This window comes from Vitreimonas sp. (assembly GCF_035627415.1).
GTDB lineage: Bacteria > Pseudomonadota > Alphaproteobacteria > Caulobacterales > Aquidulcibacteraceae > Vitreimonas.
This window is the reverse complement of sequence record NZ_DASPLU010000019.1, coordinates 1-50099: the sequence shown is the minus strand read 5'-3', so window position 1 is coordinate 50099 and position 50099 is coordinate 1. Positions and strand designations below refer to the sequence as shown.

Here is a 50099-nt window from a genome sequence, read left to right as displayed (position 1 = left end):
TCGGGTCGCTCGGTGATCGTGGTGGGGCCGCAGCTCAAGCTCCACCAGTGCGGTTTGCCGAAGAAAATGGCGCTCGAGCTCTTCAAGCCTTTCATCTTCAACAAGCTCGAAGTGATGGGTCTCGCAACGACCATCAAGGCGGCGAAGCGCATGGTCGAGTCAGAAGAGCCCATCGTCTGGGATATCCTCGAAGAGGTGATTCGCGAGCACCCGGTGCTCTTGAACCGCGCGCCGACGCTGCACCGCCTCGGCATCCAGGCGTTCGAGCCGACGCTGATCGAGGGCAAGGCGATCCAGTTGCATCCGCTGGTCTGCGCCGCGTTCAACGCCGACTTCGACGGCGACCAGATGGCCGTGCACGTGCCGCTTTCGCTCGAAGCGCAGCTGGAAGCGCGCGTGCTGATGATGTCGACCAACAACATCCTCAGCCCGGCGAACGGCAAGCCGATCATCGTGCCGTCGCAGGACATCGTCCTCGGCCTCTACTACCTGTCGCTGATGAAGGAGCACGAGCCAGGCGAAGGAAAGCTGTTCGGCTCGATTGGTGAAATCGAAGCGGCGCTCGAAGCGGGCGCCGTGACGCTGCACACCAAGATCAAAGCGCGGTTCGAAACGGTCGACGAGAACAACAAGCCGATCCGCAGGACGATCGACACCACGCCTGGCCGCATGAAAATGGCCGAGCTGCTGCCGCGTCACCCGAAGATCAGCTACGCGCTGCTCGATCAGACGCTGACCAAGAAAGAAATCGGCAACCTGATCGACAACGTCTACCGCCACTGCGGCCAGAAGGCGACGGTGATCTTCGCCGACCGCATCATGCAGCTTGGCTTCCGCGAAGCGGCCAAGGCCGGCATCAGCTTCGGCATGGCCGACATGGTCGTGCCGAAGGCGAAGGAAGCGCTGGTCGAAGACACCCGCAAGCGCGCGGCCGAGTACGAGAAGCAATACGCCGATGGCCTCATCACGCGTGGCGAGAAGTACAACAAGGTCGTCGATGCGTGGTCGAAGTGCACCGACAAGGTCGCCGACGCGATGATGGAAGAGGCGTCCAAGCCGGCCAAACTGAAGGATGGCCGCACGGGCGAGCTCAACTCCGTCTTCATGATGGCGCACTCTGGCGCGCGCGGTTCGAAGAACCAGATGAAGCAGCTCGCCGGCATGCGCGGGCTGATGGCCAAGCCCTCGGGCGAGATCATCGAGACGCCGATCATCTCGAACTTCAAGGAAGGCCTCTCGGTCCTCGAATACTTCAACTCGACCCACGGCGCCCGTAAGGGCCTCGCGGACACGGCGCTGAAGACCGCGAACTCGGGCTACCTGACGCGCCGCCTCGTCGACGTCGCCCAGGACTGCATCATCACCGAGGAAGATTGCGGCACCCAGGACGGCATCGCCATGACCGCCGTCATCGACGGCGCCGACATCGTCGTCTCGCTCGGCACGCGCATCCTCGGCCGCACCGCGGCTGTCGATGTGGTCGATCCGGGCACCGGCGAAGTGCTCGTGCCGGCCGGCACGTTCCTCGATGAGGATGTCGTCCTCGGCATCGAGAAGTCGGGCGTGCAGAACGTGAAGGTGCGTTCGGTGCTGACCTGCGAAACCCGCACCGGCGTCTGCGGCGCCTGCTACGGCCGCGACCTCGCGCGCGGCACGCCGGTCAATATCGGCGAAGCCGTCGGCGTCATTGCGGCGCAGTCGATCGGCGAGCCGGGCACGCAGCTCACCATGCGCACCTTCCACATCGGCGGCGCGGCGCAGGTCGCCGAGCAATCGGTGATGGAATCGGCGCACGACGGCACGATCCGCTTCGTGAACCGCAACACGGTGAAGAACGCCCAAGGCGAACTCATCGTCATGAGCCGCAACATGCAGGCGATCGTGGTCGATGAGGAAGGCAAGGAGCGTCAGAGCTTCAAGCTCTCGTTCGGCGCGCGTCTGCGGGTCGACGAGAACTCGAAGATCAAGCGCGGCGACCGGATCTCGGATTGGGATCCGTATGCGACGCCGATCCTCACCGAAGTGGCCGGCAAGGCGAAGTTCGAGGATGTCGTCGAAGGCGTTTCGGTCCGCGACGAGTTCGACGAAGCCACCGGCATCTCGTCGAAGGTCATCATCGACTGGCGCGCGACGGCGAAGGGCTCGGACCTGCGTCCGTCGATCGTCATCCTCGACGCGAAAGGCAAGCCGGCCAAGCTCTCGGGCGGCGGCGAAGCGCGCTACACGCTGCCGGTCGGCGCGATCCTGTCGATCGCCGACGGCGACGACGTCACGCCTGGTCAGGACCTTGCGCGGATGCCCACGGGCGGCGCCAAGACCCGCGACATCACCGGCGGTCTGCCGCGCGTCGCGGAACTGTTCGAAGCCCGCCGTCCGAAAGATCACGCGATCATCGCCGAAGGCGACGGCCGCGTAGAGTTCGGGAAGGACTACAAGAACAAGCGCCGCCTGCGCGTCGTGCCGGAAGACGAAAGCCTCGATCCGATCGAGTACATGATCCCGAAGGGCAAGCACATTCCGGTGCAAGAAGGCGACTTCGTGAAAAAGGGCGACTACCTGCTCGACGGCAATCCCGCGCCGCAGGACATCCTCTCGATCATGGGCGTCGAAGCGCTGGCGAACTACTTGGTCGAGGAGATCCAGAAGGTCTATCGCCTGCAAGGCGTGCCGATCAACGACAAGCACATCGAGGTGATCGTTCGCCAGATGCTGCAGAAGGTCGAGATCATGGACGCCGGCGACACCGAATTCCTGAAAGGGGAAGCGGTGGAGGCGCTCGATCTCGAAGACGAGAACAAGCGCGTGCAGGAACTGGGCCTCAAGCCCGCGTTCGCGCAGCCGATGCTGCTCGGCATCACCAAGGCCTCGCTGCAGACCCGCTCGTTCATCTCGGCGGCGTCGTTCCAGGAGACCACGCGCGTGCTCACCGAAGCCGCTTCCTACGGCAAGGCGGACACGCTCGAAGGCCTCAAGGAGAACGTCATCGTCGGCCGTCTCATCCCGGCCGGCACCGGCGGTCAGCTGCGGCGCTACCAGAAGCTCGCGGCCGAACGCGACGCGCAGCTGGCGCTCGAACGGCGCGAAGACGCCGGACGCATCGGCCATCCCGAAGCGGCCGAGTAAGAGTCAGAGGAAACGCCAACAACGCGACGGCCCGGGAGCAATCCCGGGCCGTTTTGTTTTTTGAGACGGATGTCGCGGTTATCCTACTCAGTGTCGTTGTCCGTCTCTGTCGTCTCAGCAGGCTCCCCTTGCGTCGTCGGCTCTTGCGCCGGTTGCGCCTGCCTCATCTGCTCCGCGATCGCATGATCGAGACCGCTGATGTAGCGACGCGCACGCGCATCCAGTTCGGCTGCCGCCGGGCCGTTTCGCAAGCGGTCCACGAAGTCGGCGCGCGCCTCGAGCCCGCCGAATGCATCGTGCAGGTTGCCGCTCGATCCGGTCGGTACCGCCTTCAGGTCGGCTTCGATGCGTGCACGACGACGACGGATTGCTTCAGCAGCTTCGCCCTCCGGGACAGGTGACAGCACCCAGTACGCCGTGAGGCGAGTAAGATGCACGATATCGATCAGCTGCGCGGCGCCCACGGCTCTCGAAATATCGGCCCGCAGATCCTCGATCTCTGCGTTCGACGCCTCCGTCACCGCTTCGCTTGCACGTAAGTCGCCTTCGGCGAGATATGCGCGCACGCGATCGGCTAGATTCTCGGCGGCGGGCCCCGCCGCGAGTTCGTCACGCAGCGCCGCCGTGCTGGCGGTGCTCATACTCTGCAGTGTCTGAAGCGCGTTCTGGCTCGATGTGGAGGATGCGCGGATCGTCGCAAGATCAAGCTCCACCCGAGCGCGACGCGCCCGCAGTGCATCTTCTTCGCCGGTGTTCGGCGGCAGCGAGAGCCACGCGGCCACTACGGTCAACTCCCAGTCGGAAAGAACGAGATCTCCATTTAAGGCGTTCGCGACGCGAATTTTCAGAGCTTCCATGTGAGCGCGCGCGACGGGCGTTGTTGTCTCGGGTACCGGCACGACCTCGCCGCTGCCGCTCCTGGAGATAGAGAGGTTGATGAAATATTGGACGTTGAGCGCGGTGCACGTCGCCTCGTATTGGCGCAGATAGCGCATGGCGCTTGCCTCATCCACGATGAGTTCATCGCGCCGGATCTGATCGAAGAAGCGCTGCCGGAACGCGAACAGGGAATTGTGCACCGTGTCGAGGTTGGGGCTCAGCATGTAATTCTGCTCGGCGCGATCGAAATAGACGGCGGTTTCATTGAACACCGACGACGTGAGTCCGATCACGGGGGCTTCGACTCCGGAGAAGCCCTGCACGGCGGTGGTCAGGGCGCCCAAGCCCGTCACGGTGCTGTGCGCCTGACGACTGCTGCGCCGTGCGCCATCGAGCTGCGCAAACCAAGTCGCGCAGAACACGTCAGCAAGGTTTGCGCCGTGATTGAAATAGGCGAGGGCATCGCGCGATGAGGCCTGGCCACTGCCGGGCGATATCTGCCCGCGCGCTGCCACAAACGAATCGAGCATGTCACAGGCTGACGATCTGTGATCGAGTTGCTCCCACCCACGGTCTCGCGACCGCACTCTCTCACAAAACTTCAGGCTGTCCTCAATCGCCGCGTCGTCGAAGACGCTGCTTGGCCCCATCGCTTGTGAGTCGCCCACCGCCTGCAGCGTCTGGACGCAGCCGCCGAGCATAAAAAAAGCTGCGCTGCAGGCGGCTGTCATCCCGAAACGCCAAGGCGAACGATGAGTCATTGGCCACCCCCCGGTTGCAAACTCGAGGTCACTATCGCCCGAGGCGAAAGTTCCGCAAGCGAAATGAGAATTTCGTTTGAGGTGCTCCCTGGTTCAGCGAATCCCGCCTTTTAGCCCGGGCGGCTGTCGAACATGGCAGCTCTTCCAGTCGGCGATCCCAACTGCCGGCCGTTTGCGTGGGCGCGGCGTTTTTCAGGAGGGGAAGGAACCAGGCGATTCGCTTAGCGTTTCGCTCGGTTCGGGAGCAGGTATGCCCACTCAACATCAGAGATTCTTGGAGGCGTTGAGCGCCGCTGTCTACACGACGGACGCTGAAGGCCGGATCACGTTCTACAACTCAGCGGCGTCGAAGCTGTGGGGACGCAATCCCGAACTCGGAGAACTCTGGTGCGGCTCTTGGCGCATCTACAAGCCTGATGGGACGCCTCTGCCGCACGATGAATGCCCGATGGCTATGTGCCTCAAGCAAGGCGGCGAGGTCAGGGGCGTGGAAGCTGTAGCCGAGAGACCGGACGGCAGCCGTGTGCCGTTCATGCCATACCCAACGCCGCTTCACGATGAAGACGGCAAGCTCACCGGCGCCATCAATCTGCTCGTCGATCTCAGCGATCTGCACCAGGCGGAGATTGAGCGCGCCAAGCTCGCCGCCATCGTCGAGTCGTCGGATGACGCCATCGTCTCCAAAACGCTGCAAGGCGTCGTCACCTCCTGGAACGCCAGCGCGGAGCGGATATTCGGCTACAGCGCGAGCGAAATGATCGGCCAACACATCACCAAGATCATTCCGCCGGAGCTGCATTCGGAGGAGAGCCGAATTCTGAGCGAACTCGCGGCCGGCAAGCGCATCGAACACTATGAGACGGTTCGCGAGGCGAAGGACGGGCGCAGGGTCCACGTTTCTCTCACCGTTTCGCCGATCCGAAATGGACGGGGTGAGATCGTTGGCGCGTCGAAGGTCGGCAGGGACATCACGGAAAGAAAGCGCGCTGAGGAAGCTCAGCATCTGCTGATGAATGAACTCAATCACCGAGTGAAGAACACGCTGGCTACAGTGGATGCGATCTCTCGGCAAACGCTCAGGCGCGCCGCGAACCCCAGAGAGTTTTCGGAAAGCTTCGGGGGCCGCTTGAGAGCTTTATCACGCGCCAACTCCTTGCTCACGGCGGCTAGTATTCACGGCAGCGAAATCGCGCATGGTGCGGAGATTTCCGAGATCATCGCCTCGCAGCTGTCGTTTGGCGACGGCGGCGACAACCGCATCACTTGGCGAGGTCCAATCGTTACCCTAAGCGGGCAGGCGGCCTTGCACCTCGCGCTTGTCCTACATGAGCTTGGCACCAACGCGCGCAAGTACGGTGCTCTTTCCACACCGTCCGGCAAAGTCGCCATTGAATGGGTGGTCGAAAGTCAGGAAGTCCGCGATCTCTTGCTCAGCTGGCGTGAAAGCGGCGGACCCCGAGTCACTGCGCCGGAGACGCGCGGGTTCGGTACGACGCTGATCGAGCAAAGTCTCAAGTCGCACGGCGGCGTGGTCACGATGGAATACGCCGCGACCGGTGTCGCATGCACGATCAAGCTCCCCCTGGCCCAACGTCTGGACGAATTCGCGCTGGTCTCTCGGTTTGAGGCGACGGCGCCTGCCCAAGCGGCGGTGAAACCTGGCGTGGCCGATCGGCGCATACTCGTCGTCGAGGACGAAACCTTGATCGCGATGGTGCTTGTCGACTATCTCGAAGAGGCCGGCTGCCAAGTCGTCGGCCCTGCGGCAACAGTCGAGGCTGCGTTAGGTCTGGTGGACGCGGGCGACATCGACGCGGCGCTGCTCGATGGCAATCTCGCCGGCCAGCGCGTCGACGGGATCGCGGCGGCGCTGACCAAAAAAGGCGTCCCGTTCGCGTTTGTCACGGGTTACGGCCGCGAAGCGCTTCCCACAGCCTTCCGCGAAGCTGTGATCGTCGAGAAGCCGTTCTCACAAAAGCAGTGTGTTGCCGCGTTGGAGCGAATTCTGTCGAGCGGCGGCGCCAACGTCGTAGACTTGAAGAAGCGCAGCTGACGTCTCAGTCGCCGTGGCAACGGAGCCGGGCTCAGCGACGCTTCTCGCTTGCGGCGGCCCACTGTCACCCCGTCCGAGGCTCAGAACGTCGGCACGGGCGGGCCGCCGGGCTGTTGCTGGTCCTGCGGCGGGCGTTGCGGGCCGGAGCCGAACTGGTAGGTCAGCGCAAAGCGGAGGCGCGCGCCTGGGCTGGCGAACTCGGTGCGCTCGAAATACGTGTCCGTCGTGATTTCGGAAACGTTGTTCTGCGAGCTGAAGATGTCCTGCGCCATCAACGTGGCGTAGAGGCGATCCGTGACCTTGCGCCGCCATGTGATGTTGCCGATCACGAATTCATCGAGATCGCTTTGCAGCGTGTGCCGCGGGCCTTGGAAACGCAGCTCGAATTGCAGCTGGTCGGCGCCCACCGCGTTCTGATCCGCGTCGCGATAGTCGAGCGAGACTGAGCCGTCATATTCGAATTCGTTGCGCCGACTAATGGCGCCGCCGCTCAGCACGTCGAACTCCCGCTCCATCAGATTGACGTTGGCGGAATAGCGCCAATGTTCACTCAGCGGGCCGCGCAGGATGGCTTGCAGGCCGCGCTGTTCGCTGACGCCGGCATTGACCGTCGTGGTGAGAATGACGCCGCCCCCCGTCACCTCGGTGAACGGGGAGAACACGTCCTCGCTGATGCGATCATAAAAGGTGAGGCTGAAGCTCTTGCCGGCGTTCTGGTAGGTGAAGTTCGCCTCGTAAGCGTCGGTGAGGGAAGGCTCAAGGTTCGGATTGCCGACGATAGCGCGGTTGGTGTCGATGAAGCGCAGGTTCGGATCGAGCTGATTGAAGCCCGGGCGCTGGATACGGCTCGTATAGCTCAGATCGACGTTGATGTTGCCGCCGAGCTCCCGCCGGATGTGGATGCTCGGGAAGTAGCGCGTGTCGACATCGTCGCTCTCGATGCCGCCAGAGAGCACCTCGCGGCGATAGTTTTCCGCACGCACGCCCGGCTGCCACGTCCAATCGCCGGTTTCGAACTGGAATGTGCCGTAGCCGGCGAGCGTCTGTTGGCTCCCTTCGAGCAGGGCGACGTAATCGGGCGGCGTGGCCGGCCCAACCAATGTCGTGCGCGTGTTCTGGATTTCTTGCTCCGACGTTTCGAAGGCGAGACCCACGCTGAGGAAGCGCTCCTCGCCGAAGGGGCGATCATACTCGAGGCGGGTGTTGGTGTTCAATTGATCTACGCTGTTGCTGGCCAGCACTTCGCTCGCGACCCCGATCAAAGGCGTGAACGCGAAGGTCTGATCGAAATCGACGCCGTGGCCCTGAACCATTGAGTTCGCTCGCAGCTGTTCGCGCGGACGAGCGCCATCCTGCTGGAAGTCGAAGTTGAGCTGATCGTTGTAGAACTCGACTTCGTTCAGGTTAGCCTGAACGGAAGATGGCGCGCCGTTCAACGTCGTCTCGGTCTCGCGCAGAATGTCGTTGCCGCCGCGGACATTGTCGAACGAAACGCTCATGCGTCGCCGCTGGTTTGGGCTGTAGCCGAGCGTCAGCCGGCTGAGATAGCGGCCAGCGAACGTGACCTCCTGGTCGCCGGTTTCGCGCGTCGTGTCGCCCGAGCTGAAAATCTCGCGTTCGCGTTCGAAATCCTGCGTCTGCTGGCCGTCCCAAAATCCCGTGCCGCCGCTGAGCGACCACGGGCCGCGCGACCAGTTCGCCGAGACGCCGCCGTTGGCGACGCCCAGCGTGTCGACGCCGCCCTGCACCGACCCGGTAAGGCCCGCGTCGAAACGCCGGCGCGTGATGATGTTGATGATTCCGCCCGAGGCGGCCGCCGAATATTGCGCCGACGGGTTGGTGATCACTTCGATGCGCTCGACTTCGGCGCCGGTGATGCCGCGCAACACCTGCTCCAGGTTCGTGCCGGGCACCGGCTGGCCGTTGATCTGAATGGTCACGTTGTCGGCGCCCAGAAGCGTCACCGCGCCGGATGGAGCGACGCTGACCGAGGGGATGCGGCCCAGCACGTCGAACATGTTTGTGCTTTGGGCCGTCGCGTCGTCGCGCAGCGCATAGGTGCGCCGATCGATGCGCACCTGATCGCCGGGGTTCGCCAGAACGACGATGTCGTCTCCGGTTTCAACGTCCGTGTCTTCGCTGCTTTCGGCCGGCGGCGGCGGAGGCGGCGAGGAGGCCGGCGGCGCATGTTGCGCATGCGCGACCCCCGCGCTCGCCAGCAAGGCTGTGACGCTTGCAGCCAAAATTCGTTTCATTCGTGAGCTCCCCGCTTGACGCGAAGTCTGAGAACTCACCCATGACGGTCAACGAACAATCGACAGCCGCCGTTCATCCGCGTTTTGTGGCTGATTGTTTCTGAGTGTTGCGGGATGTGTCGACGATTCAGGCGCAATTGAGCCTTCATTCGCCAACATGGCGCATCAGTCGAAAATATCGAACAGGTCGAAGCCGCGGCGGCGCTTGCGGCCGTGCTGATCGTACTGGCCGCGTTCGCCGTACTCGCCGCGCTCCCCGTATTCGCCGCGCTCGCCATAGCCTTGCTGCGGCGGCCGCTGCGGCTGATACGGCTGCTGTTGCTGGACCGGCGCCTGCGGCTGCGGCTGCTGGCCGTAGAATTGCGCCCGCTCGCGATCGACCTCGGCCCGTTCGGCTTGCACCGCCGAAATGATCTTTTCCAGCTCGCCGCGGTCGAGCCACACGCCCCGGCAATTGGGGCACATGTCGAAGGCGACGTCGTTACGCTTCACTTCGTTCATGGAGGCGTTGCAGTTTGGGCACATCAGCAGGGGCATGGGCGGACTCCGTTCACCCCGATATAGGGACAAGTTATAGAGGGTCAAAACCGAGCGTCGGGGGAGCGCGCTTTCGCCACGCTTGGAGAGTTGCCCTAATCTCGCCCGCGTGCGAATCGAGGCGGTATCATGACCAACCCGACATCCCAAGCGCTGCAGCGTGTGAAGCCCTCCGCAACCATGGCGATGAGCGCCAAAGCGCGGGCGCTGAAAGCCGCCGGCCGCGACTGTATCGCGCTGTCGCAGGGCGAGCCGGATTTCGACACGCCGGACAACATCAAGGAAGCGGCCTGCCGCGCCATCGCCGAAGGCAAGACGAAATACACCGACGTCGACGGCATTCCCGAGCTGAAGGACGCGATCGTCGCCAAGTTCAAGCGCGAGAACGGGCTCGAGTACAAGCGCAGCCAAGTGAACGTTTCGCCGGGAGGCAAGCCGGTGATCTACAACGCGTTCATGGCGACGCTCAACCCGGGCGACGAAGTCGTGATCCCGGCGCCGTATTGGGTCAGCTACCCGGACATGGCGCTCTTGTGCGGCGCAACGCCGGTGTTTGTCGACACGCGCATCGAGGACGGCTTCAAGGTGCGTCCCGAAGCGCTGGCGAAGGCGATCACGCCGCACACCAAGTGGGTGCTGATCAACTCGCCGTCGAATCCCTCGGGCGCTGCGTACACGGCCGGCGAGTTGCGCGCGCTCGCGGCGGTGCTGCTCGACTTCCCGCAGGTGATGATCCTCACCGACGACATGTACGAGCATCTCACCTATGGCGACTTCGAGTTCACGACCATCGCGCAAGTTGAGCCCAAGCTTTACGAGCGCACGCTGACGATGAACGGCGTCTCGAAAGCCTATTCGATGACGGGCTGGCGCATCGGCTACGCCGCCGGGCCAGAATGGCTGATCAAGGCGATGGCGAACGTAATGGGGCAGACGACGTCGAACCCGTGCTCGATCTCGCAATGGGCGGCGGTCGAGGCGCTGAACGGCACGCAGGATTTCATCCCCAAGAACAAGAAACTGTTCCAGGAACGGCGTGACCTGGTCGTGTCGATGCTGAACCAGGCGCAAGGGATCAAGTGCCCGACGCCTGAAGGCGCGTTCTACGTCTATCCCTCGATCGCTGGCCTGATCGGCAAGAAGACGCCGGGCGGCAAGGCGATCGACAGCGACGAAACGTTCGCGCTGGAGCTGCTGGAAGCGGAGAACGTCGCCGTCGTGCATGGCGGGGCGTTCGGCCTCAGCCCCTGCTTCCGCATCTCCTATGCGACGTCGAACGAATGCCTGGAAAGCGCGTGCGCGCGGATTCAGCGTTTTTGTGGAGCGCTCTCGTAGCGCTAGTTCTCCAGCGAGAACCGTAGCCCCGCGCGCATCACCAGACGATCGATCAGCGCATCGCCCATCGCCGCGGCCGGCGTCCAGATCCCGCCAGGCGTCGTCTCGCGCGGCGTCGCGAGCAGGCAAAGCGCGGCTTCGCTGATCATCTTCGAGGTCGAGCCATAGCCGGGGTCCTTGTCGCCGCTGACGACGGCGCGCAGAGAACGCCCGTCGTCGGCGTCGCCGACATAGAGCACGTCGTACATGCCGCTTTCGCGCTCTTCCTTCAAAGGCCCTTGACCCGGCTTCGGCAGCGCGAACTGCTTGAGCAGCCAGCGCGTCGGCGCGAAGGCCAGCAGCGCGCGCTGCATGTTCGACTGGCTCACCGCCGCGCGCGCACGCTTTTCGCCCGCGGCGCCGTCGCCGGTCAGCATCATCTCCGAATAGGTGAAGTCCTCGCCGTACGGATAGCCGCGCACCGCGTTGGTGCGGTGCACGTTCTTCGTGTTGATTGCCGCCATGATGAACGGCGCGGACCATGAGGGGATGTCGGCGTCGTGGACGGCGACATCCCCGGAAGGCTGCGGCGCAAGCTTACGCGGCGCCAGCGCAAACGGGTCGGTCAGTTGCGCCGCCACATTCGGATCGCGCTTGCCCGCCTCCAATGTCGCCAGCATCGACGCCATGGTGCCGCCGGAGGCGCCGCCCTTGATCTTGCGCACCCGCCCGCGCACGTTTTGCGCCGGCTTGCCGAAGCGGCGGATCGCCTCCTGCTGCAGAAACCAGACGCCGCAATCGAACGGGATCGAGTCGAAGCCGCAGGAGAAGACGATGCGCGCGCCGCTCTGCTTGGCCTGCGTTTCGTACTTGGCGATCATCGCCGCCATCCAGTTCGGCTCGCCGCAGAGATCGACATAGTCCGTGCCGGCGCGCACGCAGGCCGCCAGCAGCGGCTCGCCGTAAAGCTGATAGGGACCGACGGTGGTGATCACCACGCGCGTGCGATGCGCCAAAGCATCGAGCGCGCCCGTGTCGGATGTGCTCGCTTCGATCAGCGGGAAGTTCAGTGGCAGGCCGAGTTCGATCGCGAGCGCTTTCAGCTTCTCGCGGTCGCGTCCCGCCATTGCCCAGCGCACGTCGCCGTCGGCGCCATAGGTGCGCAGCAAGTGCTCGGCGACCAGCCGGCCGGTGAAGCCCGTCGCGCCATAGACGACGACGTCGAATTCCTGAGCGCTCATCATGCCCTCCGCAGCGGAGCAAGTATGGACTGCAAGCGGCGGTGCGGTCCATAAGTCCCGCGCCAATGCCGCTCCTCGCCGTCGCCGCCGCACTGAGTTCGGCGCTCATCCACGCCAGCTGGAACGCCGCACTGAAAGGCGGCCGCGATCGTGTGAGCGACGCCTTTCTCGTCGCAGTGGGCGGGTTGCTGACGGGTGGAGCGATCATCGCCGTGCTCGGCGTCCCGCCTGCGGGCGCGTGGCCTTACCTTGCGGCATCGGTGGCGATTCACGTGCTCTACTGGTTCACGCTGTTCAAAGGCTATGACGCCGGCGACTTGAGCCACATCTACACGCTCTCGCGCGGCTCAGCGCCGTTGCTCGTCGCGCTCGGCGCGGCGCTGACGGTGCAGGAGATTCCCTCGCCGCTGAAGCTGTTGGGCATCGCACTGGTTTCCCTAGGCGTGCTCGCGGTGGGCGCCAGCCCCCGCGCGCCGTTGCAGGCGACGCTATGGGCGCTTGCGACGGGCGCGTGCATCTCATCCTATTCGCTGGTGGACGCGCTCGGCGCGCGCGTGACCGGAAACGCCGTGCTCTATCTCGGCTGGACCACCGCGCTGATGTCCGTGCCGATGGTCGCCTATACGATCTGGAGGCGCGGCAGCCGAGAGTTGATGAAAAGCGCGTCGATCGCGCCGTGGCGGGGCATCGCCATCGGGGCGATCAGCTTCGCCGGCTACGGCCTAGTGTTGTGGGCGCAGACGTTCGCGCCGATCGCGCAAGTGACGGCGCTGCGCGAGACGTCCGTTGTATGGGGCGCGCTGATCGCGTTCTTTTTTCTGGGCGAGCGGCTTGGGCTGCGGCGCTGGCTCGGCGCGATCGTCGTCGCCGGGGGTGCTGGCCTTATCGCGTTCGCGTGACTAGGTTTCATCCATGGCCGATCTGCAGATCATTCGCATCGAGGACGCAAAGGCGCTGGTGCGCGTCGGCGTTCCCGATCCCGAGCGGGCCAACCCGCAGGAGGTGCGCATTTCAGTGGCGATGGGGCTGGCCGAGCCGCCCGATTTCGTCGCTCACGACCGCATCGGCGCGACGCTCGATTACGACCGCATCCTCCATTTCATCCGCGACGATCTCGGCGCGCCGGCGCATCTCATCGAGACGCTGGCGGATCGCGTCGCAGGCCATTGCCTCTCGCTCGACCAGCGCGCCCGCTGGGTGGAGGTCACGGTGAAGAAGCCGTCCGTGCTCTCCGGCGACGGCATGGTGGCGGTCAGCATTCGACGCGAGCGGCCATGAGCTGGGCGCTCGTCACCGGCGCGGGGCAGCGGCTGGGCAAGGCCGTCGCGCTCGAGCTCGCGCGTGCGGGGTGGGGCGTCATCGTCCACTATCGCAACTCTGCTGGCGAAGCGGAGGCGGTCGCGGCGCAAGCGCGTGAGCTCGGCGGCGCGGCTGTCACGGTGCGGGCGGATCTCGGCAATGCGGACGAACGCGGTTCGCTGATCGCGCGCGCGATCGAAGCGGCCGGCGCGCCGCTCGGCGCGCTGGTGAATTGCGCCGCACTGTTCGAGCACGACACCGTCGCGACGATCGACGAAAAGCTGCTGCAGCGGCAGATCGCCATCAACGCCTATACGCCGTCCTTGCTCGCCCGCGACTTCGCGCAGGCGATGCCGGAGCACGCGCGCGGCTCGGTCGTGAACTTCCTAGATTTTAAACTGGCCAATCCGTATCCGGATCACTTCAGCTACACGCTCTCGAAATACGCGCTCGCCGGCGCGACCGAGCTGATGGCGCGCGCGTTGGCGCCGCGCGTGCGCGTGAACGCGGTTGCGCCGGGCTACGTGTTGCCGGCGCCGGGGCAGAGCGAAGCGGACTTCCAGCGCCTCCATGATGATGTGCCGCTGAAACGTGGACCGACGCCGGACGACATCGCCCGCACGGCGCGCTTCCTGATCGAGAGCGAGGCGATCACGGGGCAGACGATCTATGTCGATGCGGGAAGGCGCTTCGTGACGTACGAGCGAGATATGGAGTTCATGTGAGTTTCGGCAGTCGGCGGTCGGCAATCGCGAAAGCCGTTCTCTGCCTGGCGATGAACCTGCAACCGAAGCTCTGGTAGCTGCGCCTGCCGACTGCCGAGCGCCCCGTGCCCTGCGTCACAGCGATAAGCCGAACGGCCTATTAGCTTCACCTCATCGGATCACGGTGATCCGAGCCGAGATGGAGCTGGAAATGACCAAGTTTTATTGCCTCGTCGCTGCGCTGGCCGTGTTCGCCCCCGCCGCGTTCGCCACGCTGAACCAAGCTGCGCTGATCCTCGCCGTCTAAGCTCCGCCAGACGTTTTCCCAAGCCCGGAAAGGCGCAAGACGTTAGGCGAGCACATGATCAGCCCAGGAATCTGAAGGGCGTCGGTCAACAACCGGCGCCCTTTTTCACGCGGATAAGGTTCTTGAAATGTTCTACCTCTCGGATTATAGTCCTATCCATGTCACGCGACCCGCTGCATGGACGGGGCGCTCGCACCAATGCGAGCGGCCGCTACGAGCGCTTTGCCCGCGAAGCCTTCGATGACGGCTGGACGACTGAGGAGTCGCAGCCGCTGGAGACGATCGTCACGCCGGAGCTGGCGAAGACGATCATCTCCACCAATCAGAGCCCCGACATCTCGTTCGATCAGTCGATCAACCCGTACCGCGGCTGCGAGCACGGCTGCATCTATTGCTACGCGCGGCCCAACCACGCCTATGTCGGCCTTTCGCCGGGGCTCGACTTCGAGACCAAGCTGTTTGTGAAGGCGAATGCGGCGGAGCTGCTGGAGCAGGAACTCGCCAAGCCGAACTATCGCCCGCGCACGATCATGATGGGCGGCGTGACCGACATCTATCAGCCGATCGAGCGCGGCTATGGCGTCACCCGCTCGATCCTCAAAGTGATGGAGAAGTGGCGCCATCCGGTGGCGCTCATCACCAAATCGCAGCTCGTCATCCGCGACATCGACATTCTCGCGCGCCTAGCTGAGCGCGGCTTGGCTAAAGCGGCGGTTTCGGTGACGACTCTCGATCGCCGCATCGCGCGGGTGATGGAGCCGCGCGCGGCGGCGCCGCATCGGCGAATCGAGGCGATCCGGATGCTGGCCGACGCCGGGGTGCCCGTGACGGTGATGGTCGCGCCGATCGTGCCGGCCATCAATGACCGCGAGATCGAGAGCATCCTGGAGGAGTGCGCCAAGGCCGGCGCGCGCTCGGCGGGCTATGTCGTGCTGCGCCTGCCGCTCGAAATCAAAGACCTGTTCCGCGAATGGCTTGCGCAGCACTTCCCAGACCGCGCCACGCGGGTCATGACCTTGGTGCGCCAGATGCGCGGGGGGCGCGATTATGATCCCGAATGGGGCAAGCGGCAAAAGGGCGAGGGGCCATACGCCAAGCTGATCGCCGATCGCTTCGCGGCGGCGCTGCGGCGGTTCGGGCTCGACAAGCCGACACTTGCGCTCGACCACACCCAATTCCGACGCCCGATCGAAGCCGGCGGCCAGCCGGACCTATTCGCCGCCAACGATTAGTTGGTAGGCCATAGCCTACCGGCCGTTTCGCGCGTTAGTAGCTTCGGAACATCGGAGGAGGACCTCATGCGCATCGGCGGTCAGCGGCGTTCGGAGAATTTCCAGGACCGCGGGCGGGGCGCGGGCGGAGGCGGCCGTGTCGGCGGCGCCGGCATGCTCGCGCACTTGATCAGCCGGCTTGGCTTCCGCGGCATGATCCTCGCGGTGATTGTGCTGGGCGCGGTCTATTTCCTGATGCCGGGCATGCGTGCGCCGCTCTTGGGCATGCTGGGCCTCGGCGGCGGGGGCGGCGAAATGCAGAGCTCCGGCAGCGTGTGCGCCACGGCCGCCGAGGCGTGCGACTTCTCCCGCGCCGTGCTCGGCTCGACCGAAGACGTGTGGCGCCGGCAGTTCGCCGAAGGCCGCCTGCCGCGGTACGGCAGCCGCCCCGCGACGTATCAAGATCCCACGCTCGTCGTTTTCACCGACGCGGTGTCGACCCAGGGCTGCGGCAGCGCGACCTCCGCGGTCGGACCGTTCTACTGCCCGGCCGACCGCATGCTCTACATCGATCCGTCGTTCTATCAGGTGATGGAGCAGCGTCTGCGCGCGCCGGGCGATTTCGCGCAAGCTTACGTTATCGCGCACGAAGTCGGCCATCATGTGCAGAACCTGATCGGCGCCAACCGGATTGAGGTGCAAGGCGAGAACCGCAACCAAACATCCGTGCGGCTCGAACTGCAGGCCGACTGTCTCGCCGGCGTTTGGGGACATACCGCGCAAGCAGCGCTGGCCATCGACGACGCGGATTTGCGCGAAGCGCTCAACGCCGCGCACGCGATCGGCGATGACACGCTCGGCGCGGGCGAAAACCAATACACGCACGGCACCAGCGCCCAACGCATGACCTGGTTCCGCCGCGGCTTCGACAGCGGCGACGCAAGGCAGTGCGATACGTTCGCGGTGCAGGACTATCGGGCGCTGTGACGGAGCGCGGGCCCTCAGACCCGCGTCATCCTTCCTTCCTCAGAGTTTATCGTCTTCGCTCGGTGGCTCACCGCCGGCGCGCGCCATGAACTGATCGAACCAAGTCATGTCGGCGCGGCCGGCGCGCTCTGCGAAATACGCCTTCGGATCGGTCAAAATGCCGACCTTCTCCGCCGCCGCCGTCGCCAGAAATTGCTCGGGCGTGACCCCGTTCTCCCTCGCCAAGCGCTCGACGGCGCTGCGCACGCCAGGCGGCAGGGAAATGGTCAATGTTTCGCTCATGGCGGCAGTTTACCCAAAACTTGAGCCGGCGTCATCAGTGCAAGACCAAAGCTGTTCGCAGCCTCCACGAAGGTAGCGCGTTCAAAGCTCACGAGCGCGTCGGCGCCGCCGTTGATTGCGGCTTCCAACACCATTTCGTCTTCTGCATCGCGAAGCAGAGGCCGCCAGAGAAAGTGCACATCGACCGGTGAGAGTAGGCTCGCCAGCAGGTCGAGAAATCTATGCGCGTCTTCAACACTCGCACCGGCGGCCATTAGATGCGCAGGTCTCAGAAGAACTTGTTCATACTCGAAAAAGAGAGGCGGCGTCGCCAGCATTGTTGCGCGCTTCGCCCTGACTGCCTTGACGAGGGTCGCGGAAGCGCCCGCCGGAGATCGAAACGCTTTCACGACAACGTTCGTGTCGAGAACAAGCCGCACTGTTCAAGCTTCCCAATCTTCCGATTGTTCGATCAGGAATTGCCGGAACGCGGCGATGCGCTTGGAGCGCTTCAGGTCGCTGGGATAGATGAAGTAGACCTCGAAGCTCGGACCCTCGAGCTCGGGCAGCACTTTCACCAGCTGCGGATTTTCGCGCGCCATGTAATCGGGCGCACTGCCGATGCCGAAGCCGGATTCGACGGCGCGCAGCATACCGTACACGTTGTTGATCTCGAGCAGGGGCGGGCGCGGCTTGGCGTCCTCACGGCCGGCGCGCTGCGCCCAATCGAGTTCGCGCATCGGCGTCGGGATGTTGGCCTGGTAGGCGATGATGCGGTGATGGTCGAGATCCTCGACTTTCTTCGGCGTGCCGTGCCGCTGCAGATACTGAGCCGACGCATAAAGGCTCACGCGCACGTCGAGCAGCTTGCGTTGAATGAGATCGGCGTGGGTCGCCGCCCATAAGCGGATCGCGCACTCCGCTTCGAGCTTCAACAGATCGTACTCGCGATCATCGAGCAGAATCTGCAGGCGCGTCTCTGGATATTTGTCAGCGAAGGCGCCAAGCCGCGGCGCAAGCCAGGTCGAGCCGAACGCCACCGGCGCGGTGACTTTCAAATCGCCGATCACCTTCTCGCGCGCGTCCTTCAGCGTCGATTCCGCGATCACCGCCGCGCCCGCCATTTCGCGCGTGAACTCGCGAAGCGCCATGCCCGGACCGGTGAGCAAGAGGCCGCGCGCGTGCCGCTGGAACAGGGGAACGCCCATGTCGTTTTCGAGCGCAGCGATTTGGCGGCTGACCGAGGACTGGCTGACGCCCAGCTTCTCGGCGGCGGCGGTCAGGCTGCCGGTCTCGGCGGCGAAGTGAAACGTCTTGAGTTTGTCCCAGTCCATCAAGGCGCGGCAGATCCCGATTCTTGAGGCGCCCACATGGCTACCTTACGCGTTGCAATATTGCATAGCTCGCGCCGCGGGTCGATAGAGGAGCCACGGGTCAGAGACCATGTTTGAGCAATTTCCGGAACTGAGCGACTTCCAGCTGATTCAGATCGGCGATGCGCGAGTGACGCTTGGAAGCGTGCTCGGGGCGTTGATGCTGACGCTGGCCTTCATGATCGCGGCTTGGGCGGTTGGCCACGCCTTGAAGCGGCTGCGCCAGCGCACGCGAGAAGGCAACGCGGCGCTCTACCTGACCGAAAAGCTGCTGAGCTATGGGCTCGTCATTGTCGGCGTCATCGCCGGCCTCTCGACGCTTGGTCTCGATCTTTCGACGCTGACGGTGTTCGCCGGCGCGATCGGCATCGGCCTGGGGCTCGGTCTGCAAGGCATCGTCAAGGAGTTCGTCTCCGGGCTGGTGCTGATCTCGGATCGCGCGGTGCACATCGGCGATTACGTCGAACTGCCGGAGGGCACGCGCGGTGTGGTGCAGGAGATCGGTCCGCGCGCCACGCGCATCCGCAACAACGACAATGTCTATCTGCTGGTGCCGAACTCCAAGCTGATTGAGAACACGATGATCAACTGGACGCTGCGCGGCGACACCCGGCGCATCCACGTGCCGTTTGTCGTCGCCTATGGCGCCGACAAGGAAAAGGTGCGCGACGCGGTGCTGGCGGCCGCACGCGACGTGCCGTTCACCATGCCGGACACCGACATGCGGCGCACCCAAGTCTGGATGACGGGTTTCGGTGAGTCGGCGTTGAATTTCGAGCTTGTCGTGTGGCCATCCCTCGAGGCGGTCAAGCGCCCGAAGGCGATGAACGCCGCCTACACCTGGGCGATCGACGACGCGCTACGCAAAGCCTGTATTGAAATCCCGTACCCGCAACGTGAAATCCGCGTGCGCGGCTTGTTCGGCCACGAAGGCGAGGATGCGCTGCGGACGCTGCGGCTCGAACACGGCGAAGCGCCCGAAGAAGCGCCGGCCGAGACCACCACCAACGACGCTGCCGACGATCTCATGCGTCCGCCGCCGGAGCCCGAGCCTGAGGAGCTGGAGGAGGAGCCTCAGCGCGCCGGGCGCAAGTCCTAATTCACGGTCGGCCGCTTGGCCTTTTTGCCGCGGTCTGGATCCTTGCCGGCGGATTGGCGGCTGCCGGCTTTCGCGGCTTGCGCTTCGAGCTGCTTCGTGCCGCCGGCGCGGTTGCCACCGCGCGTGTTGGCGCCTTTGTTCGGCGCGGTTTCGCGATTTTGTCCCATCTGACGCCTCCGAGCGATCGACTCGGAAACGGGCCGGGCCGGGCGGCGTTCCTTACGCCGCTGCTGTCTTCGCTTTGCCGTGGTCCAACTCCGCGGCGGCGAGGAAGCGCTCGGCTTCGAGCGCGGCCATGCAGCCGAGGCCGGCGGCCGTCACTGCTTGACGGTAGGTGTCGTCGGCGACATCGCCGGCGGCGTAGACGCCGGGAACGTTCGTCTCCGTCGTGCCCGGTTTCACGATGATGTAGCCGTTCTCCTTCATCGCCACTTGGCCTTTGAACAGCTCCGTCGCTGGCGCGTGGCCGATGGCGACGAAGACGCCGTCGAGCTTGCGCTCTTCGCGTTCGCCGGTCTTCAGGTTCTTGATGACGACGCCGGTGACGCCTGGCGGGCTTTCCGTGCCTTCGATCTCTTCGATCGCGGAATCCCAAACCACCTCGATGCGCGGGTGATTGAGCAGCCGCTCCTGCAGCACCTTCTCGGCGCGCAGCGAATCGCGGCGGTGGATCAAAGTCACTTTGTTGGCGAGGTGTGAAAGGTAGAGCGCTTCCTCGACGGCGCTGTTGCCGCCGCCGACGACGGCGACTTCCTTGCCGCGGAAGAAGAAGCCGTCGCAGGTGGCGCACGCGCTGACGCCGAAGCCCTGGAACTTCTGCTCGCTCGGCAGGCCGAGCCACTTCGCTTGTGCGCCGGTGGCGATGATCAGCGCGTCGGCAAGATAGACTTGGCCGCTGTCGCCGGTCAGCCGGAACGGGCGCTTGCCAAGTTCTGCGCTGACGATCGTATCTTCGACGATCTCCGTCCCGACGTGTTTGGCCTGCGCGCGCATCTGCTCCATCAGCCACGGGCCTTGGATCACGTCGGCGAAGCCCGGATAGTTCTCGACGTCGGTGGTGATGGTGAGCTGCCCGCCCGGCTGCAGGCCGGAGATCAGCAGCGGCTTGCGTAGCGCGCGCGCGGCGTAGATGGCGGCGGTATAGCCAGCGGGGCCGGAGCCGATGATGATCACGGGTGCGTGGCGGGCAGCGGATTCAGTCATGTCTTGGCCTAACAGGGATTCGCGTCAGCCCAATATGGCGGCGGCGCCGCACCGCCGGAAGCGCCGAGGGCATCCGCGGTTACAGGGCTCTCCCGCGCCGGCGGACGTTGCCCTGTCCCCGTCGGCGGCTATGTTTACACACAGGACTGCAGGGGCATTTTTTGTCTGACCGCTACAAGATCCTCATCGTCGAGGACGACGCCCTCATAGCCATGGAGCTGGAAGAACGGCTCAAGGACATGGGATACGACGTTGTCGGCCCCGCGGCGACGGTGGACGAGGCGCGCCAAGCAATTACCGCCAAGCGGCCGGATGCGGCGCTTCTGGACGCGAACCTTTCGGGAGTCTCCAGCACGGAATTGGCCGTTGGCCTTGCCGCGGAGGGCGTCCCGGTCGCGTTTTGCACAGGCTACGACACGATCAAGAACCTGCCGCCGGAACTCACCAGAGCGCCGATCCTGACCAAGCCGATCGCCGATGCGGACCTCCTCAGGGTGCTGAAACAGCTGGTTAGCTGAACTCGCTGGTCCGCTCCCCCGACCTGCTCTTGCGCCCGCACTATTTCGATGATACTGGAATTATCGAAATGCAGAACGAAAACGTCATCGCGGCGCTGAGCGCCTTAGCCAATGAGCATCGGCTCGCCGTGTTCAGGCTGCTTGTGCAAGCTGGTCCGGACGGGAAGGCCGCCGGCGACATCGCCGCGGCGCTCGACCTGCCGGCGTCGTCGCTCTCGTTTCATCTCGCGCATCTGACCCGCGCCGGCCTGATCAATCAGCGCCGCGAAAGCCGGTCGCTCATCTATTCCGCCGACTTCGCCGCAATGAACGGCCTCGTCGGCTTCCTGACCGAGAATTGTTGCGGCGGCGCGTCCTGTGCGCCGGCGGCTGCAGAGCCGAAGAAGAGGAAAACGTCATGAAGCGTTTGCACGTCCATGTTGGTGTCGCCGATCTCGAACAATCGGTGCAGTTCTACTCGACCCTGTTCGCGAGCGAGCCGACTGTGCGGAAGCCGGATTACGCGAAGTGGATGCTCGAAGATCCGCGCGTGAATTTCGCGATCTCGACGCGCCAGGACGGCGGCGGCGTGCGCCATCTCGGCATCCAGGTCGAGAGCGAAGCAGAGTTGCGCGAGGTCTACGCCCGGCTGAAGCGCGCCGACGCGCCGACGTTCGAGGAGGGCAAAACGACCTGCTGTTACGCCAAATCCGAAAAGTCGTGGACCAACGATCCGCAAGGCGTGGCGTGGGAAACGTTCCTGACTACGGGCGAGAGCACGAACTATGGCGGGGGCGTGGAGAGCGCTGCGCCTGAATCGCACGCAGCGACGAAGCCGCCGGTGTGCTGCTCGGCCCGCGCGCTGGAGAGCGTGGCGTGACCGCCGCCGCTCCGCATCGGGCCTACAACGTGCTCTTCCTGTGCACTGGCAATTCGGCGCGGTCGATCATTGCCGAGGCCATTCTCTCGCGCCTTGGCGCGGGCAAATTCAACGCTTTCTCGGCCGGCTCGCATCCGAAAGGCGAAGTGCATCCGCAGACCCTGCGGATGCTGGAAAACTTCAACTACAAGATCGGCGGCTTCCGCTCCAAGAATTGGGACGAGTTCTCAGGCCCCGACGCGCCCGCGCTCGACTTCGTCTTCACCGTCTGTGATTCGGCGGCGGGCGAGGTATGTCCGGTCTGGCCTGGTCAACCGATGACGGCGCACTGGGGCATGGCCGATCCCGCAGCGGTGCGGGGCGCGGACGTTGAAGTCGTCAAGGCCTTCATCGAGACCTACAAGCTGCTCAACAATCGGCTCGCGATCTTCGTGAACTTGCCGTTCGAAGGCTTGGACCGGCTATCGCTGCAGAACCGGCTCGACCAGATCGGCCGCAGCAAAGGCGAACCGGCGCCCGGCAAATGAGCGGCAATTTTCAACGGCGCATTGCGGCCGAGTTCGCCGGCTCCGCCATGCTCGCGGCCGTCGTGATTGGATCCGGCGTGATGGGGGCGAACCTTGCCGACGGCAACGCGGCGATCGCTTTGCTCGCCAACACGCTGGCGACGGCGGCGATCCTCTACGTGCTGATCACTGCGCTCGCGCCCGTGTCCGGCGCGCACTTCAATCCTGCCGTCACTTTGGTGATGGCGCTTCGCGGCGAAATACGCCCCATCACAGGAGCATGCTATGTCGTCGTTCAGATTGGCGGCTGTGTTGCTGGCGCAATCCTGGCTCACGCCATGTTTGGCTTGCCGCTCCTGCAGGAAGGCGCCGCCCCGCGCGCAGGACTAGCGCAGGCGCTGTCCGAGGTTGTGGCGACTTTCGCGTTGATCGGCGCCATTCTACTGATGGGGCGCGCGCGTCCGAGCGCCGTTCCGGCTGCGGTGGCGCTGACCATTGCGGCAGGCTATTGGTGGACGTCCTCCACCTCGTTCGCCAATCCCGCCATCACCATCGCGCGCGCACTGAGCGACACGTTCGCCGGCATTCGTCCGCAAGACGCGCCGGCCTTCATCGCTGCACAACTCGTCGGCGCGTTCGCGGGAGCGGCGGCGTGCGGCTGGCTTTATCGCACGCGCGCGGACCAGGCTGTCAGCACCGCCGCCGCCGCGCGGTCGGTTTCGAGCAGCGACGGATAGGTCCAGCTTTCGAGCTGGCCGGTGAAGGGGCGGGCGCAGCCGCGTTTGGCGAGGCTCTTGTGAAAGGCGTCGAGCTTGCCGCCTGAACCATCGACGGCGAGGACGTGAATCGGTTTGCCGGTTGCCGCCGCTTCGGTCGCCATGTTGACGCTGTCTGCGGTGACGAAGACATGGTCCGCCGCGCCGAGCATCGGGAAGTAGGGATTCGGCCCCTCGCCTTCGTAGAACACGGCGCTGTGCGGCGCGAGCCACGTGCGGAACTGCATCCGCGCGGCTTGGCCGGTGCGGCGCGAGAGCGTCACCATCAGTGAGCCGCCGGTTTGGCGCTGAACCGAGACAAGCGCATCGGCGATCGCGCGCGCGCGTTTGGCGGAAATGTCCTGGCGTTTCGATTTGCCGCCGATCAGCACGGCGAAGCGCGGACCGGGCAAGTCTTCCAGTGGCGGCGAAAACTCGATCAGCTCCTGATCGAGCCGCTCCGGCGTCACGCGATGGCAGGCGCCTACGATCGGCAGCACGTTGGCGCCCTCGAGCCCGTCATGGATCGGCGGAATGACGACGTCGAACTCGCGTGGATTCACGCGCGGGTCCTGCAGCTGCACGACGAAGGTCTTGCCGCCGGACCAGTGCCTCACGCCCATTGCGAATGGGATCGAGGCGCGGCCACAGCCGATCAGCATGTCCGGCCAGGGCGGCTCGATTTCGTCGGAGCCCAAAGTCATGGCTTGCCGCGGCGCCGGCACGAAGCCTGGCGGCAGCCACCTCCACGGCGTTCTGAGGCCGACGCGCTTGGCCGTGAGCTTGATCGACATGCGCCGGCCGATTGCTTCCGCGAGCCCCAAAGCCTGGTTCTCGATGCCGGCGCGGCCGTCGGTGACGGTCCAGATCTGGATCGGATCGGCGGGCTGATAGCCGACGCTGCGCATTCAGCCCCGCCCCCGCGGCGTCAGAGGTACTTCACCTTGACGATCTCGTACGACTTCGGGCCGCCCGGGGCCATGACCTCGACCACGTCGCCTTCCTCCTTGCCGATCAGCGCACGCGCGATCGGGGAGGTGATCGAGATCTTGCCGGCCTTCACGTCGGACTCGTCCTCGCCGACGATCTTGTACTTTGATTTTTCGCCGGAATCCTCGTCGATCAGGTTCACGGTTGCGCCGAACTTGATCTGCTTGCCGCTGAGTTTGGAGACGTCGATGACCTGTGCGCGCGCGATCTTGTCCTCGATCTCTGCGAGGCGGGTCTCGATGAACGCCTGGCGCTCCTTGGCGGCGTGATACTCCGCATTTTCGGAGAGGTCGCCGTGAGCGCGCGCTTCCGCGATCGCCTGAATCACGGACGGGCGCTCTTCCGTCTTGAGACGCTTCAGTTCTGCGTCGAGGGCCTGATAACCCTCGGCGGTCATTGGAATTTTTTCCATGAGAGTGTGTGTAAAGTCCGTCTAGGAAAGGAAAAGGTGTATCCGCCCCGGCCCGACGTCAAGCATAGGCTTGAAGGGCCCTCACGCCTAGGGGCGCGCCCGACTTCAGGCGACGAATGGCCTGGATCGAGGCGCGAGCGCCCGAGACGGTGGTGTAATAGGGGATGTTCTGGGTCAGCGCCGTCCGCCGGATCGAATAGCTGTCGCGATAGGATTGCGCCCCCTCGGTGGTGTTGAAGACGAGCTGGACCTCGCCGTTTTTCATGGCGTCGACGATGTGGGGCCGGCCTTCGGCGACCTTGTTCACCCGCTGCACCGTAATGCCCTGCTGGGCCAGGTAATCGGCGGTGCCGCCGGTCGCCATGATCTTGAAGCCTTCGGCGATCAGATCGCGGGCGACCGGAACCAGCGCCGGCTTGTCGAGGTCCTTCACCGAGATGAAGACGCTGCCTGCGGTGGGCAGATTGATGCCAGAGGCTACCTGACTCTTGGCGAACGCCGCGGCGAAATCCTGATCAAGGCCCATCACTTCGCCGGTCGAGCGCATTTCCGGGCCGAGCACCGGATCGACGCCCGGAAAGCGCGCGAACGGGAACACGGCTTCCTTCACCGCGACGTGGTCCTTCGACGGCCGGTCGAGCTTCAGCTCGCTGAGCTTCATGCCCGCCATCACCTTGGCCGCCGCCGCCGCGATTGGGCGGTTGATGGCTTTCGCCACGAACGGCGCCGTGCGCGAGGCGCGCGGATTGGCTTCAAGGATGAAAATCTCGCCCTCTTTCACGGCGAACTGGATGTTGATCAGGCCGCGCACGTCGAGCGCCAAAGCGAGCTTCTTGGTTTGCTCTTCGATCTCGGCGACGATCTGCTTGTCGAGCGAGTAGGGCGGCAGGGCGCACGCGCTGTCGCCCGAATGGACGCCGGCCTCCTCGATATGCTCCATCACGCCGGCGACGAAGACTTGCTCGCCGTCGCAGATGGCGTCGACATCCACTTCGATCGCGTCGCGCAGATAGCGGTCCACCAGGAGCGGGCGCTTGTCCGAGACGACCAATTCGCTGGGGCCGCCGAGCGCGCGCGAGATTTGTGCGACGTAATCGTTCAGTTCTTCTTCGGTGTGGACAATGCGCATGGCGAGGCCGCCCAGAACGTAGCTGGGGCGCAGCATCACCGGATAGCCGATCTTGCCGGCCGCGTTGCGTGCGGCGTCGAGTGAGCCGGCGGTGGTGTTGTCCGGCTGTTTCAGGCCGATTTTGCGCAAGAGCGCCTGGAAGCGGTCGCGATCTTCGGCGAGATCGATGGCGTCGACGCTGGTGCCGAGGATCGGCGCGCCTTCGTCCGCCAGCGGTTGCGCCAGCTTCAGCGGCGTCTGGCCGCCGAATTGGACGATCAGACCTTCGACCGCGCCGCGCGATTTTTCGGTCTCGACGATTTCGAGCACGTCTTCCGTCGTCAGCGGCTCGAAATAGAGCCGGTCCGACGTGTCGTAATCGGTCGACACCGTTTCCGGGTTGCAATTGACCATGATCGACTCGACGCCGATCTCCGCGCACGCGAAGGCCGCGTGGCAGCAGCAATAGTCAAACTCGATGCCCTGGCCGATGCGGTTCGGGCCGCCGCCCAGAATGATGATCTTCTTGCGGTCTGACGGATCGGATTCGCACTCCGGTTCGCTCTGTGCGTAGGCCGGAAACTCGTAAGTCGAATACATGTACGGCGTCGTCGCGCGGAATTCGGCGGCGCAGCTGTCGATGCGTTTGTATTGGGGCCTGACGCCGAGTTTGCGGCGCGCCGCGCGGACGTCGCGTTCGCGCTGGCCGGTGAGCTTGGCGAGGCGCGCGTCAGAGAAGCCTTGCGCCTTGAGCGCGCGAAACGCCGCGGCGTCTTTTGGCAAGCCGTTGGCGCGGACATCGGCTTCCGTCGCGACGATTTCAGCGATTTGGCGCACGAACCACGGATCGAAGTGCGAGGCGGCGCAGATTTCTTCGACGCTGAGGCCGCGGCGCAAAGCTTCGGCGACCACGAGCAGGCGATCGGCCTTCGGCGTGACCAGCCGTGCGCGCACGGCCGCGCGGCCCTGGTCCTCGTCGGCTGCGCCTTCGATGGCGATTTCGTCGAGGCCGACTAGGCCCGTATCGAGCGAGCGCAGCGCCTTCTGCAGCGATTCCTGGAACGTCCGGCCGATCGCCATCGCTTCGCCGACGCTCTTCATGCTGGTCGTCAGCGTCGTGTCGCTGCCGGCGAAGCGCTCGAACGCGAAGCGCGGGATTTTGGTGACGACATAATCGATCGTCGGCTCGAAACTCGCCGGCATCGCCCCGCCGGTGATGTCGTTGGCGATCTCGTCGAGCGTGTAGCCGATCGCGCACTTGGCCGCGACCTTGGCGATCGGAAAGCCCGTCGCTTTCGACGCCAGCGCCGAGCTCCGCGACACGCGCGGGTTCATCTCGATCACGACCATGCGGCCGGTCTGTGGGTTCACCGCGAACTGCACGTTTGAGCCGCCGGTTTCGACGCCGATCTCGCGCAGCACGGCGATGCTCGCGTTGCGCATGATCTGGTATTCGCGGTCGGTCAGCGTCAACGCCGGCGCCACGGTGATGGAATCGCCCGTGTGCACGCCCATCGGATCGATGTTCTCGATCGAGCAGATGATAATGCAGTTGTCCGCGCGATCGCGGACGACTTCCATCTCGTACTCTTTCCAGCCGATGATCGACTCTTCGACTAGCACTTCGGTGATCGGCGAGGCGGCTAGGCCACGCTCGATGATCTCTTTGAACTCCTCGAGATTGTAAGCGACGCCGCCGCCAAGGCCGCCGAGCGTCAGCGACGGGCGAATGATTGAGGGGAGTTGCACGTACTCGAGCGCGGCGAGCGCCTCTTCCATCGTGTTGCACAGCCGCGAGCGCGGGCTTTCGAGCCCGATCTTGTCCATCGCGTCGCGGAATTTCTGCCGGTGCTCGGCCTTCTCGATCACGTCGGCGTTGGCGCCGATCATCTCGACGTCGTGCTTCTTCAGCACGCCCGTGCGTTCCAGAGTGAGCGCGCAATTCAGCGCTGTTTGGCCGCCCATCGTCGGCAGGATCGCATCGGGCTTTTCCGCCTCGATGATCTTCTCGACCATCTCCGGCGTGATCGGCTCGATATAGGTAGCATCCGCCAGGCCCGGATCGGTCATGATCGTGGCCGGGTTCGAGTTCACCAGAATGACGCGATAGCCCTCAGCCTTCAGCGCCTTGACCGCCTGCACGCCGGAATAATCGAACTCGCACGCCTGGCCGATAATGATCGGCCCGGCCCCAATGATCAGGATCGAGTTGATGTCGGTGCGTTTCGGCATGCGTCTCCGCCCGCTTTCAGCGGCTCAGAATCGATCCAAGAGGGGATCGCGCGTGCTTACTGGAAGGGGCGCGGGCGGACAAGCCCGCCCCGCCGCCCGCGGATCACGGCATCAGGTCGCAGCCTGCGCGGCCGGCGCTCTCGCGTTGCGCTGCATCAGGAAGACGGCGCCGACGCCAATCGCCAGCGCCAGAAAGCCGCCGATACCGACAATGCCGTTCCACGGGAAGATCGGCTCACTCACCATCCCGAGCGTGAGGCCGCCGACCGCGTTGAAGGCGCCGTGGAAGATGCCCGCGGCCCACACGGAACCGGCGCGGTCGCGCACCAGCGTCAGGATCGGCGACAGCAGCATGCAGAAGAGCGTGAAGAGCCCGATGCCGAGCGCGGCGTTGTCGGGATAGTTCAGCCCGTAGAAGAAGATCGCCGGCGCGTGCCACAGTCCCCAGACGAACCCCGTGCCGAGCGAGGCCCGCCAGAAGCCGAACGGCCGCCATAGATCGTGCAGGTAGCCGCGCCAGCCGAGCTCCTCGGTGAAGGTGAGGATCGGCGCATTGATGAGGGCGCCGAGCGTGATCGCCAGGATGACGATGAAGGCGGAGCTCGTGAGCCAGGGCGGCATTTGCGAAAAATCCTGCCCTTGCGCCTCGGCCGCCTGCCGGCTCGCTTCGCCAATGTCGACAAAGGTGCGGTCGGACAGCACGAGGGTGAGGACGACTGAGCCCGCCGCGAGCGCGATCGGAATCGCCCAGGCCAGCAGCCACCAGATGTTCGGCCTGAAGCGCAGTCCGAGCGCATCGACGCGGCGGCCCTTTTCGAACGCGAAAGCGCAGATCAGCGCCGAGATCGCCGGCCCCGTCATCATCGCGCTCAGCAGGAGGATCGGCCCAGCCAAGCCGAGCGACTCCTTCAGGCCCGCATAATGGCCGCCGATCGTGATCGCCCAGCTGATGGCGAACGCGACCGCCAGGAAGATCGCGGACTTCTTCGTCGTCGACATCACTCACCCCCGTCTTGGTCGGCCCGCTTCGGCTCGATCTTCACGCCGCGCGCCTTCAGCGCTTCGCGCAGCAGAAACTCGATTTCTGCGTTCACGCTGCGCAATTCCGCATTCGCCAATCGAGCGATGGCGTCGTGGAGCGCTGGGTCGAGACGCAGCGCGAAGGCTTTGCGTTCGGATGCCACAGTCCTACTGGTAGAGAGAGCCCGCGTTCACCACCGGCTGGGCGTCGCGATCGCCGCAGAGCACGACCAGAAGGTTCGACACCATGGTCGCCCGCCGTTCGTCGTCTAGAACGACGATCTCGCGTTCGCTGAGCTGTTCCAGCGCATGCTGCACCATCTCCACCGCGCCTTGGACGATGTAGCGGCGGGCGGCGAGCACGGCTTCCGCCTGCTGGCGGCGCAACATGGCGCTGGCGATTTCCGGCGCGTAGGCGAGGTGGGAAAGCTTGCTCTCGTCCACGACCACGCCGGCGACGGAGACGCGCTCCTGCAATTTCTCGCGCAGCAGGGCCGAGACCTGGTCGGCGTCGCCGCGAAGCGTCGGCTCGTCATGTTCGGCCTGATCGTAGGAGAAGTGCGAGGCGATCTCGCGCACGGCGGTTTCGATCTGGATATCGACGAAGGTCTGGTACTCATCGACGTCGAACAAGGCCTGCGCCGTATCGGTCACCCGCCACACCACGACGGCGGCGATCTCGATCGGGTTGCCGCGCTTGTCATTCACCTTGAGCTTCTCGCCGGTGACGTTGCGCACCCGCAGGCTGATCTTCTTGCGGCCGTACCAGGGGATGATCCAGCGCAGGCCCGGCGTGCGGTCGGTGCCCTTGTAATTGCCGAAGAGGGTGATGGCGGCCGCCTCGTTCGGCTGCAGCGTATAGAAGCCGGCGAGGGCGAAGGCGGCGAGCGTCAGGCCGAGCGCATAGGCGATGATGCTGTAGCCCGGGTCGGCGCCGGCCTCCGCCGCCCCGATCGAGGCGATCAGGCCCCAGATGAACCAGCCGTGCAGAACGAGCAGGATCACCAGAATGAGCCCGCCGTTCGAAGTCGTGGCCCGTCGTTCCTGCGTGTGATTGAGCGCTTGAGCGGTCATGACATACCTTCCCGGTGCCATCAAAGTGATATCATCATAATAGCGCAAAAGCGCTTACCGCAAGCGAAATCGGAGCCGTTCACCTCGTTTCCAAAGAAGGTCTTAACGGCGATCGCCGCAAAACAGCGACGCTAAGTCTCAGTTTTTGGGCGTGAAAATGCTTAACCGCCAGTCACCCTGCCGCGCCTTCGCGCGAGGTCGTTCAGGCAACGTCGCCATGATGTGGGCGCTGATGGGCGCCGTGCTCGTGGGCCTGGTCGGACTCACTGTCGATTTCACGCGCGCCCAGGCGTTGCGCGCGCAGATGCAGAACGCCGTTGATGGGGCGGCGCTCGCCGCCGCGCGCGGCGACGCCCAGACGGAAGCGCAGCGCCACGATGCAGCGCGCGCTTTTTTTGACGCCGAAATGGGGGCGCATGCGCAGAACGCGACCCTGACGATCCGAGATCTTGGCGACAATGAAGTCGAGGTCACGGCGACTATGCCGATGCCGATGAGCCTCGCGCGCATCGTCAACAACGAGAACTGGACGCTCAACGTCGTCTCCGAAGCCGAGCGCAGCGGCAACAATCTCGAAATCGCTCTGGTGCTGGACGTGACCGGCTCCATGTCCGGCACGCGTATTTCGGACCTTCGCACCGCGGCGACCAATCTGGTGAACACCGTCGTCCGCGACGAGCAGACACCGTACTACTCCAAGGTCGCCCTCGTTCCCTATTCGATGGGCGTCAACGCGGGAACGTACGCCGACGCCGCGCGCGGCGCGATTGTCGGCGCCCATGACATAGAGAACGCCGCCTGGAACGACGGCGTCACGCGCAACATTTCCGCCATCACGCGCGCCAACCCCGCGGTCGTGACGTCGAACGGGCACGGACTGTCGAACGGCGACACGGTGTACTTCTGGAACGTCAGCGGCATGACGGAGGTGAACAACCGCATCTTCACGGTCTCCAACGTGACCGCGAACAACTTTCGTCTGGCCGGCGTCAACAGCAGCGGTTACAGCGAATACTCATCGGGCGGCCGTTTCCGCCGCTGTTTCAACGCAACCTGCTCCGTCGTCGTCACCACCGAGAACGACCACAATTTTGGCGTCAATGCCCGCGTCTATTTCCGCAATGTCGGCGGCATGACGCAGCTGAACAGCAACATCTACACGATCACCGCCGTCACCGGCGACACGTTCACCCTGCAGGGTACGCACACGAACTACAGCGCCTTTAGTTCGGGTGGGGATGCGTACTGCGTCGTCTCCGGCTGCGAATACAATGCGTTCAACAACGCTTACAACGGTGCGCAACGGATCTTCCGCGTCAGCACTTGCGTGAGCGAGCGGCTCGGCGCGGAGGCCTACACCGATGCGGCGCCAGCCGCCGCGCCGGTTGGGACCAACTACCCCAGCAGCGCCAATCCTTGCCCAAGCGCCACGATCACGCCGCTGACGACGGACCGCACTCTGCTAAATTCGCGCATTTCTTCGTTCCAGGCAGCAGGCTCGACTGCAGGCCACATTGGCCTCGCCTGGGGCTGGTACATGATCTCGCCGCGATGGGCCTCGCTCTTCCCGGCGGGATCGCAGGGCGCCGCCTACACAGCGCCGGAGACCTTGAAGATCGTCGTGCTGATGACAGACGGCGCCTTCAACACCGGCTATTGCAATGGCGTCATCAGCCGCGACTCCAACAATGGCGCAGGCTCGGCGTCCGAACGCATCAATTGCGACGCGACCAACGGCGATCCTTTCGATCAGGCCGAGGAGCTCTGCGAAGAAATGAAGGACGCCGGCGTCATTATCTACACAGTCGGTTTCGAGATCGGCAGCGACCAGAATGTCGTCGACCTGATGCAGGAATGCGCAACCAGCTCGGAGCACGCCTATATCAGTAACGACGGTAACGAACTGATCGCCGCTTTCGACGCCATCGCCGCTTCGATCTCGCAGCTGCGCATCACACGATAGCAACAATTGCTTCACCATACGCCGGCGTAAGGGTGTTAATAACTTTGCGTTAGGGTGCTCATTCGGGAGAATGGGCATGGGCTCGGGCAAGCTGCGCCGGCGTCGATCTGCAAAGCAGATGCTGACTGACCGCACCGGCAACGTCGCGATGATGTGGGCGTTGATGGGGGCGGTGCTGGTGGGCCTCATCGGCATCACCGTGGATTTCACGCGCGCCCAGGCGATCCGATCGCAGATGCAGAACGCGATCGACGGCGCGGCGCTGGTGGCGGAGCGCAGCTCCAATCTGACCATGGCCCAGCGCACCGCGGCCGCGCGCGCCTTCTTCGACGGCGAGATGGGCGATTTGGCCCAGAACGTACACTTTGATGTCGTCGAACTGGAAGAGGGCGGCCACCGTGTCACCGCCCGCATGCCGATGCCGCTTTCTCTGGCGCGCATCATCAACAATCAGGACTGGACTCTGGCCGCCTCCGCCGAGGCGCAAGCCAACGCGAGCCCGCCGATCGAAGTCGCGCTGGTGCTCGACAACACCGGCTCGATGGCGAACGACATGCAGGCGCTGCGCGACGCCGCCTCCGATCTCGCCGACGATCTGCTGCGGCTCGACGGCGACACCGTGCGCGTCGCGCTGGTGCCGTTCGTGGCGCAGGTCAATATCGGCAATCAGCAGAGTCATCGGGCTTGGATGGACGAGGCCGGCACGGCGCCTCTCAACGGTGAAATCCTCGAAGACCGCATGATCGGCTTCCGTGACCGCAACACCACCGGCAACGAGACCTCGAACCACCTGTTCACGGGATCGAACTGCGAAGCGCTTTCCAACCTGCCGTATTTCGACAATCCGAACACCGGCGGGAGTGAAGCGTATACGGGCCCGTACCGCGTCACCTGGAGCCGCGACGGCAGCCGCTGTTATGCATTCACGCCCAGTGACGGCGTCAATCACTTCACGCTGTTCGATCTCATCTCGAACGTCGACTGGAAAGGCTGCGTCGAAGCGCGCCCCGAGCCCTACGATATCTCCGACGCCGCTCCGAACCCGGCGACCCCCGCGACCATGTTCGTGCCGTACTTCTGGATGGACACTGGCGGCACGGCGGGGCAGGGCAGCTCCAACAACACCACGCAACCCAACTATCGGAACAACAACCAATCCTATCTGAGCGACACACCGGGTGATCTGCGCTCAGCGACGAGGGCCATCGTCCAAAACGCAAATGGGGCGCCGCCGTCCACGCAAACGGTCATCGTCACGATGTCGTCGAACGACGGCACGTCGCATCAGGCCCGACGCGAAGCTCGCTTTTTCAACGTGTTCAAGTATCGCGGCGGCAGCGCCTCGGTCGACGACAGCGCGCCCGATACGCGCGGACCGAACCGCGGCTGCCCGACGCCGATCGTGCCGTTGACCTCGAACGACGCGACGATCCAGTCGAATATCGCGGCGATGCAGCATTGGATGGGCGGCGGCACCAATCAGGCGGAAGGTTTGGCCTGGGGCTGGCGCGTGCTGTCGCCGACAGCGCCATTCACCGAAGGCGCGCCGTACGGCCCGGACGTGCGCAAAGTGATCGTGCTGATGTCCGACGGCGAGAACACCAATGTCGGCACGGACGCGGTGATGGAAGGCGACTACTCGGCCTACAATTACATGGGCTTTTGGCGCAACCACGCCAGCGGCAATCTGATCACACAATTGCTGTTCGGCGTGCTGCATGGCGTGCTGCCCTCGCAGTTCCGCCGCAACATCAATTCCTCGAACAGCTACGTCACCTACGTGAACAACCGCCAGGCGCAGCTGTGCACCAACATCAAGAACGCCGGCATCGAGATTTACACGGTCATCTTCCGCGAGACCGACTCTGCAACCGTGAACATGATGCGAGCGTGCGCCACCAGTCAGGAGCACTTCTTCCGCGCCGACAGCGCTGCTGAACTCTCCGAGGCGTTCAGCACCATCGGCACCGGAATTGGCTCGCTGCGCCTGACGCGCTGATCGCTTGACCCGGACTTATTGCGGCGCCTGGAAGCTGACGGCGATGCGCGTGCGCGCGCCGACCGCGCTCTGGCCATTCGATAGCGTCGGGCTCGCGCGGTAGGAGCTGGAGGCGCTCAGCGCGGCGCGGCCGAAGCCTTCGCCCGCGGGCGATTCCGAAGCGATGCTGCAGGTCACTTCGAGCGAGGGCTGCACCACGCAATCCATCGTCACCCGGCCGCCCACGCCTTGGCGGAGCGCACGCTGCGGGTAGAGGTCGGAAATGCGGCGCGCGGATGGGCGCTGCGCCCATCGCACCGTGCCCGGCGGCGCAGCGGCGCGCGATTCAGTCGGCCGTACGGGCGTCGACGCCACTTGTGTCGGCCCGCTTTGCGGCGGCGCCGTCGGCGGCGACAGCGGCACAACGGTGCTTGAGCCGCCGGATGAACCCGGTTGCGTCGAGCTGGCGCCCGGCGTCAGCGAAATCGGGCCGCTGCGCGGGCTGGAGATTGTCGTCGTCGAAGCCGGCGTCTGAGGCTGAGTGCGCTCGACTTCCCGTTCGCGCGTCGGCGCTGGCGCGGGCGGATCGACGCGCGTTGCAACCTGGATCGGCTGCGGCGGCGGCTCGTCGAGCGCATCGGCGCCGGTGGGTTCGAGCGGCACTTCGCTCGGCACGTCGAGCGGCGCCGAGCCGCCGAGATCTTGTGTCTGTTCTTGCGGCGCATTGGCTTGGTCGCCCAGACCGCCGCCGAAATAGAGCCCGCCGGCGAGCGCCGCCCCGCCTAGCAGCGCGATGAGGATGAAGGCGCGCAGCGCCCCCCCTTCGCGCGGCGGATCGCGCAGATCGGCGCGATCGTACGTGCGGTCTGGCGGCGGCATGCGCCGCGGCGGCGGCGCTTCGGCGCGGCGCGGCGGCGGCAAGGCTTCGGCCCGCCGCGGCGGCGGTTCAGGACGGCGCGGCGGCGGCGCGGCTTCGCGGCGCGGCGCTTCGGCCCGCGGCTCGGGGCGCGGCGTAGGCGCTGGGCGGGGCGTTGGCGCTGGGCGCTGCGCGGGCTCGGCCGTGAGCTGCTTGAGGCGGAGCTCGGCCACTTCTGCGAACGCGCCCTGCGCGCCGTAGCGCGCGAGATAGTCCATGAAGTCCGTCGGATTGCGGCTGTCGCGGATGGCGCGCCAGTGCTCGGCCTCGGTGCCGAGCGGATCGGGCGCGGGCTCGGGCGCAGGCGGCGGGGCCCGGAACGCCGGCTGCGGCGCAGGCGCCGGCGCGGGGGCCGGACGCGCCGCCGCGCGCTGCACAGGCTCGGCCGGCTCGTAAACGTCCTGCGCTGGCGCGCCGACGCGGGCCGAATTCACCATCCGGTCGACCGCAAAGAACAGCGGATCGAGCGAGGGATCGTTGGGATCGCCATCCCAATGGGAGAGATCGAACGCCGGTGAATTGCCGATGCTCGACGGCGGCGGCGGCTCAATCAGGCTCGCGACGATGGCCTTGTTCGCGTTGATGACGCGCTGGGCCGCATCGAGAAAGGGGCGCGAACGGATCGAGGCTTGCGACCACACCACGACGCCGGCGCCGCTCGATCGCAGCGCCGCGTCATTGGAGGGCGCGCCGCCGATCGAAAAACCGGCCGCTTCGAACATTTCTGCGAGGGCCTTCGCTTGAGGCTCGTCCTCGCGGACACAAACGATGAGTACGTCCGCCATGACGTCTCCTGCGCCCCCGGCTCTTAGGTCCCGAATTGGCGCATAGCATGGAACATGGCGCCGCGGTACGGGGATCGCCTAGAAATGGGGTGAATTCGCGTCAAACCACCGGTTCGAACCGACCGGTAGCTGCATCCAGCAGTTCGAGGCTGCCGTCGGCTACCCCATAGCGGGCGCCGACAAGCTTAAGGCCGCGCTCCCGCACGGCTTTGGCCACGAACGGGAAAGTCTCGAGGTTCTCCAGCGTGACCCGGATGGACTCGTATTCGAGCGCGGTGTGCGGATGTTCACAGCTCGGTTCGATCCGGGATTTGGCCAAGTCGAGGAGGCCGATCCAGGTGTCCAGGAACGACGCCGGATCGCGCGGCCGATCCTGTAGCGCGGCGGCGACGCCGCCGCATTGCGCGTGACCAAGCACCAATATGGTTTCCACCTTGAGCTGCAGCACTGCGAACTCGATCGCTGCGCTGACGCCGTGGCGCCCCGGCGTGTCCTCGAACGGCGGCGCGAGATTGGCGACGTTGCGCACGACGAAGAGCTCGCCCGGCCCGGCGTTGAAAATCGTGGCCGGATCGACCCGGCTGTCGGCGCAGGCGATCACCAGCGTCTTGGGCGATTGGCCGCGCTCCGCGAGCTCCCGATGCAGGCTCTGCAGTTCCGGCCAGCGCGTCCTGCGGTAGACCCGATATCCTTCGATCAGCTGCTGCATGGCGCCGTTGAAGCGAAGCTGCGTCGCGAGGGCAAGGGCCTGTCGGGCTTGAGCTGCGGCGCCGGGTGGGACAAAACAGCACGATGCGTGGAACAATTCTCGGCGTGCACGATGGCCGCGGCGTCCTGCTCGCGGTCGACGACCGGCGGCTCGACTTTCCACTGAGCGAATGGCGCTCGACAGGAACGCCGGTGGCCGGCCAGGTCGTCGACTTCATGGAAGAGGGCGGCCAGGCGCGCGGCGTGTTCGCTGTGCCGGGCGGCGCCGCGAGCGTCAGCCAATCGCATTCTTCGTCCTTCGTGCTGAGCGCGGTGGCGCTGGGCTGTCTTGCGCTCGGCTTCATCATTCCGCTCGTGCCGACAATCGCTGCGTTCGTGCTGGGCGTGATCGGCGCCAATCAAGCGCGGGCGCAGGGCGATGAAACGGCGCTGACGATGGCGCGTGTCGCCTGGATCGGCGCCCTGGTGCTGTTGGTGATCGGGGCGCTGGCGATTCTGGCCGTGATTGCCTTCGTCGGCACGATAGGTCTGGCGTCGATGTTTCAACTCGGGCCGGGCGATTTCTAGAATTCCATGGTCTGCTCGTCGGCCGCAGCGAAAGTGCGGATGGCTTGCTCATGTGCGAGATAGAGATCCGGCCAATCCGCTTCGAGCAGCGCGAGCAGTGCATATAGATCGAACGGGCCGAGCGAGGCCTTGTAGTCGCCGTAGCGCGCCTGCAGCGAACGCCATGCTTCTTCGCCGTCTGCTTTCACGACCGCCCAATATTCGCCGTCGCGGATGACGAGATGCAGGTTCTTCGCGTCAGGCGCAGGATCGCTGCGCCAGGGCGGATAGCGGCGATTGTCGCCGGCATTGTAGAGGCAGATTGCGTTGCCGGCTGGGTCGCGCAGCCATGCCTCGTACCAGAGCCAGCTTTGCATCGCCGGCGCGCGTTCGATGACGACGCCGGCCTGTCTGAGGCGCCGCACTTCGAAGTCGACGTCATTGCACTCGAAATAGAGTTGCGGCGCATTCTCGCGCGGGATCGGGCCGTCGGCCGCATGCAAGGAAAACGTCGCTTCGCCGCGCGGCAGCTCGAAGCGTGCGTAGTGGGGACTTTTCACGATCAGCCGCAGGCCCAGCAGCTGGTAGAACGCGATCGATCGGTCGAGGTCGGTCGCGGCCGCGGTGATCTGGTTGAGGCGCATCGGGATTTGCTTAGCACAAGGTCCGAAACCGGCCAGCGCTGCGGCGCCGAAACAGGCAGTATCGGCCTCAGGAGAGTTGCCATGGGATTTCGCATCGTTGGACTTGAAGCGGCGCTGTTCGCGGACCTGCATGCTCTGACCGACGAGGCGCTGGAAGCGAAAGGCGCCCGGCGCATCCGCGTCGAAAGCGAACACGCCGCGCCTTGCCGGATTGCGCTCGACGACGCCGCGGTTGGCGAAACCGTGATCCTGCTCAATCACACGCATCAGCCTGCCGACACGCCGTACCGTCAGCAGGGGCCGATCTTCGTGCGCGAGACGACGAAGCGCGCCAATTATCTGAACGCAATTGCGCCCGCCTTGGCGCGGCGTACGTTGTCGCTGCGCGGTTTCGGTGCGCAGCATATGATGATCGAAGCGGATTTGGCGGACGGCAAGGACGCGGCGGCATTGATCGAGCGCTTTTTCTCCAATCCGGACGTGGCCTACATTCACGCGCATTACGCCCGGCGCGGCTGCTTTGCGGCGGCGATCGAGCGCGCCTAGTGCGGCATGAGCGCCGCCGCGAGCGCCTGGATGGCGCGCGAGGCGTTCTTGTGCGGCGCCGAGCTTTCCAGCGCCTTGGAGGTGACGAAGGCGCCTTCCATCGCCGCCAGCATGGCCGAAGCGAACACGGTGGCGTCGGCTTCGCTCATGCCGCGCGCCTGCGCGGCGTTGCGCATCTCCGCTTCCCATGACGAAAAGGCGGTGCGGACGGCGGCGGCGAGCTTGGGATTGTCGTTGCCGAAACCGGTGGCGATCGCCGCCATCGGGCAAGACGCCTTGTACTGGCGCTCCTTGCATTCCTTCGCCGTTGTCTTGAACACGCGCTCGATGAAGGTGTCGATGTCGACGCCGCTTTCGTGAAGTTCGCGAAAACGGGCCGCGACGACGGCGCCGACGCGGGCGACCACTTCGGCGCCGATCTGCTCCTTGCCGCCAGGGAAGTGGAAATAGAGCGAGCCGCGCGGTGCGCCGGATTTGGAAAGCAGCTCGGCGACGCCGACGCCCTCGTAGCCGCGCTCTCGGAACAGCTCGACGGCGGCCGACAGCATGTCCTCGCGCGCGGATGAAACTCTAGCCATGGACACGAAGATATCACTTGTATGACGACCGGTCTAGTGATATGGAAAATATAGACCGGTCGTCATAGTTGGCCGGTCGCCTCATCTCCCCGGAGGGTACAATGAAGAATTTTCTTATGTCCGCCATGGCTTTGGCCGCTTTCGCGATCCCCGGCGTCGCCGCCGCGGATGACGTGAGCGACCGCACCGAGGCGATCCGCCTCTGCCGCGCCGAAGTCTCTTCGCAAGCCGGCCTCGACATCGCCGACGTGCGCCTCGACCAGGTTCGCGTCCGCGGCACTTCGATCCGCGTCGAACTCGATGTCTGGCGCGACGGCGACCTGCAGAACGTCCGCTGCGACGTCGCCCGCAATCGCGGTGAAGTGACGATCGCCTCGATCAGCCCGGCCATCCAGACCGCTTCGGCGCAACCCGCCGCCGCAACCGAGTAAACTCCTCCCTCGAGTTTGCCCAACGTGTTTTTGCCTCCCGCGAAACACGTTCTCCCTGGCGCTCCCGCTTCGCGGCGGGAGCGCTTTTCTGTGCGCGCTGGCGAAAGCGATTGCGCCTCATCCGCGCGGCGACGTAAGCGGCGCGGATGAGTGAAATCGCGCCCTTGTTCGTCACCAAGCTCTACCGGGCGGCGGTGGAGGGGGTGGACAATCGCGCGCTGCTCGCCTCGTGCCGCGCCATCGCGGCGGAGGACGAAGCGGGACAGGCGTGGAGCAAGGAAAAAGGCTATCGCGGCTACACCTCCTATGCCTCGTTGAACGATCTGGCCAAGCGCGATCCGAACATACACGCACTCAAGGGGGTGTTGGATAAGCACGCGACGAAATTCGCGCGCGTGCTCCATCTCGAGCTTGGCGGGCGGCGGCTGAAACTGGATTCGATCTGGATCAACGTGCTCGAGCCGGGCGGGGCGCACACGGGACATATTCATCCGCATTCGGTGCTGAGCGGGACGTACTACGTCGAGACGCCGCCGGGCGCCTCGGCGCTGAAGCTGGAAGACCCGCGCCTGCCGCTGATGATGGCGGCGCCGCCGCGGCGCGAGGATGCGCCGGAGAGCGAGCGCAGCTTCGTCTACGTTCAGCCGAAGGCCGGCGACGTGCTGATGTGGGAGAGCTTCGTCCGCCACGAAGTGCCGCCCAATAACGCCAAGAAGGCGCGCGTCAGCATCAGTTTCAATTATAGCTGGTAACCGGCGGGCGGCCGCGCCTAGCGCCGGAACAGCCAGAACAAAGCTGACAGCAGCACGCTCAGCAGCAAGCTGGTGACGATCGGGAAATAGAAGCTGAAGCCCTCGCGGCGGACGACGATGTCGCCAGGCAGGCGCCCGAGGCCGAGCTTCGACAGCCAAGGCCAGGCGAGGCCGGCGAGCAGAATGACGATCCCGAGAACGATCAGGAAGCGGGACATGGACGGGCGCTCTCTCCAATCCTCGCGAGGCTAACACATTCGCAGCCGCCGAAGTTCGCGCATGGCGCGAGCAGCGGACATGCGGCCGTGGGCGCCCGCTTGCCAAGCGCGCCGTGCTGGCGGAAGGCTCGGCGCTGCGGAGGGGAAGATGCGGTTCGCGCGCGGTTTGGCTTGTCTGGTGCTGGCGCTGGGGCTCGCCGCCTGCGCCGTCAGCGAGGCGCATCAGCAGCGCCGCCGCGAGGCGACGGCGCGCCGCATCGTCGACGACGCCATCGCCTTCAACGAGGCCTATCGCGGGACCATCACCGCGCAGGTGCTTTTGAACGTCATGCGCGCGGCCGACCGCCAGCCGCGCCAATACACTTCGATGAGCGGCTTCACCCAGACCGGCGGCTCTAGCGGCGCCTCGATCACCGTTGGCGGCGTCGCGCTCGATCAGATCGGCGAGAGCTGGGGCGAAGGCGAGTTCGGCTTCGAGCGCTCGCGACCGCAGGCGCCGGATTTTTCGGTCGCGCCGTTCGCGACGCAGGAGTTCGCCAATCTCGTGCTGCGGCCGACCGATCCGTTGGTGTTCCGGTATTATTGGGACTCCGGCTGGAATCCGGATCTGCTGCTGATGCTGCTGGTCGATCGCGTGCGCATCATGCCCGCGGACGGCGGCGCGGCGCGCGATCTGCGCAACACGCCGGGCACGATCTCCGAGGATTGCAGCGGCGGGCGCGACGAAGGCGGTTGCGCCTTCGTGCTGGCGATGCGCCAGCTGGCGCTCGAGCTTTCGCGCGCCGAACGCATCGCCGCGCCGACGCCGGCGGACGGACGCTGCGGGGCGTTCGCGGTTTATGTCGCGCCGGGTTCGGAGCCGGCGCAGCAGACGCGCGCGGCGCCGCCGAGAGAGGCCGATCCCTCCTGTCCGGTCGAGATCGTCGTCGGCGATCAGCGCTACCTGATGGCGCTGCGGTCGCTCGACGATGTGATCTATTATGTCGGGCACTTGATGCGTCCCGATCCGCATGCGCGGGGCGCGGGGCAAGGCGAGCGCGCGGCGCGTCTCGGCGTCACCGCGCCCGGCATGCCGCTCTGGGCCGACGAACGTGCGCCGCTTTTCCGTATCGTCGAAGCGAATGACGAAACCGAGCGCAGCTATGCGGCGACGGTGACGTATGCGGGACGGCGCTATTCGGCCGGCGCGCCGAACGACCGGTTTTGCTACGTCGAAGGCGATCTCGAAGCGTGCCGCACCGGCGCTTACGGCGACATGTCCGGCACCGTGCTCGAACTGCTGGTCGGCATGCTTGCTTTCAATCAATCGAGCGAAGCGGTCGCGCCGCCGCAGAATTCGGTGCTCGAGATCCGCTGAGGCGCTGGAACGCGAACCCGGAGCGCGCGGCGCGCGTTGACGCTCATGAGTTCCCGCGGAGATCGGTCTCCGCGCCAGAAATGAGCCCAGGACGTCGAACATGAAGTTCCACCTTGCTTTGGCCGCGCTGGCTGCGAGCGCGCTCGCGGCCTGCAGCGACGACCAGACCGACGCCGATCCCGCCGATGTGCCGGACGCGATCACCGAAACCGGCGACACGCCGCTGCCGCAGAGCGATCTCGGCAACACCTATCCGAGCCAGATCGGCGAGCAGACGACGACATCGCCGGGCGCCGAAGGCGGACGCGGCTCGGCGACGACCGGCGAAACCCCGCCCGGACAAGGCGGCGACCCGCAGCAACAGCAGCAGACGACGCCATGAGCGCGCGCTGCGCGCGCTTGAGGCAGTAGGCAGTGGGCAGCAGGCAATAGGCGCGTTGGTGCGCCGGCGGACACCGGTGCTCAAAATTTCTACTGCCTACTGCCCACTGCCTACTGCCCCTAATGAGAGGCGGGGCGCGTCGGACGCGCTGGGGTAGTGCCTAGTGTGCGATGCTCGATCGCTCGAACAACGCTGCGCGTCGAACGCGCCCCGGATCGGCCGTTTGTCCCGGATTGGCGACCAGGAGTTTGTGGCTCACCAACGCACAGAGCACGCAGGGGCCTTGGCTCCTTATGGCCATGAGCCGGTTCAGCGCGTCAGAGTTTTCCGAAAAAACTCTGGACCCTGCGGTTTCACGCCCCGCAGGCAATGCAGACCTCGTTCGCTTCGTCCTACGAACCCGAAGATGCGTCGTACCTTCTGTGAAGGCCCTCTCGACATCCCGCGTCCGCGGACTTCCTCAACGATGGGCGTTCGAGTTGCCTCAGACTTCCATCGAAGCGACGCCTGCCGCGCCGGTCGATGCGCTCACATTTCAAAGCTTCGGAGCTCTTCGAAATCCTCTCGTGTGAGAGCGCATGCATTATACGCCAGGTCTGGAGGGGGCGGATAAGTTTCTTTGCTTTGTGTTTGCGGCCAAAGACTTAGCGGTCGAAAAGTGTCGGATAGATTGCGCAAGAGGGTTCGACTCTTGCGTCTACGTCTTCCTTCTCCGGCCGCTTTTGGGCGCAGCGCGCTTTTGCGCGCTGGTTTCGGGTGCGCGGATGGCGCCGGCAGCCGCAGCGGCGAGCAGTCTGCGGAAGGTGGGGCATTCGAAGTGGCTGGGCGCGCGGCAGACGGCGGCGTGGCGGAGGCCGTTTCGCATTGCCCGGAGGCGAACAATGGTGCGGTCGAGTTCGTCCGCCTTCGCCGAGAGCGCCTGCCGATTGATCTGAGGCCGGCCCTCGGGCGCAAACAGGGCCGCGATCTCCTCCAACGAAAAGCCGGCGGCCCGCGCCAGCGCGATCAGCGCCAAGCGTTCGAACACGGCGGCGTCGAACTGGCGCCGAAGGCCCTTTCGCCCCACTGACGCGATGAGGCCCTTCTCCTCATAGAAGCGCAGCGTGGATGCGGGCACGCCAGTGCGCTGGGCGACCTCGGCGATATCCGGAAAATTCATCTGGACCTCAAGTGAACTTGAAGTCGTAGCATCCGGACATGGCTTTGCAAGAGATGGAGGCGCTTTATGTTGAACGCGATCGTGATCGGCGCCGGCGCTACGGCGTTCATGGATCTCGCGTCGGTGGTGCGGGCCCGGCTCGGCGCGCCGTCTCCTGACTATGGCCTGGTCGGCCGCTGGCTGGCGCACGCCGCGCGCGGACGCAAGTCGCATGAGGCGATTGCGCAGGCTGCGCCGGTCGCAGGCGAGGCGCTGATCGGCTGGGGTGCGCATTATCTCATCGGCGTCGGCTACGCTGCGCTGCTGCTGCTGGCGTTTCCCGGCTGGGCGGATCAGCCGCGCTTCATGCCGGCGATGCTGATCGGCGTCGGTACGGTGCTTGCGCCGTTTCTCATCATGCAGCCCGGCATGGGCGCGGGGTTCTTCGCCTCGCGCACGCCCGATCCAAGCGTCGCGCGCCAGCGCAGCCTGATCACGCACGCGCTGTTCGGCCTCGGGCTCTATTGCGCCGGCCTGGCGCGCCTTCTCGTCTTTCAATGAGCAATGCAGTTTCACAACAAGGAGTAGATGTATGTCTCAAACTCATTCGGGCTCGCGCCGTTTGCCGGCGCGCTACGCGGGAATCGTCATGCCGGTGGCGCTCTCGATTGTCATGTCGATGATCGTCTCGGCCGTGGCGACGGTGAAGAATTTGGGGCCGAGCGCGGAGTTCTTTTCCGCTTGGCCGACAGCGTGGCTAGCCTCGTGGCTGATCGCGCTGCCGACGCTGTTTCTGGTGCTGCCGCTGGTGCGGCGGTTCGTGGCGCTGGTGGTGGAGCCGGCGGGGCGGTGAGGCGCTTCGATGCGCCGCGCTGCGTCAGCGCGGCGCATCGGGCCAATCGACGAGGCCGCTGCACCAGGCGTTGGTGTCGTGGCGGCCGGTTTTGGGCCACGTTACGTTGCGCGCGGCGGGATTGAACGCATAGCGAATGATGTAGCGATCGGTACGCGCGAACTCGGGTCGATGTTCGTCGAGCACCTCGATGATCTCGCCGCCGTGATAAGACGTCTGCGCCTTGGTCGGTTTGTGCAGGATGATCCAGGCGCCGGGCAGTTGCGCCGGATCGAAGGCGCCGCGCGCGTCCCAATAGCCGCTCAGCCAAACGCCGCTGCCTTTCGGCGGCTCTGGTTTGAGATTTTCCGCGATCTTCGACAGGAAGTGGATCGCTCTGCCCATGTTTGCCTCCCCCGAGGGAGGCGTAGCGTGGCACACGACGGGCGCTTCGTCCTTCCGGGGCTTCAGCGAAGCTGAGAACCCGGAAACCAGGGGCAGACGTCGCGCGCTACGATCCCCTGGATTCCGGATCGCGCGCAAAGCGCGCGTCCGGAATGACGGCTCTGACGATTTGTGTGCCGCAGCACGTTTCAAAGTTTTGGACGTCTCAGAAATTTCCCGTGTGCGGACGGAGGGATTATCGCTCGGGTCCGGAGGTGTGAGATAGATTTGTACGGACCGCGATTTTGAAGGCGGGTGAGCCGTCGAGTGTACGATAGGGGCCTTGATTTGACCCGTGGAAGCCGAAGTTTTGGGAGTCCGGGATGCCGGCGGGAGGATTGGCGATGGCGGGCGGCTCCGATAACAAGACCAGAGCTTTTTCAGACGTGGTCACCGTCGATGCGTGGCATCAACCATTCTCCGAAACAGGCGGAAGAGTGGACCTTCACGCCGACGTGGTGTTCGGGACGGCGCGGATCGGTGCTGAAAAGGAGTCGCCAGTTCGTTTTCGGTTGAGCTTGCGGCAGGCTGAGTTGATCGTTGTGGTGCCCGAACTTGAACCCATTTCTGTCGACGTCATGTCTGTTTCGCGAGATGCGCCTGACACGCAAGGGAGAGTCAGAAAGTCGTTTGCACAAGAAGCGCAAGGCCGGCTCGGCGGTGGGTTTGCGGTGACCGTTTCGCCAGCGGCGCCTTCGGCGAGCATGAGCGCCTCAGCTGAGGCGACGCAAGCTGTGAGACAAAAGTCTGACGTTGAGCTAACATCCGAGGTGACGGCCTTTGTCGTCACGCACTCTCAGACCTCCGAGGGCCATCATCGTTGGCGTCTTGAGCCGATCGCTAACAAACAGCTTGTGGGAAGACCGTGGAAAGCCGCTGAAGCACCGAGGCTGACGTTGGTGGACGAGCGCGATGGTAGTCACGAGATTGCTGGTGCGGTTCGCGTCGAGGTTCGCTGCCGACGAGAAGACCTACTAATCGAAGACCTTGCTCTCAAAGATCAGACGGTCTGGGATTCTCTTAAGGGGCAGAAGGGAGAGAAGAACCGAATGGCGGCGGCGATTTCGTATATCCGCGATCGCCTTGTTGAAACGGGTCTCGAATTTGACTCGATCGAGGATCCGTTTGGCGTCATCACGCTGTCTAGCGTCATTGCGCAAGAAACCAGATGACCCACTGGCTGGAAAAAGTGGTCCTTCTTCTTACGGCCGACACCACGGACGTACGCAAACTTGCTGAACTTGCAGGTGGCAACCCGAAAACCTTTTATCGCGGAATTCGTCGCGCGGACCTTGAGCTTGAAGGACAGAACGTCGACGGCATGGAGTTTGAAGATGAAATTGATGCGTCGCCGCGATTTACTGAGACAGATAGAGCCGCGTTCGCGCGTTATGTTTTTACAGCGTCGCCAAAAGAAGAACGGGTCGCATTTTTGCTGAGGGCGCTTCTTAGTTTTTCAACCGACACTGACGCGGTGCTCGCGAGCTATAGCACTGCAACGATGTTTGAAGAACGTGCTGCTGCTGCGTTCAGGACAGTGTTGCGCTCATCGAGTAAACGTCGAGCTGAGCAAACTGAGATGATCATCGCTCGTGTCGGTGACCCCTACGCTGAAGCCGTTCTGGCGCCTGCAACCGGCTCGTTGTTTACGCACTTGGTCGCGAGCTCACGAGGAAAATTCATGCTCGCCCTGGCGAAGCATGTTGGAAATGTGCCGTCATTTCGAAATCTGATCGAGACGAAGCTCGATCAGACCTACTCACATCATCTGCTGGACCATGAAGCGGCGATTCGGCAGGCCCTGGCCGCTCACTAATTATCCAAGAAGCTCCGCAGCTTCCGGCTTCGGCTCGGGTGCTTCAGTTTGCGCAAAGCCTTCGCTTCGATCTGTCTGATCCGCTCGCGCGTCACGCTGAATTGCTGACCGACTTCTTCCAGCGTGTGGTCGGTGTTCATGCCGATGCCGAAGCGCATGCGGAGCACGCGTTCTTCGCGGGGGGTGAGCGAGGCGAGGACGCGGGTGGTGGTTTCGCGGAGGTTGGACTGGATCGCGGCGTCCACGGGGAGGATCGCGTTTTTGTCTTCGATGAAATCGCCGAGGTGTGAATCTTCTTCGTCGCCGATCGGCGTTTCGAGCGAGATCGGCTCCTTGGCGATTTTCATCACCTTGCGGACTTTTTCGAGCGGGAGCCCCAGCTTTTCGGCGAGTTCTTCCGGCGTCGGTTCGCGGCCGATTTCGTGCAGCATCTGACGGGAGGTGCGCACGAGCTTGTTGATGGTCTCGATCATGTGCACCGGGATGCGGATGGTGCGCGCTTGGTCGGCGATCGAGCGGGTGATGGCTTGGCGAATCCACCACGTCGCGTAGGTCGAGAACTTGTAGCCGCGGCGGTACTCGAATTTATCGACGGCCTTCATCAGGCCGATATTGCCTTCCTGGATCAGATCCAGGAATTGCAGGCCGCGATTGGTGTATTTCTTGGCGATGGAGATGACGAGGCGGAGGTTCGCTTCGACCATTTCCTTCTTGGCCTGGCGCGCTTCGCGCTCGCCTTTTTGCACGGCGTGGACGATGCGGCGGTATTCGTCGATCGGCACGCCGGTCTCTTGCGCCAGCACGCCGATTTCGGAGCGCAGGTCGGCGATCTCGTCGGTCTCGGAGGCGACGAACTTGGCCCAGGCCTTCGACTTGGCGGCGACCTTCTCGGCCCATTTCGGATCGAGTTCGTGGCCCTGATAGGCTTCGAGGAATTGGCCGCGCGGCACGCCGTTGGATTCAGCGAGGCGCATCAGCTTGCCTTCAAGCTGAATGAGCTTGCGGTTGATGGCGTAGAGCTGCTCGACGAGGCTCTCGATCCGCGCATTGTTGAGCTTCAGCTTCTTCAGCTCTTCGATGATCGTGTTCTGCGCGCTGTCGTAGGTCTCGGCCTTGGCGCCGGGCAGGGACTTGCCCTGCAGGCGGAGCTCGATGCGCTTTTCCTGCAGCTTGCGGAATTGGCCGAACGCTTCGGCGATATTGTCGAGCGTCGACATGACGCCCTCTTTGAGCTCGGCTTCCATCGCCGACATCGAGATCGCCTGTTCGTCGTCGAACTCGGAATCGCTATCGGCTTCGGCGGCGGCTTCGCCCGGATCTTTTTCTTCGCCGTCTTCACCCAATTGCGGCTTGGCGCGCGCGGCGGCGGCTTCGGCCTTCTTGCGCTCGGCTTCGGCGATTTCGATTTTCGCGGCTTCGGGATCGACCAGGCCGTCGGCGTTCACGCCGGGCGCCGATTGCGGGACGATGCCCATCTCGGCCGAATAGGTGCCTTCCAGATCGATGATGTCGCGCAGCAGGATTTTCTGTTCGCGCAGTTCGTCGCGCCAGACCATGATGGCTTCGAAGGTGAGCGGGCTTTCGCAGAGGCCGCGGATCATGGCGTCGCGGCCGGCCTCGATGCGCTTGGCGATGGCGATTTCGCCTTCGCGGCTGAGCAATTCGACGCTGCCCATTTCGCGCAGATACATGCGCACCGGATCGTCGGTGCGGTCGGCGTCTTCGCGCGTGTTGGTGACGGGCGGCTTGCCGTCTTCGCGGGCGGCGACGGCCGTGCCCTTGGCGCCCTCTTCCTCGGCGGCTTCGCCTTCCTCTTCATTGTCGACGACATTGATGCCCATCTCGTTGAGCTGGGACATCACGTCTTCGATCTGCTCGGAGGAAAATTCTTCGCTGGGAAGGACCTTGTTGAGCTCTTCGTGCGTGACGAAGCCGCGCGTCTTGGCGGCCTTGATCATCTTCTTCACGGCGGCGTCGGAGAGGTCGAGGATCGGGCCGTCCGGCGCTTCCTTCTCTTCCGTCGCTGTTTCTTCGGTCTTGCTCATCGAAACTTGGCTCTTCCCAATGGAAATAGGCATCAAAAGTTAGGCGACTAGGCCGTCTGCATCGTCCGTGTCGGCGGTCATGTCCTTCGCGTCGCGGGCGCGCGCCTCGATGGCGCGGGCTTCGCGGGAGAGGGCCTGGAAGCGGACGAAGGCGGCGTCGTCGCCCTCGGCCGCGGCGTGCTTCAATTCCGCCAGTTCCTCCCTGATCGCCGGCAACACGACTTCGCGCGTGGCGAGCGCCAACCATTGGCCCTCGAGCTCACCATTGTCCGCCGCCGGTCGGGGCTTCGGCCAACGCGAAAGGCGCGCCGCCGCGCGTTCCTGACCCGATCGGGTCAAATGGAGGCTGAGGCGGTTCCGGTCAATGCCGGGCGCGGTGGTTTCGGCGCCGAATTCGGCGCCCGAGAGCTCCAGAATGGCGCTGCGAATGGCTTCGAGGTCCGGATCGGCGACGTGGAGGCGCTCGATCCAGTCGGAAAAACGGGCGAGCACGCCGGGGTAGTCGATTGCCGCGCGGATGAAGTTTTCGGCCCAGGGGCGGGGCCGGGGGGCGGCTTCGTGGGCCTTCAGCTCGGCGGTGGCGGGCGGGGGCGGGGCGTTGCGGCCGAAGCCGCCGCCTTGGCCGGGCAGGCGCGGCGTCCAGGGCTGGCGCGGCGGGCGAACCGCCTCGTTCGCGCGGCGCATCAGCTCGCTGAAATACGCGCGCTGGGTGTCCTTGTCGGCGATCTTGCCGACGGCTTCTTTCAGCGCGGCCTGGAAGGCGGCCTTGGCTTCGGGCGTGTCGAGCGGGCGGCGGTTCTTCTCGCGTTCGAACAGGGCGTCGGAGGCGGGCGAGGCGGCGGCGACGAGGGCGGCGAGCGCGTCGGCGCCGCCGGAGCGGAAAATGTCGTCGGGGTCCTGGCCGGCGGGGGCGTGGGCGATGCGGAGGGTGCGGCCGGGGGCGAGATGCGGCAGCGCGAGATCGAGCGCGCGCTCGGCGGCGCGCTGGCCGGCGCTGTCGCCGTCGAGGCACAGCACCGGTTCGCCGCCGGAGCGCCAGAGCAATTGCAGCTGATCTTCCGTCAGCGCGGTGCCGCAGGGGGCGACGGCGGCGATGCCGGCGCGCTCGAAGGCGATGACGTCGAGATAGCCTTCGCCGACGACGAGGCCCTCGGCTTTCGTCTTCGCCAGCAATTCGCGCGCCTGCTTGATGCGGTAGAGCACGCGGCTCTTCGAATAGAGCGCGGTTTCCGGCGAGTTGATGTATTTGGCCTTGGCGTCTTTGCTGAGCGCCCGGCCGCCGAAGCCGATCACTTTGCCGGCGGTGTCGGTAATTTCGAAGGTGATGCGGCCACGGAAGGTGTCGATCGCGCGTTTGCCGTCCTCGCCCTCGCGCGCCACGCCGGCGCCGACGATCTCTTCCAGCGTGAAGCCTTCGGCTTTGAGTTTGTCGAGGCCCCATGTCCACTCGTCCGGCGCGAAGCCGATCGAGAAGCGCTCCCAGTCTTCGGGGCTCAAGCCGCGGCCTTGCAGGTATTTGCGCGCATCGGCGCCGCCGGAGGAGCGGAGGGCGGCGGCGAACAGTTTCGCGGCGGCGGCGGCGACGGCGTAGAGGCGCTTGCGCTTATCGTTCTCGCCGCGGTCTTCGTAATCGTCCTTCGGCAACTGGACGCCGGCGATCTCGGCGAATTTTTCGACCGCTTCGGGGAAGCTCAAGCCTTCGAGCTTCATGGCCAGCGTGAAGACGTCGCCCTTCTCGCCGCAGCCGAAGCATTTGAAGAGGCCCTTCTGGTCCAGCACGTGGAAGGAGGGGCTCTTTTCCTGATGGAACGGACAGCAAGCCCAGAAGTCGCCCGCGGACGGGCGGCTCTTCTGCTTGTGCCAGGACAAGCGCTTGCCGGCATAATCCGCAATCGAAACCCGATCGCGCACCTGTCGGAGCAAGGTGTCGGAAAAACGC

At 64.8% G+C, this 50099-nt stretch carries 50 protein-coding genes; 26 read left to right on the top strand and 24 right to left on the bottom strand.

The window, feature by feature from the left end; all coding sequences use genetic code 11:
• Positions 1 to 3123: DNA-directed RNA polymerase subunit beta' (locus VEA80_RS11890; protein ID WP_325060963.1), on the top strand; the 3123-nt coding region annotated here is incomplete at its 5' end.
• Positions 3124 to 3206: 83 nt separating this feature from the next.
• On the opposite strand, the gene VEA80_RS11885 is transcribed toward VEA80_RS11890, so the two are convergent.
• Entirely contained in the window at positions 3207 to 4763 is a 1557-nt protein-coding gene (locus tag VEA80_RS11885) for a hypothetical protein (protein WP_325060962.1), read from the bottom strand.
• Positions 4764 to 5013: 250 nt separating this feature from the next.
• Between VEA80_RS11885 and VEA80_RS11880 the strand changes: the two genes are divergently transcribed.
• On the top strand, positions 5014 to 6816 hold the full coding sequence (locus VEA80_RS11880; protein ID WP_325060961.1) for a PAS domain S-box protein: 1803 nt from the start codon (positions 5014 to 5016) through the stop codon (positions 6814 to 6816).
• 80 nt (positions 6817 to 6896) lie between these two features.
• On the opposite strand, the gene VEA80_RS11875 is transcribed toward VEA80_RS11880, so the two are convergent.
• Together VEA80_RS11875 and VEA80_RS11870 are read right to left on the bottom strand one after the other, a co-directional pair.
• Complete coding sequence (locus tag VEA80_RS11875; protein WP_325060960.1) at positions 6897 to 9071, bottom strand: TonB-dependent receptor plug domain-containing protein; 2175 nt, start codon at positions 9069 to 9071, stop codon at positions 6897 to 6899.
• A gap of 165 nt (positions 9072 to 9236) precedes the next feature.
• A complete protein-coding gene (locus tag VEA80_RS11870; protein ID WP_325060959.1) occupies positions 9237 to 9608 on the bottom strand; it encodes a zf-TFIIB domain-containing protein in 372 nt (123 codons plus the stop codon).
• A gap of 129 nt (positions 9609 to 9737) precedes the next feature.
• Between VEA80_RS11870 and VEA80_RS11865 the strand changes: the two genes are divergently transcribed.
• Positions 9738 to 10943 carry a pyridoxal phosphate-dependent aminotransferase gene (locus VEA80_RS11865; protein WP_325060958.1) on the top strand — a complete coding sequence of 402 codons (1206 nt, stop codon included), beginning with the start codon at positions 9738 to 9740 and terminating at the stop codon, positions 10941 to 10943.
• 2 nt (positions 10944 to 10945) lie between these two features.
• On the opposite strand, the gene VEA80_RS11860 is transcribed toward VEA80_RS11865, so the two are convergent.
• Positions 10946 to 12163 carry a saccharopine dehydrogenase family protein gene (locus VEA80_RS11860; RefSeq protein ID WP_325060957.1) on the bottom strand — a complete coding sequence of 406 codons (1218 nt, stop codon included), beginning with the start codon at positions 12161 to 12163 and terminating at the stop codon, positions 10946 to 10948.
• 65 nt (positions 12164 to 12228) lie between these two features.
• On the opposite strand from VEA80_RS11860, the gene VEA80_RS11855 reads away from it, so the two are divergent.
• The 5 genes from VEA80_RS11855 (at position 12229) to ypfJ (ending at position 16671) form a co-directional block, all read left to right on the top strand.
• Positions 12229 to 13062, top strand: coding sequence for a DMT family transporter (locus VEA80_RS11855; RefSeq protein WP_325060956.1), 834 nt, complete (start codon positions 12229 to 12231; stop codon positions 13060 to 13062).
• Between the two features lie 13 nt (positions 13063 to 13075).
• Positions 13076 to 13441: a dihydroneopterin aldolase gene (locus VEA80_RS11850; protein ID WP_325060955.1), complete on the top strand. Its 366-nt coding sequence runs from the start codon at positions 13076 to 13078 to the stop codon at positions 13439 to 13441.
• Positions 13438 to 14187 (top strand): SDR family oxidoreductase, encoded by a 750-nt coding sequence (locus VEA80_RS11845; RefSeq protein ID WP_325060954.1) that lies wholly within the window; start codon positions 13438 to 13440, stop codon positions 14185 to 14187. Before VEA80_RS11850 ends, VEA80_RS11845 begins: the two co-directional genes overlap by 4 nt.
• Positions 14188 to 14631: 444 nt before the next feature.
• Positions 14632 to 15705, top strand: coding sequence for a PA0069 family radical SAM protein (locus VEA80_RS11840; protein WP_325060953.1), 1074 nt, complete (start codon positions 14632 to 14634; stop codon positions 15703 to 15705).
• A 66-nt stretch (positions 15706 to 15771) separates the two neighbouring features.
• Positions 15772 to 16671: a KPN_02809 family neutral zinc metallopeptidase gene (ypfJ, locus tag VEA80_RS11835; RefSeq protein WP_325060952.1), complete on the top strand. Its 900-nt coding sequence runs from the start codon at positions 15772 to 15774 to the stop codon at positions 16669 to 16671.
• Positions 16672 to 16710: 39 nt separating this feature from the next.
• On the opposite strand, the gene VEA80_RS11830 is transcribed toward ypfJ, so the two are convergent.
• Genes VEA80_RS11830 through VEA80_RS11820 form a run of 3 tightly spaced genes read right to left on the bottom strand, consistent with a single transcriptional unit; the run spans position 16711 to position 18266 of the window.
• Entirely contained in the window at positions 16711 to 16953 is a 243-nt protein-coding gene (locus VEA80_RS11830) for a hypothetical protein (protein ID WP_325060951.1), read from the bottom strand.
• Positions 16950 to 17372, bottom strand: a complete 423-nt coding sequence (locus VEA80_RS11825; RefSeq protein ID WP_325060950.1) for a putative toxin-antitoxin system toxin component, PIN family — start codon at positions 17370 to 17372, stop codon at positions 16950 to 16952. The genes VEA80_RS11830 and VEA80_RS11825 overlap by 4 nt, the downstream gene beginning before the upstream one ends.
• A gap of 3 nt (positions 17373 to 17375) precedes the next feature.
• Positions 17376 to 18266 carry a LysR family transcriptional regulator gene (locus VEA80_RS11820; protein WP_325060949.1) on the bottom strand — a complete coding sequence of 297 codons (891 nt, stop codon included), beginning with the start codon at positions 18264 to 18266 and terminating at the stop codon, positions 17376 to 17378.
• 109 nt (positions 18267 to 18375) lie between these two features.
• Here VEA80_RS11820 and VEA80_RS11815 point away from each other — a divergent pair, with 109 nt between their 5' ends.
• Positions 18376 to 19404 (top strand): mechanosensitive ion channel family protein, encoded by a 1029-nt coding sequence (locus VEA80_RS11815; RefSeq protein WP_325060948.1) that lies wholly within the window; start codon positions 18376 to 18378, stop codon positions 19402 to 19404.
• Here the strand turns inward: VEA80_RS11815 and VEA80_RS11810 are convergent.
• A complete protein-coding gene (locus tag VEA80_RS11810) occupies positions 19401 to 19571 on the bottom strand; it encodes a hypothetical protein (RefSeq protein ID WP_325060947.1) in 171 nt (56 codons plus the stop codon). The two genes, VEA80_RS11815 and VEA80_RS11810, sit on opposite strands and share 4 nt — an antisense overlap.
• Before the next feature lie 52 nt (positions 19572 to 19623).
• Entirely contained in the window at positions 19624 to 20607 is a 984-nt protein-coding gene (gene trxB / locus VEA80_RS11805; RefSeq protein ID WP_325060946.1) for a thioredoxin-disulfide reductase, read from the bottom strand.
• A gap of 161 nt (positions 20608 to 20768) precedes the next feature.
• Between trxB and VEA80_RS11800 the strand changes: the two genes are divergently transcribed.
• The 5 genes from VEA80_RS11800 to VEA80_RS11780 all read left to right on the top strand — a co-directional run bounded on the left by VEA80_RS11800 (position 20769) and on the right by VEA80_RS11780 (position 23227).
• Entirely contained in the window at positions 20769 to 21125 is a 357-nt protein-coding gene (locus VEA80_RS11800) for a response regulator (protein ID WP_325060945.1), read from the top strand.
• A 68-nt stretch (positions 21126 to 21193) separates the two neighbouring features.
• Entirely contained in the window at positions 21194 to 21526 is a 333-nt protein-coding gene (locus VEA80_RS11795) for a metalloregulator ArsR/SmtB family transcription factor (RefSeq protein WP_325060944.1), read from the top strand.
• Entirely contained in the window at positions 21523 to 21984 is a 462-nt protein-coding gene (locus VEA80_RS11790; protein ID WP_325060943.1) for an ArsI/CadI family heavy metal resistance metalloenzyme, read from the top strand. The genes VEA80_RS11795 and VEA80_RS11790 overlap by 4 nt, the downstream gene beginning before the upstream one ends.
• Positions 21981 to 22511: an arsenate reductase ArsC gene (locus VEA80_RS11785; RefSeq protein WP_325060942.1), complete on the top strand. Its 531-nt coding sequence runs from the start codon at positions 21981 to 21983 to the stop codon at positions 22509 to 22511. The genes VEA80_RS11790 and VEA80_RS11785 overlap by 4 nt, the downstream gene beginning before the upstream one ends.
• Positions 22508 to 23227 (top strand): aquaporin, encoded by a 720-nt coding sequence (locus tag VEA80_RS11780; protein WP_325060941.1) that lies wholly within the window; start codon positions 22508 to 22510, stop codon positions 23225 to 23227. The genes VEA80_RS11785 and VEA80_RS11780 overlap by 4 nt, the downstream gene beginning before the upstream one ends.
• On the opposite strand, the gene VEA80_RS11775 is transcribed toward VEA80_RS11780, so the two are convergent.
• The 6 genes from VEA80_RS11775 to VEA80_RS11750 form a co-directional block, all read right to left on the bottom strand.
• Entirely contained in the window at positions 23155 to 24153 is a 999-nt protein-coding gene (locus VEA80_RS11775) for a mitochondrial fission ELM1 family protein (protein WP_325060940.1), read from the bottom strand. The genes VEA80_RS11780 and VEA80_RS11775 overlap by 73 nt on opposite strands.
• Before the next feature lie 20 nt (positions 24154 to 24173).
• On the bottom strand, positions 24174 to 24647 hold the full coding sequence (gene greA / locus VEA80_RS11770; protein ID WP_325060939.1) for a transcription elongation factor GreA: 474 nt from the start codon (positions 24645 to 24647) through the stop codon (positions 24174 to 24176).
• 58 nt (positions 24648 to 24705) lie between these two features.
• A complete protein-coding gene (gene carB / locus VEA80_RS11765; RefSeq protein ID WP_325060938.1) occupies positions 24706 to 27987 on the bottom strand; it encodes a carbamoyl-phosphate synthase large subunit in 3282 nt (1093 codons plus the stop codon).
• Positions 27988 to 28098: 111 nt separating this feature from the next.
• On the bottom strand, positions 28099 to 28986 hold the full coding sequence (locus tag VEA80_RS11760) for a CPBP family intramembrane glutamic endopeptidase (protein ID WP_325060937.1): 888 nt from the start codon (positions 28984 to 28986) through the stop codon (positions 28099 to 28101).
• Complete coding sequence (locus tag VEA80_RS11755; RefSeq protein ID WP_325060936.1) at positions 28986 to 29171, bottom strand: Arc family DNA-binding protein; 186 nt, start codon at positions 29169 to 29171, stop codon at positions 28986 to 28988. The genes VEA80_RS11760 and VEA80_RS11755 overlap by 1 nt, the downstream gene beginning before the upstream one ends.
• A gap of 4 nt (positions 29172 to 29175) precedes the next feature.
• Positions 29176 to 30081, bottom strand: coding sequence for an SPFH domain-containing protein (locus VEA80_RS11750; protein WP_325060935.1), 906 nt, complete (start codon positions 30079 to 30081; stop codon positions 29176 to 29178).
• Positions 30082 to 30238: 157 nt separating this feature from the next.
• Between VEA80_RS11750 and VEA80_RS11745 the strand changes: the two genes are divergently transcribed.
• Positions 30239 to 32044, top strand: coding sequence for a ubiquitin-activating E1 FCCH domain-containing protein (locus VEA80_RS11745; RefSeq protein ID WP_325060934.1), 1806 nt, complete (start codon positions 30239 to 30241; stop codon positions 32042 to 32044).
• 76 nt (positions 32045 to 32120) lie between these two features.
• Positions 32121 to 34043 carry a pilus assembly protein gene (locus tag VEA80_RS11740; RefSeq protein ID WP_325060933.1) on the top strand — a complete coding sequence of 641 codons (1923 nt, stop codon included), beginning with the start codon at positions 32121 to 32123 and terminating at the stop codon, positions 34041 to 34043.
• Between the two features lie 15 nt (positions 34044 to 34058).
• Here VEA80_RS11740 and VEA80_RS11735 read toward each other — a convergent pair whose 3' ends face one another.
• Both VEA80_RS11735 and VEA80_RS11730 read right to left on the bottom strand, forming a co-directional pair.
• Complete coding sequence (locus VEA80_RS11735; protein WP_325060932.1) at positions 34059 to 35723, bottom strand: energy transducer TonB; 1665 nt, start codon at positions 35721 to 35723, stop codon at positions 34059 to 34061.
• Between the two features lie 100 nt (positions 35724 to 35823).
• On the bottom strand, positions 35824 to 36432 hold the full coding sequence (locus tag VEA80_RS11730; protein ID WP_325060931.1) for a carbonic anhydrase: 609 nt from the start codon (positions 36430 to 36432) through the stop codon (positions 35824 to 35826).
• An 83-nt stretch (positions 36433 to 36515) separates the two neighbouring features.
• Here VEA80_RS11730 and VEA80_RS11725 point away from each other — a divergent pair, with 83 nt between their 5' ends.
• Positions 36516 to 36998, top strand: a complete 483-nt coding sequence (locus tag VEA80_RS11725; RefSeq protein ID WP_325060930.1) for a hypothetical protein — start codon at positions 36516 to 36518, stop codon at positions 36996 to 36998.
• Here VEA80_RS11725 and VEA80_RS11720 read toward each other — a convergent pair.
• Positions 36995 to 37621: a VOC family protein gene (locus tag VEA80_RS11720; protein WP_325060929.1), complete on the bottom strand. Its 627-nt coding sequence runs from the start codon at positions 37619 to 37621 to the stop codon at positions 36995 to 36997. The two genes, VEA80_RS11725 and VEA80_RS11720, sit on opposite strands and share 4 nt — an antisense overlap.
• A gap of 81 nt (positions 37622 to 37702) precedes the next feature.
• Here VEA80_RS11720 and VEA80_RS11715 point away from each other — a divergent pair, with 81 nt between their 5' ends.
• Positions 37703 to 38167, top strand: coding sequence for a DUF1203 domain-containing protein (locus VEA80_RS11715; RefSeq protein WP_325060928.1), 465 nt, complete (start codon positions 37703 to 37705; stop codon positions 38165 to 38167).
• Here VEA80_RS11715 and VEA80_RS11710 read toward each other — a convergent pair.
• Complete coding sequence (locus tag VEA80_RS11710) at positions 38164 to 38745, bottom strand: TetR/AcrR family transcriptional regulator (RefSeq protein WP_325060927.1); 582 nt, start codon at positions 38743 to 38745, stop codon at positions 38164 to 38166. The two genes, VEA80_RS11715 and VEA80_RS11710, sit on opposite strands and share 4 nt — an antisense overlap.
• A 101-nt stretch (positions 38746 to 38846) precedes the next feature.
• Here VEA80_RS11710 and VEA80_RS11705 point away from each other — a divergent pair, with 101 nt between their 5' ends.
• Both VEA80_RS11705 and VEA80_RS11700 read left to right on the top strand, forming a co-directional pair.
• Entirely contained in the window at positions 38847 to 39176 is a 330-nt protein-coding gene (locus VEA80_RS11705) for a hypothetical protein (protein ID WP_325060926.1), read from the top strand.
• 146 nt (positions 39177 to 39322) lie between these two features.
• Complete coding sequence (locus tag VEA80_RS11700) at positions 39323 to 39928, top strand: TIGR02466 family protein (protein WP_325060925.1); 606 nt, start codon at positions 39323 to 39325, stop codon at positions 39926 to 39928.
• Positions 39929 to 39945: 17 nt separating this feature from the next.
• Here VEA80_RS11700 and VEA80_RS11695 read toward each other — a convergent pair whose 3' ends face one another.
• Positions 39946 to 40146 (bottom strand): DUF2905 domain-containing protein, encoded by a 201-nt coding sequence (locus VEA80_RS11695; RefSeq protein ID WP_325060924.1) that lies wholly within the window; start codon positions 40144 to 40146, stop codon positions 39946 to 39948.
• Positions 40147 to 40294: 148 nt separating this feature from the next.
• On the opposite strand from VEA80_RS11695, the gene VEA80_RS11690 reads away from it, so the two are divergent.
• Together VEA80_RS11690 and VEA80_RS11685 are read left to right on the top strand one after the other, a co-directional pair.
• Positions 40295 to 41503: a hypothetical protein gene (locus VEA80_RS11690; protein WP_325060923.1), complete on the top strand. Its 1209-nt coding sequence runs from the start codon at positions 40295 to 40297 to the stop codon at positions 41501 to 41503.
• Between the two features lie 100 nt (positions 41504 to 41603).
• The gene (locus tag VEA80_RS11685; protein ID WP_325060922.1) at positions 41604 to 41885 is read left to right on the top strand and encodes a hypothetical protein; all 282 of its coding nucleotides are present in this window, start codon (positions 41604 to 41606) and stop codon (positions 41883 to 41885) included.
• A gap of 697 nt (positions 41886 to 42582) precedes the next feature.
• Here VEA80_RS11685 and VEA80_RS11680 read toward each other — a convergent pair.
• Positions 42583 to 43044, bottom strand: coding sequence for a helix-turn-helix domain-containing protein (locus tag VEA80_RS11680; RefSeq protein WP_325060921.1), 462 nt, complete (start codon positions 43042 to 43044; stop codon positions 42583 to 42585).
• Positions 43045 to 43110: 66 nt separating this feature from the next.
• On the opposite strand from VEA80_RS11680, the gene VEA80_RS11675 reads away from it, so the two are divergent.
• Both VEA80_RS11675 and VEA80_RS11670 read left to right on the top strand, forming a co-directional pair.
• Positions 43111 to 43584, top strand: coding sequence for a DUF2938 domain-containing protein (locus tag VEA80_RS11675; protein WP_325060920.1), 474 nt, complete (start codon positions 43111 to 43113; stop codon positions 43582 to 43584).
• A gap of 31 nt (positions 43585 to 43615) precedes the next feature.
• Positions 43616 to 43876: a DUF2798 domain-containing protein gene (locus tag VEA80_RS11670; protein ID WP_325060919.1), complete on the top strand. Its 261-nt coding sequence runs from the start codon at positions 43616 to 43618 to the stop codon at positions 43874 to 43876.
• A 24-nt stretch (positions 43877 to 43900) separates the two neighbouring features.
• On the opposite strand, the gene VEA80_RS11665 is transcribed toward VEA80_RS11670, so the two are convergent.
• Positions 43901 to 44260 carry a hypothetical protein gene (locus VEA80_RS11665; RefSeq protein ID WP_325060918.1) on the bottom strand — a complete coding sequence of 120 codons (360 nt, stop codon included), beginning with the start codon at positions 44258 to 44260 and terminating at the stop codon, positions 43901 to 43903.
• Between the two features lie 383 nt (positions 44261 to 44643).
• On the opposite strand from VEA80_RS11665, the gene VEA80_RS11660 reads away from it, so the two are divergent.
• On the top strand, positions 44644 to 45471 hold the full coding sequence (locus tag VEA80_RS11660) for a hypothetical protein (RefSeq protein ID WP_325060917.1): 828 nt from the start codon (positions 44644 to 44646) through the stop codon (positions 45469 to 45471).
• Positions 45468 to 46115, top strand: a complete 648-nt coding sequence (locus VEA80_RS11655) for a hypothetical protein (protein ID WP_325060916.1) — start codon at positions 45468 to 45470, stop codon at positions 46113 to 46115. Before VEA80_RS11660 ends, VEA80_RS11655 begins: the two co-directional genes overlap by 4 nt.
• Here VEA80_RS11655 and rpoD read toward each other — a convergent pair.
• Together rpoD and dnaG are read right to left on the bottom strand one after the other, a co-directional pair.
• Positions 46112 to 48160, bottom strand: a complete 2049-nt coding sequence (gene rpoD, locus VEA80_RS11650; protein WP_325060915.1) for an RNA polymerase sigma factor RpoD — start codon at positions 48158 to 48160, stop codon at positions 46112 to 46114. The two genes, VEA80_RS11655 and rpoD, sit on opposite strands and share 4 nt — an antisense overlap.
• Positions 48161 to 48199: 39 nt before the next feature.
• The coding region (gene dnaG / locus VEA80_RS11645; protein WP_325060914.1) for a DNA primase at positions 48200 to 50099 on the bottom strand (1900 nt) is incomplete at its 5' end.

Bases quoted from the DNA above. Each gene is read 5' to 3' on its own strand.
- VEA80_RS11860 (WP_325060957.1), bottom strand. From the start codon at position 12,163: ATGAGCGCTCAGGAATTCGACGTCGTCGTCTATGGCGCGACGGGCTTC.
- VEA80_RS11740 (WP_325060933.1), top strand. From the start codon at position 32,121: ATGGGCTCGGGCAAGCTGCGCCGGCGTCGATCTGCAAAGCAGATGCTG.
- VEA80_RS11690 (WP_325060923.1), top strand. From the start codon at position 40,295: ATGCGGTTCGCGCGCGGTTTGGCTTGTCTGGTGCTGGCGCTGGGGCTC.
- VEA80_RS11725 (WP_325060930.1), top strand. From the start codon at position 36,516: ATGCGTGGAACAATTCTCGGCGTGCACGATGGCCGCGGCGTCCTGCTC.
- VEA80_RS11870 (WP_325060959.1), bottom strand. From the start codon at position 9,608: ATGCCCCTGCTGATGTGCCCAAACTGCAACGCCTCCATGAACGAAGTG.
- VEA80_RS11885 (WP_325060962.1), bottom strand. From the start codon at position 4,763: ATGACTCATCGTTCGCCTTGGCGTTTCGGGATGACAGCCGCCTGCAGC.
- VEA80_RS11710 (WP_325060927.1), bottom strand. From the start codon at position 38,745: ATGGCTAGAGTTTCATCCGCGCGCGAGGACATGCTGTCGGCCGCCGTC.
- VEA80_RS11845 (WP_325060954.1), top strand. From the start codon at position 13,438: ATGAGCTGGGCGCTCGTCACCGGCGCGGGGCAGCGGCTGGGCAAGGCC.
- VEA80_RS11720 (WP_325060929.1), bottom strand. From the start codon at position 37,621: ATGCGCCTCAACCAGATCACCGCGGCCGCGACCGACCTCGACCGATCG.
- rpoD (WP_325060915.1), bottom strand. From the start codon at position 48,160: ATGAGCAAGACCGAAGAAACAGCGACGGAAGAGAAGGAAGCGCCGGAC.
- VEA80_RS11820 (WP_325060949.1), bottom strand. From the start codon at position 18,266: ATGGACTGGGACAAACTCAAGACGTTTCACTTCGCCGCCGAGACCGGC.
- VEA80_RS11680 (WP_325060921.1), bottom strand. From the start codon at position 43,044: ATGAATTTTCCGGATATCGCCGAGGTCGCCCAGCGCACTGGCGTGCCC.
- VEA80_RS11865 (WP_325060958.1), top strand. From the start codon at position 9,738: ATGACCAACCCGACATCCCAAGCGCTGCAGCGTGTGAAGCCCTCCGCA.
- VEA80_RS11750 (WP_325060935.1), bottom strand. From the start codon at position 30,081: ATGACCGCTCAAGCGCTCAATCACACGCAGGAACGACGGGCCACGACT.
- VEA80_RS11760 (WP_325060937.1), bottom strand. From the start codon at position 28,986: ATGTCGACGACGAAGAAGTCCGCGATCTTCCTGGCGGTCGCGTTCGCC.
- VEA80_RS11685 (WP_325060922.1), top strand. From the start codon at position 41,604: ATGAAGTTCCACCTTGCTTTGGCCGCGCTGGCTGCGAGCGCGCTCGCG.
- greA (WP_325060939.1), bottom strand. From the start codon at position 24,647: ATGGAAAAAATTCCAATGACCGCCGAGGGTTATCAGGCCCTCGACGCA.
- VEA80_RS11830 (WP_325060951.1), bottom strand. From the start codon at position 16,953: ATGAGCGAAACATTGACCATTTCCCTGCCGCCTGGCGTGCGCAGCGCC.
- VEA80_RS11675 (WP_325060920.1), top strand. From the start codon at position 43,111: ATGTTGAACGCGATCGTGATCGGCGCCGGCGCTACGGCGTTCATGGAT.
- VEA80_RS11660 (WP_325060917.1), top strand. From the start codon at position 44,644: ATGGCGGGCGGCTCCGATAACAAGACCAGAGCTTTTTCAGACGTGGTC.
- VEA80_RS11665 (WP_325060918.1), bottom strand. From the start codon at position 44,260: ATGGGCAGAGCGATCCACTTCCTGTCGAAGATCGCGGAAAATCTCAAA.
- VEA80_RS11695 (WP_325060924.1), bottom strand. From the start codon at position 40,146: ATGTCCCGCTTCCTGATCGTTCTCGGGATCGTCATTCTGCTCGCCGGC.
- VEA80_RS11670 (WP_325060919.1), top strand. From the start codon at position 43,616: ATGTCTCAAACTCATTCGGGCTCGCGCCGTTTGCCGGCGCGCTACGCG.
- VEA80_RS11790 (WP_325060943.1), top strand. From the start codon at position 21,523: ATGAAGCGTTTGCACGTCCATGTTGGTGTCGCCGATCTCGAACAATCG.
- VEA80_RS11815 (WP_325060948.1), top strand. From the start codon at position 18,376: ATGTTTGAGCAATTTCCGGAACTGAGCGACTTCCAGCTGATTCAGATC.
- ypfJ (WP_325060952.1), top strand. From the start codon at position 15,772: ATGCGCATCGGCGGTCAGCGGCGTTCGGAGAATTTCCAGGACCGCGGG.
- VEA80_RS11780 (WP_325060941.1), top strand. From the start codon at position 22,508: ATGAGCGGCAATTTTCAACGGCGCATTGCGGCCGAGTTCGCCGGCTCC.
- VEA80_RS11855 (WP_325060956.1), top strand. From the start codon at position 12,229: ATGCCGCTCCTCGCCGTCGCCGCCGCACTGAGTTCGGCGCTCATCCAC.
- VEA80_RS11775 (WP_325060940.1), bottom strand. From the start codon at position 24,153: ATGCGCAGCGTCGGCTATCAGCCCGCCGATCCGATCCAGATCTGGACC.
- VEA80_RS11840 (WP_325060953.1), top strand. From the start codon at position 14,632: ATGTCACGCGACCCGCTGCATGGACGGGGCGCTCGCACCAATGCGAGC.
- VEA80_RS11715 (WP_325060928.1), top strand. From the start codon at position 37,703: ATGGGATTTCGCATCGTTGGACTTGAAGCGGCGCTGTTCGCGGACCTG.
- VEA80_RS11735 (WP_325060932.1), bottom strand. From the start codon at position 35,723: ATGGCGGACGTACTCATCGTTTGTGTCCGCGAGGACGAGCCTCAAGCG.
- VEA80_RS11810 (WP_325060947.1), bottom strand. From the start codon at position 19,571: ATGGGACAAAATCGCGAAACCGCGCCGAACAAAGGCGCCAACACGCGC.
- VEA80_RS11875 (WP_325060960.1), bottom strand. From the start codon at position 9,071: ATGAAACGAATTTTGGCTGCAAGCGTCACAGCCTTGCTGGCGAGCGCG.
- VEA80_RS11705 (WP_325060926.1), top strand. From the start codon at position 38,847: ATGAAGAATTTTCTTATGTCCGCCATGGCTTTGGCCGCTTTCGCGATC.
- VEA80_RS11795 (WP_325060944.1), top strand. From the start codon at position 21,194: ATGCAGAACGAAAACGTCATCGCGGCGCTGAGCGCCTTAGCCAATGAG.
- VEA80_RS11730 (WP_325060931.1), bottom strand. From the start codon at position 36,432: ATGCAGCAGCTGATCGAAGGATATCGGGTCTACCGCAGGACGCGCTGG.
- VEA80_RS11700 (WP_325060925.1), top strand. From the start codon at position 39,323: ATGAGTGAAATCGCGCCCTTGTTCGTCACCAAGCTCTACCGGGCGGCG.
- VEA80_RS11850 (WP_325060955.1), top strand. From the start codon at position 13,076: ATGGCCGATCTGCAGATCATTCGCATCGAGGACGCAAAGGCGCTGGTG.
- trxB (WP_325060946.1), bottom strand. From the start codon at position 20,607: ATGACTGAATCCGCTGCCCGCCACGCACCCGTGATCATCATCGGCTCC.
- VEA80_RS11745 (WP_325060934.1), top strand. From the start codon at position 30,239: ATGCTTAACCGCCAGTCACCCTGCCGCGCCTTCGCGCGAGGTCGTTCA.
- carB (WP_325060938.1), bottom strand. From the start codon at position 27,987: ATGCCGAAACGCACCGACATCAACTCGATCCTGATCATTGGGGCCGGG.
- VEA80_RS11880 (WP_325060961.1), top strand. From the start codon at position 5,014: ATGCCCACTCAACATCAGAGATTCTTGGAGGCGTTGAGCGCCGCTGTC.
- VEA80_RS11655 (WP_325060916.1), top strand. From the start codon at position 45,468: ATGACCCACTGGCTGGAAAAAGTGGTCCTTCTTCTTACGGCCGACACC.